Raw genomic sequence first — 53,130 nt, forward strand, 5'->3', positions numbered from 1 at the left:
GACCCCAACACTCGGAAAACGCCGGCCTCAACCCTGAGAACGCCTCACAGGCACTCGCTCAGCTGCGGTCAACGCCCTACGATCTCATCTCAGGGGCTCAACGCCACACCTCATGAATAAAGCAGGCTAGTGTCCTGAGTTAGAAGTTCGTTGATGACTTAGCGGCACCTTTTCGCCCCTGAACACGTTTCGCCTCCTCCCGTGGGACCTGCCACGCTCGTCCTCGCGCCGCGCTCAGGGACAAAAACTCGCGTGCGAATTCATCAACGAACTTCTAACTCAGGACAACTAGTGAGCCGCTTGGGAATAAGGTAACGCTCAGTCTGCGTAGGGGCAGACCCGAAGGGCGAGTAGCACCTCATTTACCAAGCGGCCCACTAGGACGCTAGCTGGCGAGGGCGCGCCGATGGCGTTGCCACACGGCTTCCACCAGCTCAGTCTCATCGAGACCTAGCGCTCGCAGGTGCACCACATCTAGCTCCGGTGCCGCCAACGGCGGTACGTACAGAGTGGACACCTGCGACAGGGGACACTCGAGCAGGCTTCGCAGGGGCACGCGGTCGACCCTCGGCGCATCGAGAGGGAAAGCGGCCGCTTCGTACACTATCACCTCGTGCTCGGGCGTGTAGGAGGTGATAAGGTGAGCTACCAGCGCCTGTAGCCATTTCGGGTCGAGGCGAAAGGTCGATCGCCGATCACCTAAGGCACCTACTTGCCAAAGCACCAACGGCACACGAGCGTCGAAGGCGCGCCGGTACACCAAGAAATCACCGGCTTCGTAGGTCTGCATGCCGCTGACTCCGGGGTCGACGCCAAGATCGGCCACCAAGCAATCTTCGCTGGAGACGCCGGGCAGCATGCTAGCGCAATGGCCAGCCTGCCTAGCGCGCCGCACGGCCTCGTGGGAGGGCCAGACGAAGACGCCGGGGTGGCCGTAGAAGGCGGCACATACGGTGCGAGCGTCGTCGAGCGGCGCTAACAGCCGCTCGACCATCATCTCATAGCTCTCGTCGCGGGTTCGCCCACCGCGATAGCAATCCTCCAGGGACTCGATACGAGGATTGAGCTCCCGCAGATAAGCCAAGGCCAAGCTGTCGCCTGCGAGGGCGAAGGCAACGTCTGCACCTCGCAGCACGTTGCGCGCCTCAAGCGTCAGCTGCCCGGTCAGGCGAATGCCCGTGCCGATCAGGTACAGCGAACCCACCTTGCAATGCCGCGGGCGCTAGATGATCAGGAAGTCAGCGTGAACGCTGCCTTCGCCTGCCGCTACCTTGATGGCATCGTGGTCGCCCTTGCGCACGATGTCCTTGTGCTCATCGCTAAGGCCATGCTCCTGCATGACTCCTTCTGGATCCTGCTTGAAGCGATCACGCAGCTGGGGGTCTTCTCCGAAGTTTTTCACCAGGATCTTCAGTTGCTCTGCCATCGTTGAGTTCCTCAAGGTAAAGCTAAGGACAATTCCGAGTGGAATTGATAGGGCGCTAGACAGTCCGAACCCGCCAACCACGTTGGGGCGGCCAACCCGAAAGGTCCGCTAAGCAGCGCCTCAGCGCTCGTGAGCGCTCCTTCGACCCAGCCCTGCCAGGCGCCATAGGTTTCTCCACAGACATGCAGGCCGGGATCATCTTGGCTAGCGCGCAACCGCTCCGCGACGCGCCAAGCCTCCGCACCCACCCTCCAAGCATGCCACCCACCGAAGTAGGGGGCTTGGTCCCAGTCGACGAATACTCCCGCTAAAGGCTCGGGAACCTCGACTGAGTGGAGCTCCGACAGCTGGCGTGTCAGCTCTGCCGCCATCCTGGCTGGGAGAGGTCCGGACAACTTGACCTCGTCGCTTCCCTCGTTCCTAAGCGCAGCCCAAAAGGGTACCGCCCGCATATCTGGGAAACTGCCAAGCAGAAGCGCTTGCCCGCTCTTCTCGTCCTGCCCTAGATAGAAACACTGACGCATTGGAAGGTCGGTGTGCGAAGCGCTGAACTGGCCGAGACCGATGTGCCCCGGCCCCGAGGACACCTGCTCCCACCACGGGTTCTCATAGGCGAGAAATATTTTCGAAGCCGCAACACCGTCGCTCGCTGCGAGCGCCTTTTGGAACTCATCGCTGATCGACCACACTAGGCGCTGGAGGGCACCGCTCGACAGGGTTAGGATGACGCGCTTCGCGCGCACCTGCACGCAACCATCGCCTACGGCAAAGTGAAGGGTGCGGTAGCCATCGGTCGCGACGTCACTCACCTCGAGCAGGCGATGCTCCAAGTGCGTGACCGCGCCCGCAGCTTCCGCCCGCCCCTGCAGGGCGTGGGGCAGCTGATCGTAGCCATCGGGCAGGCGGAACCAGTTCCCCGTAAGGTCTGACAGCACAGAGAACACTGCCTCCTGCGCGTTCCAATTGGAGTACAACGCGTAGGTACCCTGCGTGTCACTTAGGCACATCCGCGCCTCGTTGCTGATCACGCGCGCCAGCAGATTCCAAAATCCCCATCGATACAGGGGAACTCCATCGAAGCTCGCTTCACGAAGCAAGCGCACTGTATCGCTCAGGCTGGCGCTTGGATTCAGCGGCCACACGGTATCGAGGCCCGGCACGATTCGGCGCACGGCGAGCAGCAGCAGCTCGTGTCCCTGCAGACCCTGCTCATCTTCACTCAAGGCGTACGGAAGCACGCCGGGTTCGGCAAAATCTCGCAGGGAGAAACGTCGCCCGCGCAGCCAGGCGAGATCGCTGTGCGGCGTGACCGCCTGGCGCTTCAACCCCAGGACGTTGCTGCACAGGCGATAGACGAGATCTTGAGCATCGCTGAAGAACATGCCCCCCAGCTCCGCGGGGATCGCCTGCTCTTCGCCGAGCGTGACCGACCAGAGTCGACCGCCCGTGCGGGTACCTTGCTCGAACACCTCGACGGAAGACGCCCGCCGCGAAGGGTCCTCCATCAGGCGCCACGCGCAATACATGCCCGTCACCCCCCCGCCGACGATCGCGGTATCGATCTCTCTGCACCGATCAGCCAACATCCTCAACCTCCGATGCGTTTGCGTCATCACCGGCCCCCGGCTCACGGTATAGGTGGACTCGGTTGCGCCCCGCACGCTTAGCTTCGTAGAGCGCCTCGTCTGCCCACTTGAGCGCCTTGGCTTCATCCATGGCGCCCTGCAAGGGCGCGAGCACGCCCATGGATACGCCGACCGGAATGAGCAGATCCCCGTGTTTGACCGGATTCTCGGTGATCGCTGCGTGAAGTCGCTCCGCCGCCTGCTGCGCCTCCTCCCCCTCAACCTCATGCAGGACGACGGCGAACTCATCGCCTCCTAGACGACAGATGAGATCGACTTCGCGCAGGTGCCCCAGGCAGCGGTCCGCCACCGCCACCAACGCGGCATCGCCCGCATCGTGACCGTGCGTGTCGTTGATGCGCTTGAAATGGTCGAGGTCGAAGAGGATCAGCGCACCGCTTGGCGGCACCAGCTCCAGCGAGACGAACAGTTCGGTGAGGAACTCGCTCAGGAAGCGACGGTTGTGTAGCCCCGTGAGCATGTCCGCATTGGCGATGTACACGGCTCGCTCCCGCTCTACCTCTGCGAGCCGGTGCCTCTCTCGAAGCTCGCCGACGCGCATCGAGAGGCCGAGCGCCAGGATCATCGCTTCGGCCACGCTGCCGACGTAAACCATGTACTCCGCCGCGGGCACCTGCGGCAGCAGCCCGGTGCCCACGAACGACCGCACGAGACTGCCACCGAGGAAGGCGCTCCACGCAACCGTGAAGATGAGCGCTTCGCGCGAGCCGCGCAGGCTCGACAGGACGCTGCAACCGAGCAAGACGAAGGTGGCGAGGGATATGGCGATCTGAGTGGCTGGCCCCACCCACCCGATCCACTGCAGGGGACCGAAGATGGCGAGAACGACGAGCGCGAGCAGGGCTGTGTTGATAGCGTGCAACACTGCTCGTCCCACGACCTTGTGCTGGCCAATGCTGGTGAATACTTGGAAGAACACGATCGATGCGGTCATCATCAAGGCCGCGAGCGCGCTGTAGATCTTCGCCTCGTAGGGACGAATCGCCGCGGGCAAGACGCCTTGCAGCAGCCCCGTGTCCATGCCCATAAACAGCATTACCGTGAGAATGGTGGCCACGTACACGCGATGCCCGGGCGTGCGCAAGTTCAGGTAGAGCAGCAAGTTGTACACAAGCAGGGCGATGACCGACCCGAAGTAGAGCCCGAAACCCCACAGGTTGGTGTGCCGGCGCTGCGCGAGCGTGAGCTCGTCCTCGAGCATGAGGCTCAGGGATCGAAGGGACTGCTGCACCGTCTCAACGCGAAGCAGGACCACCCGTTCCTCGGCGCCTGCGAGAGGCACAGGAAGCACGAAGGCCTGGGCCTCGATCCGACCGGGCGTGTACTCGTTGAAGCCCAGTGCGTAGCGCTCAAGGGGACTGTAGTCAGAGCGCAGCACATGAACGTCGAGTCGGGGAAAGAAGCGACGCTTTAGCTTCAAGCACCAATCCACTCTGCCCCCATCTTGCGGCCTCACCTTCAGGCGTACCCACATCGGCGGCGCCGACTGCTCCCACGCCGGATCCCACGGTTGAAACTCGGCGGATGCCAGGGCGTTCGCATCGAACTCGGGAACCGCCGACACGGGCAGATACTCTGCTCGCTGCTTTAGTTGGGTGACCGTACCGGCGGGCGGCAACATCACTACCCCGTCCTCAGCCATCGCCGGCGATGGCGCGAGCTGAAGTCCCACGAGCAAGAGGAATGCCGAAAGCGCGCCGAGCGCGAGGGATGATGGGGCTGATTTACTCAGCACGAAGTCCTCTGCCCATTGGCGGTGAGCGGCACCGCAGGGCGCCAGTCAGGAGATAGGAGGGCGTTTAAGGGAACGACCCTAAGGAAGCGCGAGTCGGCCCGCATAGGCAAGCTACATTTTGTGGATGTGCGGCCTAGTCGTACGGGTGAAGGCAGGCCTCGTGAACTGGATCACGCTCTTGCCGTAACCTCGCGCCTGACACGATCGCTCAATATGGCGAGCGACGACAGTAGCATGCCGCACTGCGTACGCCGTCGGCAAACCCAAGTCTCTTTACAGGTAAGGGCTCAGCAGCGCGGCGAGGGAATCGCGCAGGCGCACGGGCACGGGCCGCGCGGAGAGGGGTTCATGGGCAGGCGCCTCACTGCGCCGGATGGTCTCCTCGATGTGCCTGCGCAGGCGCTCGCTCAGGCTGCGGGAGAACACCTCGACAGCAATTTCGAAGTTCAGGCGCAAACTGCGCGGATCGAGGTTGGCAGAACCGATCAAGCTGTAATCGTCGTCTACGCACAGCAGCTTGCTGTGGGCGAAGGGCGCCGGTTGGTAGTAGACCCTTACTCCCCAGGCGGTGAGCTCGGTCAACACGTTGCGGTTGGCCCAGTGCACGATGGGGAGGTTGTTAGACGCCGGCAACACCACCTGCACCCGCACGCCACGCAGGGTGGCCGCCTGCAGTGCTGCCACCATTTGCCGGTTCGGCAAGAAGTAGGGCGTCATGATCTGAATCGACGAGCGCGCCGCACCGATCGCAGCGAGGATCAGCAGAGCCAGGGAGTCGATGCTCTCATCGGGCCCATCAGCCACCACGCGACACTCGCACGCCCCTGGCGCCTGGGCGAACGCGATCGGCATCGGGGGCGGTGGGCGGCCCGTCGCAAACTGCCAATCGCGGGCAAACACGGCCTGAATCTCGCGCGCTACCGGGCCCGTCAACCGAAAGTGCACGTCGCTGATCTCTCGCGGGTGCCGTCCGTGTTCGCAATTGTCCTCGGCGATGTTGATGCCGCCGACAAAAGCCACCTCGTGATCGCAGGTGAGCAGCTTGCGGTGGTTGCGGCAGTTCAGGGAGAACCCGGGGAAGCGAAGGCCTGGCGGCAGGAAGCTGACCGCATTCACCCCTGCTCGGCGCAACAGGGATCGAGGGCGGCCGCGCGCGTACAGCTCACCGACGCCATCGAGCAGCACCAACACCCGCACCCCGCGTGACTCCGCCCGCACGAGCGCATCGATGAAGCGCTGCCCCATCGCGTCCGCGCGCAGGATGTAGGTGGCGAAGCAGATCTGCTCGCGGGCCGCGTCGATCCCCGCCAGCATGGCAGGGTAAGCTTCATCGCCGTTGTGCAGAACCTCGACGGCGTTGCCGCCTGAGCACGACTGCCCCGTAATCCGCGCACCCACGCCGGCCAATCCCTTCCCGGCCGCCGCCTCGTGCAAGGGCAGCGAACGGGTGGACTCGTGAGCGACGTTGAACACCCCGCGACCACGCGACCGCGCCCCGACGCGAACGCGGTTGATGCCGAGGAAGTAGTAAGCGATGGGGCCCGCGTAAGGCACGAGCAGGCACACCATCAACCAGCTGGACGCGGCTCGCACGTCTCGCTTGTAAAGTAGGATGTGGTAGCTGGCGAACGCTGCCGGCAACACGTGCAGCAACGCAAGGGGCAGCACCGTTAACGCGCTCATGCCGCCGATACTACACCCACATCGCCACCGACCGCGGGCGCCGCACGCACCCTGCGCATCGCCAAGGCTAAGCGCATTCCCATGCGCCTAGTGGTGTGGAATATCCGCTACGGCGCCGGCGTCGGCAAAGCCATGCACTGGCCCGTCCCCGGCATCGGCTACCTACGCCGCAACGAACCCAACCGGGAGCGAATCGCCACTTACCTGGCGGGCCTCGATCCCGACATTGTCGGCTTGGTGGAAGTTGATGGCGGCTCGATCCGCGCAGGGGTGGACCAAGCGAGGGCGATCGCCGACGCCCTTGGTCACTACTCGGTCTACCGCTGCAAGTACGGCCCGCACTCGCTCGGCCTTCGCCTGCCTATCATCAGCAAGCAGGGCAATGCATTCCTGGCAGCTCCGCGCGTGGTAGGCGAACGCTTTCACTACTTCTCGCGCGGTACCAAGCGCCTAGTGATTGAACTCGAACTGGAAGCAGTGGCGATCTTCCTGGTCCACCTCTCCCTACGCGCTCGACACCGCCAGCATCAGCTCGAGCATCTACAGGCCCTGATCGGCGAGGTGGCGAAGCCGGTTTTGGTGGTGGGTGATTTCAACACCCTGGGGGGTGCCCATGAGCTCACCCGGTTCAAGGCCGCGCTGGGCCTAATCAGTGCGAATGCGCAAGGCCTCGCCACCTATCCCAGCGACAAGCCTAAGCGTGAACTCGACTACATCCTGCACGATGAGCGAATCGTGATCGAGCACTTCGCGGTGGGAGACTCTCAGGCATCAGATCACCTGCCGATGATCTGCGACTTCCTGCTCTCAAAGGTGCCCGCATAAACCCCAGGCGCTGGCGGTCAGATGATCCCGCCCCCCACCATCAAGCGCACGGCGGCAATCGCAAACACGACCAAGCAGAAATTTCGCCCACTGTCGGACCGCGACACGGCACCGCACAGCACGCCCATCAACGCGATCGGGAGCACGATCCAGTTTCCCCACCCCAGCAGCGGCAGCGCCGAGGGAATCGCCAGCAACAGGGCGAAAATGCCGATGAGAAAGGCAAGTATGTTCACGCTATTCCTCTAAAGAGTCCCCGCCGGGCAGTCATCCCTTGCACCTACCCAGAGCCGCCTTAGTGTACTGCGCCTGCACACGTGGGCGTGGCACTGTCCTTGACGCATAATCGAGGGAGGCGGTCGCGCGGGACATCGCGCGGCCTAGGAGTGAGCGGGAGATTCTATGCGCTTTGTCACGTTCAGCGACGGCCCCGCGGAGCGCGTTGGCGCCCTACGCGAGGGCAACGGCGAGGTCGTCGATCTCGCCAGTGCCGCAGCTTCGGCGCCGGATGCCGCAGCGCTGGGCAGCCTTCAGCAGATCATCGGAGGCGGCGACGACGCGCTCGCGCGGTGCGCTCAGCTCCTGCGCAACCCCCCTGCGGTCGCGATTAGGCCCCTCGCGCAGTGCTCCCTCCTCGCGCCCCTGCCGCGTCCACTGCAGATGCGTGACTTCATCGCCTTCGAACGTCACCTGACCCAGTGCCTGCGCACCGCCGCTCTGATGCGCGGCGAGAGCGAGCAAGTGGCAGACGCAGCCCGCCCACCACCGGCCTGGTACCAGCAGCCGCTCTACTACAAGTGCAATCGCCTCGCGGTATGCGGCACGGGCACGGAGGTCCGCTGGCCCGCCTACTCGTCGGTGATGGACTACGAGCTGGAGTTCGCCGCCGTGATCGGACGCGGCGGGCGCGACATTCCATCCGCCGTCGCTCACCAACACATCTTCGGCTACATGATCTTCAACGATCTCAGCGCCCGCGACGCCCAACTCGCCGAGATGCCCGGTATGCTGGGACCCGCCAAGTCCAAGGACTTCGACAACGCCAACGTGCTCGGCCCGTGGCTAGTCACGGCGGACGAGGTAGGCGATCCCTACGGCCTGTCGATGGCCGTGAGTGTCAACGGCCAGCTGCGCGGTGAAGGCAACAGCGCCACCATGCATTGGACCTTCGATCGCATCGTCGCCCACCTGAGTCAGTCCGAGACACTGTACCCCGGCGAGGTGCTGGGTTCGGGTACCGTGGGCGATGGCTGCGGCCTCGAGAGCGGTCGCTTTCTCGCCGATGGTGATGAGGTGACCCTTCGGGTGGACGGCCTGGGCGAGCTGAGCAATCGCATCTTTGCCCCCCACACCACGAGTGTCCTGAGTTAGAAGTTCGTTGATGAATTCGCGGCACCTTTTCGCCCCTGAACACGTTGCTCCTCCTCCCGTGGGACCTGCCACGCTCGTCCTCGCGCCGCGCTCAGGGACAAAAACTCGCGTGCGAATTCATCAACGAACTTCCAACTCAGGACACTAGGAGTGGCTCATGAGTGCTCACCGCTACGCTCGGGGCCTGCACGATCTAGGTAACGGCACCTGGGCCTGGATGCAACCCGATGGCACCTGGGGCTGGTCTAACGCCGGGCTGGTCACGGACAGCGGCGCCTCCCTGCTCGTCGACACGCTCTTCGATGAGCACCTTACCCGGCAAATGCTGGACGCGATGCGCGATGCAGCAGGCACCACGGCCGGCGACATCGGAACCCTAGTCAACACCCACGCCAACGGCGATCACACCTTCGGCAATCGCTTGGTGGAGAACGCCCGTATCGTCGCCTCGGAGGCGAGCGCCCGCGAGATGGAAGACGTGCCGCCCGCCATGTTGGCACAGATGATGGCGGCGACCGACCAGCTCGGTGAGCTCGGCGAGTACCTACAGCATTGCTTCGGTCAGTTCACCTTCGAGGGCATTCCCCTAACCCCACCCACGGAGACCTTCAGCGGCGAACTGCAGGTGCCGGTCGGCGACAAGTCGGTGCACTTGATCGAGGTCGGCCCCGCACACACGCAGGGCGACATCCTGGCCTGGGTCCCGGAAGACGACGTCCTCTACACCGGCGATATCCTCTTTATCGAGAGCACGCCGATCATGTGGGCTGGGCCTGTGGGCAATTGGCTGCGCGCCCTAGAGCGCATCATCTCGATCGACGCCGCCACCATCGTCCCCGGTCACGGCCCCATCACCGATCGCGCCGGTGTGCAGCGGGTTCACGACTACCTGAGCTACATCGACCGGGAGGCGCGGGCCCGCTTCGAAGCTGGCATGGACAGCGAGGAGGCGGCCTTCGACATCGCCCTTGGCGACTACTCCAGCTGGGGCGATGCGGAGCGTATCGCCGTCAACGTCGACACGCTTTATCGGGAGTATCGCGGCGATGACAGCCCACTCGATGTGACGCGCCTGTTCACTCTGATGGCTGCCCTGTACAAAGCGAGGCCGTCGGGCGCCTGACCCGCCGCATCTTCGAGCAGGAGCTCCCCCTCGGCATCTTCGATCCCACTGGTTGACTAGTGGGCCGCTCAACACTCCGGGACCTTCCAGGCGTCTAGCCTCGATGCGCAGGGGGTCTTGTTCGATCGCGATGAGGGGCGATTTACCGGCTCGATCACCCTGGAAAACGGGCGAGCCTCTGCCGGTGTTGGGCAACCGCAGCGGCCTGCGCGTGAGCCTTAGGTTCGAAGCCCGTTAGACGTTACCATCACCAGCCAAGGCGAGCTGTCAGAGGACCCGAAGACACTCACCCTGGGCCCACCGCTCGACGTGCTTACCCGCCAGACGCCCTAGGGAGCACGCTAGGCGGCCGGGCTGCGTCGCCGCGTCACCAACAATGCCAGCAGGGCCGACCCCAGCAGGAACGCGGACAGGGGAAGCGGGATGGAGGTGGCACCGACTAGCACCTGATACTGGCCGCCGCTGTCGCCGGTTGCCACGCCAGAGACCATGAAGGAATAGTCTCCTGCCGGCAGCAATCCCGCAAAGCTGAAGGCACCGCTCAGACCATCGAAGCTTAAGGCGACGTCGGGGGAGGACACCGCGAGGTCGGCGATCTCGAAGAACGGCGCGAAGTTGTTCGGCACCACGCTGATTGCCGCACCCAGGGCCTCGGTGAGCGTAAACGTCCAGGTGTCGCCAACAGTCTCGCCGCTGAAGTAGATCAGCGAATCTCCGAACAGGTCGTCGGCGCCGATCTCACCAAGATCGACGGTAGCGGAGTGGGCAAGGGCACCAAAGGTGCACAAGCTCACGGCGAAGACGGTGTTCATCCACTTGCTCACGAAGGCATATCCTCTGCTACAGGGTTGCCGTGTGCGTGCCGCGCGGCGCCAGCCCCGGGGCTGCGACCGAAATTCGAATCTAACAGAACGCAAACCCGCGGAAAGCAGGGGTTTGCCTTAGAGCAGAGGAAAAAAATCGTTGCCAGCCAGTGACAACGATCTCAACCCGACCGATGGTGTAAGCGAAGGGAACAACGGTGCTCCTTGGCGACTGCCGGTAAGCGATCAGCGCGGCACAGTAGCGTCGAAGTCTGAAAACACATCCGTATCGCGTAGTTCGCAGCGCGCCACGCGATCGGCCCGTGCGGTGTAAGTGCGGGAAGTCGCCCAGCAGCGACGGAACACGGAGCAGTAGCAGATGCGCAAGTGCCATTCAGACGCGCGCTCGGTGAACGCGGCGATCGCTGCCCGCTCCGTTGGCGTGACATCGCCACCGTTCCAGCGCAGGGAAAGAACCTCCACTTCCTCCCCAGGCGCCATCGCGCGGCCGGCCAGGGATGACCAGGAGTTGGACGACGGCGGCGGAAGATCCGCCAGCAGCATTTGCAGGTCATTCACCTGCACGCCGTCGACGGCGAGATCTACCGCCTCGATCATCGCTGGCCCCACCCCGTTGTTACTCACACGAAGGCCAACCTCCACTTGCTCATCCATGCTAGCGATGAACCCATCCACTTGCAGGACGGGAAACACCTCACCGTGCTGCTGAGCGCGCATGACCCGCCCTTGATCCCATGCGATGAACACCGCGGCCAGGGAGGCGACCAGGGCGCACCCGCCGATGAGCTTGTCTACCCCACTACCCTCGCTCACTCCCAACCTTCCTATTACTCCAGCCTGGTGACCTAGCGCGCGCGCTCGCCCCGTGCCAGCAGGGCGGGTATCACGTACTGCGGCAAGTACTCATCGCGAAAGCGTCGCCAGGTGCCATAGTTGCCGTAGTTGCCCGCGAGCACAACGAACACCGCGTCTAGCTGCGGCAACACGAAGACCAGCTGCCCCCCGTTGCCCGCGGCGTAGCGCGCATCGATACGCTCGCCACCCACCTCGAAGGACTGGCGCCACCAGTTCCAACCGTAGTCATCCGGCTCGTTAATGCTTGCCTTCGCCGAGAAGGCCTGCGACACCCAACCTTCGGGCAACACGCGTGTGCCCTTCCATATACCGTCGTTGAGGTACAGCTGACCGAACTTCGCCAGATCGCGGCCGGTCATATGCACGCCGCCGCCCACGTACATATCGCCCGTAGGCATGAGGTTGACATGATAGTGCCTAATGCCGAGGGGCTTGGCGAAGTGCTGATCGAAAAGCTCAGGCAGCCACCTCCCCGTTACACGCGCCACCACAGCGCTCGCGAGGTTGACGCCCGCGGAGCAGTAGACGGCCTTCTCGCCGGGCGCCCGCACCATGTCGAGCGCCAAGGTGTAGCGCACCCAGTCGGGCTGCTCGCCTTGGCTTTGCATGACGTCCTCGTTGCCGGGGGACTCGTAGTTGCCATCGTCGCAATCCAGGCCCGAGGCCATGCTCATCAGATGCTCGACGCCGATCGAGCGCTTTGCGACATCACTCGCCGGGATAGAATCACCGAACACATCACCTAGCTTGGTGGTTGGCGAGATCTCATAGCCCTGCTGAACGGCGACACCAACTATTGTGGAGGAGAAGGACTTACCCGCCGAGCGTGTGTCGTGGGGCACTCGCGGATCCTGACCAAAGAAGCCTTCCTCGTACACCACTGCACCGCCCTTTGTCAGCACCATGGTGTGGACGGTTTCTGCATAGAGACTCCCCGGGTCCTGGCCCGCCACACGCTGGGTGAGCGCGAGCAAGGGCGCGGGATCGACACCGCGCACCTGCGGCACAGCGACCAGCCAGCCGTCGTTACGGGCTTCAGGCGGGGTGAGCGCCGTGACCGCCTGAGCCCGTGGCGCGTATCCGGGCCGAGGCGCTGGCGAGCGCACGAAGGTGACGAGCCTGCCCAATGCCTCGACTTGCAGCTCCATGCGATCGCCCTCGCGACTGCCCTGCATAGCAGGCGGCCCCTCCTCACGCTGGAAGGCGATAGTCCCGTCGGCCCGTGCGTCGACGCGCATCGCCGCCATGTTCCGCCCCACGTTGAATTCGGGATTGCGAACGTTTGCCTCAAGCCCGTCTTCCGTGCTGCGCACGACGAGATCCAAATGGACCCGCTCCGGCCGCGGGCGCGCCACTCCACGCCAGCCACCTTCACCGTTGGCGCGAAGATCCACCGGGTTGGCGTAGCGCGATCCTGCAGTCTCCAGGCGGCGCTGAACCCAGTACGCGATCGGCACTTCCGGGTAGACCCGCAGCACGCCCGCTTCTGTCGTGAACTCGACGCTATTATCGCGACGCCGACCCGGCACCTGCGCTTCCCCTATCTGCGCCCGCCAGCCGTCCTTTGCGCCTTTCGCAATCGTGATGTCGACGCGATCGGGCACGCCGTAGTCGACGAGGGCGCTCCAAACACCCTCTAGGTTGTCAGCGTGCACAACGTCGACGATGAAAACGGAGAACAGTAAGAGCAAGCCGATGCGCTTCATGGGAGTCCTTCATTGCGTGTTCTCACCGTCGAGCCAAGCGCAGAGGGGGGCGAGGCAGGTGGTGAGGTTGCTGTAGAGGTGGTCGCAAGCCGACTCGAGGTCCCCTTCCTCGAGGGCGCAAACGACCCGTTCGTGTTCATCGCTGGCCGTGGGAACGGCGCCTCGGCATCGAAACCAGGCGAGCTCGTAGCGGCGGGTCAACGTGATGTGCTGTTGGATGAGATCTAGCAGATGTTGGTTTGGACAGTGCGCAAGCAGGGCGCGGTGCCATGCCTCATCCGCGTCCACCACCGCCGCGATGTCCGGCACGGCGCGCCGGAGCTTACGATCGAGGACGCGTAGCTCGCGCAGCACTTGTCGAGAAGGGATGCCGGCGAGGCGCAGGGCGGCGGGATCGAGCAACGGGCGGATGGGGTAGATCTCACGCGCCTCGCGTGAAGTGAGCGGGCGCACGAAAAAGCCCCGCCGCGGGATCACATCGATCAGGCCCTGGCCAGCCAGGCGCGTGAGGGCCTCGCGCAGGGGGGTACGGCTAATGCGCAGCTCCTGGGCGAGATGCACCTCGTTTAAGCGGTCGCCAGGCGGGAGCCGGCCGTCGACGATTCGCCAACGGACTTCGGCTTCCAGCGCATCGGCAATGTTTGAGCGGTCCCCAAGCACGATCAGACTGTATACAGTATTCAGTCTAACCGCAACACGAATCTCGACAGTCGGCGACTCCCAGGGCGGCCGGTGCCGGCGATGCTGGTACATGGCTATCCGCGCAACCGATCGCTTGGAATTGGCGCAATGCTGAGGTGACAGGGGCGCGACGGGGTACCTCGACGCCCCGGCAGCGCGCGCGCCTTAGGGTCTCACCTAGCAGGAACCCTTGGGGGATGAGAGACAAACGATCGCAGGGGGTCAGGTCCACGGCCTGAAGGCGCGCCTCGCACAGAAAATCCAGCTGTTGATCGCCCGTGTAGTCGAGACACCGTTTGCGCCGCCTGAGCGACGACGGCGGCCCGAGCCGCTGCGATCCCGACGAGCAATGCATGGCGGCCACTGGGGTGCCCAGACGAGGAGTCTCGCCTACTAAGTGCGTCTTGCACGGCGCGGGTGAGCGCGCAAGCAGTTTCTCAGTGACCTGGGCTTAGAGCCACCATCAAGCCGCCTGCTCCTTGACCTTGACGAGAGATTACTAGCCCGAGCGCTCCGTAGGGTATTCGCCTCCAACCCAAGGCATCTGATGACAGCCCGACGTCACACGGATCGGATGCCCTCGCCGGCTCGCCTTACGGGTTCTCGTATGGGCCGGTGTTGGAGAAGGCCCTCTCCTCCATCGTGCTCATCGCACCGCGAACGATCCGCTTCACCCCACGCGTCGTCTTGCTCATCACAAAGTCATCGTAGCGCTGCCCGGTGGCCGTGCGCGCCTCGTAGGTCAAGCGATCACCGGCCACCGTGATCACCTGGAAGAACTGAGTGTTCTCCGCGCGCCTGACCAGCCTCACGTCGTCCGATGCATAGCTGTCCCAAGCCTGCTCGCGGAACTCGTATTGCTTCGGTCCACTGACCGAGTTAACGAACATCGTATCCACCTTGGAGCCCTTCGCGCGCCAAGCGATGCGCTCAGGCCGCTGGCCGATCGCCCCGCGCGCGTAGGTGTGATCGTGCCCCTGCAGGACGAGATCCACCTTATGCCGCTGGATGACCGGGAGCAGCAGGGAGCGACGATCGGGACTGTCGCGCCCGGCGCCGGAGGAAAACACCGGGTGGTGCATGGCGAGGACCTTCCAGTGCGCATCGCTCTTGCCCAGCGCACGATCGAGCCACTCGGCTTGGGCCTTTAGCTTCCGGCTCTGGGTGGAAAGCACGAACACATGCAGGTCCTCGCTGTAGCGAAGATCGTAGGCGACCTCCTGCAGGTCCTCGTCCAGGGTTGGCTCTTCTGGCAGGGTGAACTGCGGGCGCCACAAGATGGACAGCAGCTGATCCTGCTCCCCGCCGGGCATTCGCAGGCGCTGATACTCGTGGTTACCGGCGAGGGGCACCGCGGGGATCATCCCATGAATGAAGCCCACCGCATCGAACCACTGCGCCCACTCCAGGTCCCGCGAGGGCACGTTGACCAGGTCCCCTGCGTGAAGAATGAAGTCAGCCTCTGGCGCGGCCTGGAAGCCCGCTCGGATGACGCGCGACCAGTGCGACCGCAGAGCATTCTGTGCATCGCCCAGGTACAAAAACGTGATCGGCCCCGACTCCGCTGCCGTGCGGGTTTGGAACCACTCCGACCATTGCTGCCCCGCCCCCTTCACGCGGTAGGCGTACAGCGTGTCGGGTTCGAGACCCTCGAAGATGACCGAGTGGTAGTGAGCCGGCGCAAGGCCGGCGTTCGCTTTGATGTCGAGCGCTACACCGAACGCCGCTAGACGCTCGAGCTCTAGGCGCTCGGTGCGCGCTCGCACGGTGGTGGCGCCGATATCGAAGCGCGCATCATCAGTGGCGGGGACGATTTCAGCGTGAGTGCTGGCGACCTCGCCCGAGGTGCGCCAGGTGACGGCGAAGCTGGTTTGGGGGCGCTTAGGGAGCGTAAGCACGATGCGATCCGGCCAGCCGGTCGCTTCCTGCCAGGGTGGTTGATCGTCTACCGAAGGCTCGTGCGCGGCAGCGGGCGCGCACACCAAGAGGGCGGACAGCGTGAGGATGACGAGGGATTGGAGCATACACTCCTCGGTTTGGCGCTCGTTAGCGCACAGCGCGACGTGGTCGGGAGACCGCTACGATGGCACCGAACGAGCTCTCGTGCCAAGCACCTTGGGCCGGACGCTCGCTCGCCTACAGCGCCTGCTGCGCCAACGCATCAGCGCCTAGGCCGACGGCCCTCCGCCGCCCACGCCGAGCTGGCGCTCCGCCTGCTCGAACCAGCCGATGACTGAGCGCCAGTACACATCGCCGTACAGACTGCGAAACCGAACCGTCTCGTCCGATTCCGTGTTGCGCCAAACAGCGAGTCGCTGCGCGACAAACTCCGAAGTGAGTGGAATCCCACACTCCACGGTGATGCAGTGTTCCCACTGCGCGTAGTTCTGAGGGAAAGGAGTCGACATCATCGTTGCTGAGCTCCGCTGGGCCGAGCTTCGACCCTATCAACCTAATGTAATTACTTGGGCGTGCCTCGTTGGGACACGACACCGCTGGGACGTGCCACGCCTTTCGCGAGCGCATCTCCCCTCGTGTCCCGGCCTCAGCGACCCGCCCGCTCGAACGCTATGGCGCAGGTGAGCGTGGCCGCTGTTCCCCGGCAAGATGTTATAATGCACCAGATCAGAGCGCACGCTCACGCTACCGCCTTGGCGCTGCGTGCGACGAATTGGGGGGATGCGGCATCCCTCCCGACAGCAAGACGATGACGCCCCACCGCTCCTCCCGCAAAAGGGGGAGACGCCACGCGGCCGGTCTGCCAAGCTACGCGATTGCCCCTACGACCACCCAGCGCCGCCACGCGGCTGACATGGAATAGTTTTATGAAGCCAACCAGCCTCCTATTTCCGCTCTGCCTCGCCCTGACCCTCGCCGCCTGCGGCGGCAGTGACACCGAGGCCCCTGCCGCCGCCGAAGCGGCGCCCGAGGCGATGCCGGACGACATCGTAGTGACGCAAGCCGAGCTCGAAGGCAATCCCTTCCTGGAGGACTGGGACACGCCCTTCGGCATTCCCCCATTCGACGAAATCGCCGACGAAGACTTTCTACCGGCCTTCAAGCAAGGGATGCTGGAGCAGCGCGCTGATGTGGCAGCGATTCGGGACAACCCCGACGCGCCCACCTTTGAGAACACCATCCTGGCCATGGAGCGGGTTGGGCAGCTAGCGCGCAAGGTGGGGCTCGTCTTCGGCCCCCTCGCATCCACGGAACTCAACGCCAAGAAGCGCGAACTGCAGAGCATCATCTACCCCATGTGGACGCGCGAGTCGAACAAGGTGGTACTCGACGACGCCCTCTGGCAGCGCGTTCAGACAGTCTACGAGGCCCGCGACACGCTCGACCTGGATGAGCAGGACGCGCGCTTGCTCGAGCTCACACACCGCCAGTTCGTGCGGGCGGGCGCTGCCCTGGACGCCGACACCAAGCCGAAGGTGGCGGCGATCAACGAAGAACTCTCAGGGCTCACCACGAAGTTCGGCCAAAACCTCCTCACCTCCACCAAGGCCTTCAAGCTGCCGATCACCGATGATGCTGACACGGCGGGACTTTCCGAGGCGTTCAAATCAAGCATCTGGGATGAGGACGAACAAGCCTGGGTGGTCACCTTGGACCGCTCCGTCTACGAGACCTTCATGACCCAGTCCGAGGTGCGCGAGCTGCGCGAGCAGGCCTTCAACGGGTACCGCCTGCGGGCCAGCGAGGGGGACACGGACAACGGCCCCTTAGCGATCAAGATCGCCCAGCTGCGCGCCCAACGCGCCGCCCTGCTCGGCTACGCCACGCACGCGGACTACGTGCTTGAGTACAACATGGCGCGCACCCCCAAGGGCGCCGAGGACTTCCTCCTGCGGGTCTGGAAGCCGGGACTAGAGCAGGCCAAGGTCGAGCGCGCGGACATGCAGGAGATGATTGGCGATGACTTCGAGTTCGAAGGGCACGACTGGTGGCACTATTCGGAGAAGATCCGTAAGGCGCGATTTGATCTAGACGAGAACGCGCTCAAGCCCTACTTCGAGCTGGAAGCGGTAAAGGGCGGCGCCTTCGAGCTGGCGAATCGCCTGTTCGGCATCACCTTTACGCAGATCGACGCACCGATCTGGAACGATGGCGTCACCGCCTATGAAGTGCGTGAGGCAGATGGCTCACACCTCGGCGTCTTCATGTTCGACATGTACGCCCGCGACTCCAAGCGCGGCGGCGCCTGGATGAACAGCTACCGCTCCGCGTCCAATATCGAGGGCGATTCCATCCGCCCTATCGTCACCAACAACCTCAACCTGACCGTGCCGCCCGTGGCCCAGCCCACGCTGCTGCGCTTTAACGAGGTGAAGACCGTGTTCCATGAGTTCGGTCATGGCCTGCACGGCATCATGACCAAGATCGACTACCCCAGTTTCTCCGGCGTCGACGGCCCGCGGGACTACACGGAGTTCCCGGCACAGATCCTAGAGCACTGGACGTCGGAACCCGAGATGCTTGCCATTTACGCCAAACACCACGAGACCGGCGAGGTAATCCCCGAGACGCTGGTCGAACGTTTGCTCGCCGCGGCGAACCACAACCAGGGCTTCGCGACCACCGAGTTCATCGCCGCGTCGCTCCTAGACCTGCGCTGGCACATGCTGACCGCCGAGGAAGCCGAAGCCATCACCGACGCCACTGCCTTCGAGCACGGCGTGCTCGAGGAGTACGGGCTGATCGACGAGATCGAGCCGCGCTATCGCTCCCAGTACTTCAGCCACGTCTTCGCTGGCGGCTACTCGGCCGGGTACTACGCTTACCTGTGGTCGGAAATCCTCGACTCGGACGGCTTCAACGCCTTCAAGGAAGCCGAGAACATCTTCGATCCCACGGTCGCCGCGCGCCTGAAGCAGTGGGTCTACGAAGCGGGCGGCCTGCGCCCTGCCGACGAGCTCTACCGCAACTTCCGCGGCGCCGAGCCAAGCATCGAGCCGCTACTCAACGGCCGCGGCTTCGGCACCGACGGCAACTAAAGTGTAAATACCAATTCGGCGGGTGGCTCCCTACTAGTGTCCTGAGTTAGAAGTTCGTTGATGAATTCGCACGCGAGTTTTTGTCCCTGAGCGCGGCGCGAGGACGAGCGTGGCAGGTCCCACGGGAGGAGGAGCAACGTGTTCAGGGGCGAAAACGTGCCGCGAAGTCATCAACGAACTTCTAACTCAGGACACTAGCTAGCCGCCCGCCGATTCAACCGAGGAAGGTTCGCTCGATCGCCCACCACAGGCCAATGAATCCGATCGCCAGAGACCCTGGCAACACCACCCGTCGCCGGTAACGCATCTCGGCCTGCGGCGACCGATCCATCCGGCGCCAAGCACTCACCAGCAGAAAGGCCAGCAGCACCACGCTCAGCTGACCCACCTCGACGCCGACGTTGAAGCCGACGAGCCCGCTCCAGAACTGGTTCGCCGGCAACCCTAGCTCGCCGAAGAAACCGGCAAAACCGAGGCCATGCAACAACCCGAAGGCGAACACGATCACCGGTCGCCAGCGGGGCATATCGCTCACGAAGAGATTCTCTAGCGCCACGAAGGCGATGCTCGCCGCAATCAGCGGCTCAACGATGCTCGCGCTCGGCGAGATCACACCGGCTGCCGCCAGCCCCAGGGTGGCCGTATGGGCGACTGTGAACGTGGTGATCTGCACGAGCAGCGCTCGCAATCGCGTAGAAGTGAGGAAGAGCGCCAGCACGAAGAGAATGTGATCCAGTCCGCCGGGAAGGATGTGTTGGACGCCGATGGACACGTAGAGCAGGAAGGTCGAGGCGGCGCTGCGGGCGTCGCCCGAAGCGTCGAGGATCGGTTGGGTCAAGCGCGCCGTGCGATCTTCCGCGCTATCGAGAGTCGCCAGCTGCTCGCACAGGGCAGCGTCAAGACCTACACCGCCAACCCCGGGCAGGCAGAACTCATCCTCCGGGTGAGCGTGAGCGCAGGCACCTGCCAAGGCCAACAGGCACAGCGCCCACTGCCACCGGCCAAATCGGACCTGACCCACGACTACTCGCTCGTCTCCCAAGGAATGGCTCCACGTGACGTTGATATATTTGCACAAATATGCAAAAGTTAGCTCATGGACGAGGTTCAGATCCAAGAGACCGCAGACCTGCTGAAGGCCCTAGGGGAGTTTAACCGGCTCTCGCTGGTATACCGACTCTGCCAGTGTCAGGTGCCGCAAAACGCGATGTGCCTGTGCGAGTGCTGCAGCGTGGATGCGTCTGTTGCCTCTCGCCATCTCAAGACCTTGGCGCAGGAGGGTGTCGTGCAGTTCGAGCGAAAGGGTCGAGAGAAAACCTATTCGCTCAATCGGGGCCAGGTCGCGGAACGTCTGCGCGATCTTGCGGACAAGATAGAAGGCGAAGAGATCTAAAGGAGACTGATGTGGACACTAATGCTGATCAGTGTGACTGCGACTGCGAGAACGCAAAGTGCTGCGAGGAAAAGACCTGCGAGTGCTGCAAAGACGAGTGCTGCTGTAAGTAAACCTAGTGGGCCGCTTGGTAAATGAGGTAACGCTCAGTCTGCGTAGGGGCAGACCCGAAGGGCGAGTAGCTGAGCGTCACCTTATTTACCAAGCGGCCCACTAGCCGCGCAGGGCGCGAGCCACCGCGCGTGCTCAGATGAGGCTCGCTCACAAGCCTCGTCTGAGCACGGCCATCGCCGTTGCTGCTCAGGATCCGACCAAAATCCGAGAGCTTGTAGGCTGGAACATACTCGGGCAGTCCGAGATCACCCCTGGGCCTTGGTGAATCAACGAGGCGCCAAGTGCTCAGGCGCAATGCCCACCGAGCCAACGCCGCGAAGACGACGACACGTTGCCTGCCTCAACCAGTTCACCAGACCTCGAGAGTGTTATGTTATAACGCCAAGGGGCGTGGGCGTCTCGGCGGCAGTGGATACCGAGCAAGTAGCTCTCCGGCCACGCGCCTCGCCCAGAACCCCGCGCAGCGGGCTTCGCGCACTCATCCCAGCACGGACCGTGATGCGCCAGCACGGTGAGCACCGATGCAGCGTGCCATCTGGTAGGCTCGCGCCACATTATCCCACCCCAGGTTGCTTTCCCTATGCGTGCTACGACCCTCCTGCTTAGCCTGCTCGCCTCCGGTCTCGCTGCGGCTGCCCCGTTTTCCGCTAACCACCTGGTCCGCATGGACCGCGTTGGCGCACCGGTCGTCTCCCCCAACGGCGAGCACGTGGTGTTCACCCTGCGGCAAACCGATATGGAGGCCGGCAAGGGGCGCTACGACCTGTGGCTAAGCGACCTGAGGAAAGGAAGCGCCCCGCGCCAGCTCACCTCCCACGAGGCGAATGACACGGATCCCGCTTGGTCCGTGGACGGCCAATCCGTGCTGTTCCTGTCCTCGCGCGGTGGATCGAGCCAGGTGTGGCGCATTTCGATCACCGGCGGCGAAGCACAGCCGCTCACCGACCTGCCCCTCGGCATCGACACCTTCAAGCTCTCACCGGCTGGCGACCGACTCGTCGTGTCCATCTCCGTCTACCTCGACTGCGACGACCTGCAGTGCACGGCCGACCGTGACGAGCAGCAGGCCGACTCGAAGGTCAGCGCCAGTGCCTACGACCAGCTCTTCATGCGCCACTGGGACCATTGGCTGGATGCCAAGCGCTCGCAGCTGTTCGCCCTGACGATCGATGAGGAGGGTGCGATCGTCGGCGACCCCGTGCGCGTTAGCACCGTCGACGCCGACGTGCCCTCACGCATCTGGGGCGGCAACGAGGAGTACGCGATCTCTACCGATAGCCAAACGGTTTACTTCGCTGCTCGCCTTCGCGACGCCAAGGAACCGAGCTCGACCAACTTCGATATCTACGCAGCCTCGATGGGCGGCGGAACGGCCACCAACCTCACGCAAGCAAACCTGGCCTGGGATACGATGCCGGTCCTGAGCCCCGACGGCGGCTCCCTCGCCTACCTGGCGATGGCGCGGCCGGGCTTCGAGGCCGACCAGTACCAAGTCATGCTGCGCGATCTGAAGTCCGGCACCACGCGCGTACTTACTGGCGACTGGGACTACTCGCCGTCCTCGATGGCGTTCACCTCGGACGGTAGTGCCTTGGTCATGAACGCCCAGGATGTCGGCCACAAGACCCTGTGGCGTCTCGACTTAGCCTCGGGCGCCAACGAGCGTATCAGAGACGGCGCCTACATCAGCGCCTTCGACCTATCGGCCGAAGGCATCGTTTACGCCCAGGACTCGCTGACCTCCCCCAGCGACCTATACGTAGCAGACGCGGCCGGCAGCAACCCGGCGCAGCTCACCCATTTTGGTCAGCACGCCATGGCCGACCTGGAGGTGGGTGACTACGAGCAGTTCTCCTTTACCGGCGCCGCTGGCGACAAGGTGTACGGCTTCGTCGTGAAGCCCACGGGCTTCACGCCCGGCAAGAACTACCCCGTTGCCTTCCTCATCCACGGCGGCCCTCAAGGGAGCTTCGGCAACCACTGGCACTACCGATGGAATCCGCAAACCTATGCGGGCGCCGGGTTTGCCGCGGTGATGATCGACTTCCACGGCTCAACCGGCTACGGACAAGCCTTCACGGACAGCATCTCCGGCGACTGGGGCGGCAAGCCCTTGGAAGACCTGCAGCTAGGCCTCGCCGCCGCCCTCGAGCGGTACAGCTTCTTGGATGGCGATCGGGTCTGCGCCCTTGGCGCCTCCTACGGCGGTTTCATGATCAACTGGATCGCCGGCCAGTGGCCCGATCGTTTCCGCTGTCTGGTCAACCACGACGGCGTGTTCGATCAGCGCTCGATGTACTACACCACCGAGGAGCTGTGGTTCCCCGAATGGGAAAACGGCGGCCCCTACTTCCAGCAGCCGCAGGCCCACGAGAAGTACAACCCGGCGCGCTTCGTCGATCGATGGCAGACGCCGATGCTCGTGATCCACGGCGAGCTGGACTACCGCGTGCCGGTCACCCAGGGCATCGGTGCCTTTACCGCGCTTCAGCGGCGCGGCGTCGAGAGTCGCTTCCTCTACTTCCCCGATGAGAACCACTGGGTGCTTCAACCCCACAACTCCCTGCGCTGGCACGACGAGGTCAACGGCTGGCTGAGGCGCTACCTGGATTAGCCTCGACTCCCCGTCGCCCGCCCGCGAGGCGGTGCTGGCGCTAACGGTGGCGTGCGATACTTCGCGGCTGCTGATGACATCACCCCTGCGCGCATTGCTGAGAGGATTTCATGCGCTACACGCCCTCTGAGATCGAGCCCAAATGGCAAGCCGCCTGGGACGCCCAGCAACCTTTCCGGACCCCGAGTGATCCGGCGGAGCTTAGGGCGCGACCGAAGTACTACATCCTCGACATGTTTCCCTACCCCTCGGGCGCGGGCCTACACGTGGGCCATCCCGAGGGCTACACGGCGACGGACGTGCTCGCGCGCCTCAAGCGCATGCGCGGCTTCAATGTCCTCCATCCCATGGGCTGGGACGCCTTCGGCCTGCCCGCCGAACGCGCCGCCGTGCGCGACAACATCCACCCGGCGATCATCACCGAGCGGAACATCAACAACTTCCGCCGCCAGATCAAACGCCTCGGCTTCAGCTACGACTGGGCGCGCGAGGTCAACACGAGCGCCGTCGACTACTACCAGTGGACCCAGTGGATCTTCCTCAAACTCTACGAGAAGGACCTGGCCTACCTGGCCGAGGTGCCGGTGAACTGGTGCCCCACCCTCGGCACGGTGCTGGCCAACGAGGAGGTGAAGGACGGTAAGTACGTGGAGACCGGCGATCCCGTGGAGCGCCGCTCGATGAAGCAGTGGATGCTGAAGATCACCGCCTACGCCGAGCGCCTGCTCCAAGACCTCGACGACGTCGACTGGCCCGAAGGCGTCAAGGAGATGCAGCGCAACTGGATCGGCAAGTCCCATGGCGCCGACGTGGTGTTCCAGCTGCCGGACGAGCACAGCCTCACCGTGTACACGACTCGCCCCGATACGCTGTTCGGTGCCACCTACTGCGTGCTCGCTCCCGAGCATCCGCTGGTGCAAGCGCTGACCACGCAGGAGCAAAAGGCAGCCGTCGACGCCTACGTCGCCGAGGCCACACAGAAGTCCGACCTCCTGCGGACGGACCTGGCCAAGGAGAAGACCGGCGTCTTCACGGGCGCCCACGCCATCAACCCGGTGACCGGCGAGGAGATCCCCGTCTGGGTAGCCGACTACGTGCTCATGTCCTACGGCACCGGCGCCATCATGGCGGTGCCGGCGCACGACGAGCGAGATCACGAGTTTGCGCGCGCCTTCAACCTGCCGATCCGACGCGTGATCGAAGGCGGTGGCCAGATCGAGGAGGCAGCGTGGACCGGCGATGGCAAGGCCGTGAACTCCGACTTTCTCGACGGCCTGGAAGTGGACGAGGCCAAGACGCGCATCATCGCTTGGCTCGAGGAGCGCGGCGCGGGCACGGGCCGCGTGCAGTACCGCCTGCGCGACTGGCTCTTCTCGCGCCAGCGCTACTGGGGCGAACCGTTCCCCATCGTGCACGCGGAAGACGGCGAAGTGGTGCCCCTGGATCCGGCGGCACTGCCCGTCGAGCTGCCGTCGATCGACGAGTACCGCCCCACCGAGGATGGCCAACCGCCCCTCGCCCGCGCGCCCAAGGAATGGACTGAGCTAACGCTGCCCGATGGTCGAAGGGCCACGCGCGAGACCAACACCATGCCCCAGTGGGCCGGATCCTGTTGGTACTACTTGCGCTACCTCGACCCAAACAACACCGAGGCCCCCTTCTCCAAGGAGGTGGCCGACTACTGGATGCCCGTCGATCTGTACGTGGGTGGGGTCGAGCACGCGGTCCTGCACCTGCTCTACGCGCGCTTCTGGCACAAGGTGCTCTACGACGTGGGCCTGGTGAGCACCAAGGAGCCGTTCCAACGCCTGTTCAACCAGGGCATGATCCTCGCCTACAGCTACAAGGACGCCAACGGCAAGTACCACCACCCGGACGACACGCAGGAGCGCGACGGCGCGCCCGTACTCAAGGCGACCGGGGAGACGCTCGACACGCAAATCGAGAAGATGTCGAAGTCGAAGCTGAACGTGGTGAACCCCGACGATGTGATCGAGCAGTACGGCGCTGACGCCATGCGCCTGTATGAGCTCTTCATGGGCCCCCTGGAACAGGTCAAACCGTGGCAGATGACGGGCGTGGAAGGCGTGTACCGCTTTCTCCAGCGCGTGTGGCGCCTGGTCGTTGATGAGCGCACCGGTGCGCTCAACGACAAGCTCGCTGATGAGCCGGCGCAGAAGAGCAGCGAGTTGAACAAGGCCCTTCACCGCACGATCAGGAAAGTGCTGGAGGACACGGAAGCCCTGCGCTTCAACACGGCCATCGCCGAGATGATGACCTTCGTCAACAAGGCGACCTCGGCGAAAACGCTGCCGAGGGCCCTGATCAAGGACTTCATTACCGTCCTCGCCCCCTACGCGCCGCACCTCGCCGAAGAGCTGTGGGAGCGCCTCGGCGCTGATGGCCTGGTCTGCGTGGCCACCTGGCCCTCGCACGATGAGTCCCTGTGCGTCGATGACACGATCACCATCGTCGTACAGGTGAACGGCAAGAAACGCGATGAGATCAGCGCTGCTCGCGATGCCGATAAGGCCACGCTGGAGACAGCGGCGCTCGCCAGCGATGGCGCCCAACGCTCAATGGACGGGAAGACGCCGAAGAAGGTCATCGTCGTCCCCGGCCGCCTCGTCAATATCGTCGTCTAAGCACAGGTAACGCTGCATGTTCTCAACGCCCAAGATCGGCTTCGCACTCCCCCTGCTGTTGCTCATCGGCTGCGCCGCCGAGCAGGAGCAAGCCCCCGTCGAGGCCGCCGCCTCGCACGACGCTGGCGCCGCGATGGGCGAGGAGTCCGAGGAGCAACTCCTCGCCCGCGCGCTAGAGATTCACGACCGAGTCCTCACCGTGGACACGCACGCCGACACGCCCCTGCGCATGATCGAGCCGGGCTTCGACATGGCCGAGCGCCACGATCCGAAGGAGACGGGCTCCAAGGTCGACTATCCGCGCATGAAGGAGGGCGGCCTCGACGCCATCTTCTTCGCCGCCTTCGTCGCTCAGGACATTCGCGACGACGACGGCCACAGCCGAGCGAAAACGCTAGGCATGGAGATGATCGACACGGTGATCGCATCGACCGAAGCGAATGCCGATACGGTGGGCCTAGCCCTCGACCCTGACGACGCCTACGCCCTGGAGAAGGCCGGTAAACGCGCCATCTACTTAGGCATAGAAAATGGCTACCCGATAGGCAACGACCTCGCCAACGTCGAGCTGTTCTACAACAAGGGCGTGCGCTACATCACCCTTGTGCACTCGGCCAACAACGACCTCGCCGACTCGGCCACGGACGATAAGGGAGCAGAACACGACGGCCTTAGCGCCTTCGGTGAGCAGGTGGTTCAGGAGATGAACCGCTTGGGGATCATGGTGGATGTCTCCCACGCGAGTGACGAGGTCTTCTACGACGCCATCGCCATCTCCAAGGCACCGATCATCGCCAGCCACTCAAACGCACGGGCCGTCACCGATCACCAGCGCAACATGAGCGATGAGATGCTGAGACTCATGGCGCAGAACGGCGGTGTGGTGCAGCTCACGATGCTCTCCGTGTACCTGCGCGACATGCCCGAGAATCCCGAGCGCGATGCGGCGATGGCCGAGCTGCGCGCATCGATGGCGGCGGCGGGCGAGATGACGCAAGAGGAACGGGCCGCCATGCGCGCGAAGTTCAACGAGATCAACGAGCAGTACCCGCAGCCCTCAGCCACCGTGAAGCACGCCGTGGACCACATCGACCACATCATTAGCGTAGCCGGCATCGACCACGTGGGCATCGGCTGTGACTTCGACGGCGGTGGCGGCATCGAGGGAGTATTCGATGCAAGTGAGGTGATGAACATCACCATCGAACTGGTGCGCCGCGGCTACACGGAAGAGCAGATCCGCAAGATCTGGGGCGGCAACCTCATGCGGGTATTCAACGATGCGCAGGCCGTCGCTAAGACCCTGCAGGCAGCGGCCGGCGCCTCCTGAACGGCCTTCGGTCCCCTCACGCCTGGGCAGCAGGCCCAAGAGGCGCGGACCCGCCGACGCTTGGTCAGCGGGTCCGCTCACCTGACTCAGCGCAAGCTAAATCCGGCGATAGCCGCGGGCAGCTGCACTTGCCAGAAGTGGGTGCCGACGGCGGCTGAGAAGCTCGTCACCCCCTCGTCCTCGTTCCAACTCGCCCGATCGATGGGCGTCAGAGGGTCCAGCTCGGCCTCGGCAAGCAGGCTGTTGACCTTGGCCAGCTCCTCCCCGAGCAGCGCACCCCCCGAAGCCAGGGCGTCGCTCAGCTCGGACTTTAGCGTGTCCCGCCGGGAGAACTGCGTGGTGCTCGGCTTACCGTCGTAGGAGGTGACGTTGCCGTAGAGCGTGCCGAGGCGTTCGCGCAGCTGCTCCTCGCCGGTGATCATGCCGCCCTTACTCGAGGACAGGGAGGTACGCAGGGTCTCCAGCGAAGTGGCGAACGCGTCCAGCGCCTTGCTGAGCTCATCCGCCGCGCCTTCCGCCCGCGCGCCGGCCTGCGCGTGCACCTCGATTAAGTTGTCCGACAGGAAGGTCAGATCGTTGATCATGTCGTAGAGCTCGAGCGCCAGGGTTTGCTGGGCCGTGCGGTCAGGTGTCGAGTGAGGCGTCCTCGGGTCGGGCACGAGCTGCACCGTCGACTCCAGAGTCTCCTTGCCCTTCGTAAGCACCACCCGGTACTCACCTTCGGGCACGCGAGGCCCAAGGAAACCTGGCACGAGGCTGGTCGCCGGCGGGAACTTCGGCGCTTTGAAGCGCATGGGCCACTCGACGCGGTTCAGGCCGCGGCGCTTGCCCCCCGGCAGGGTCGCGATGAGACGCCCATCCTCGTGGAACACCTCCACCTTTAGATCACCAAAGAGGTGGCGCTTCTTCAGGTAGTAGACGATCGTTGCCGACTGCGGCGGGTTGTTGGCGACGAAAGCATCATTCGCGCCGAAGCTCTGTAGCTGGTTGTTCAAGACCATCGGCGCTGGGCGCGTAGGCAACATGGCCACCTTCGAGTCGATGATCTCCTGCGTCAGCGAGCGCAGCGGGGTGACGTCGTCGATGATGTAAACGCCGCGACCGTGCGTGCCGATGACCAGATCGTGCTCGGTGGGATGCACCACCAGATCGTGCACCGCCACCTTGGGCAGGTTCTCGGAGAATCGCGCCCAGTTCAGGCCCTGATCCAGGCTCACGTAGAGGCCGCGCTCCGTGCCCAGGTACAGGAGGTCGGCGTTGACCGGATCCTGCTTGATCACCCATGCGTAGCCCTCGATGGCGTCGGTGGCCAGCGCCGCCCAGGTCTTGCCGTGATCGGTGGTGCGGAAGAGGTATGTCTGCATGTCACCGCGACGGTGGCCGTCGAAAGTGACGAAGGCCGTGGCCTCATCGTGGGGGCTCGCCTCAACCCGCGACACCCAGGTGCCCTTGGGTACGCCCGTGATGTTAGTGGCGACGTTCGCCCAGCTTACCCCACCGTCCCGGGTGAGCTGCACGTTGCCGTCGTCCGTACCCACCCAGATCGTCCGTCCGTTCAGGGGTGACTCGCCTATGGAGTAGATCGTGGTGAAGTTCTCGGCGGTGGAGTTGTCGATCGTCAGCCCGCCGGACTCGGCCTGGCGCTGGCCCTTGGGGTCGTTGGTGGTGAGATCCGGTGAGATCGCCTCCCACGACTCGCCGCGGTCCTTACTGCGGAACAGGTATTGGGCGCCGTAGTAGATCGTGCCCGGGCTGTTCGGGCTCATGTGCAGGGGCGTATTCCAGTTGAAGCGTAGCTCCTGCTGACCGGGCCCCGGCGCCGGCTGAATACGCTTGATCTCGAGCGTTTCGCGATCGATTCGCTTCAGCTGCCCGCCCTGGTACTCCGTGAAGAGCACGCGATCGTCGTTCGGGTCGGGAAAGGCCCAGAAGCCGTCGCCAAAGCCGATGTTCTGCCAGTCCTTGTTCTGAATGCCGCCCGGCCCCTGGGAAGGGGCCATCCACGAGCCGTTGTCCTGCAGGCCGCCGTAAACGTTGTAGGGCCAGCGGCTGTCGACGGCCACATGGTAGAACTGGCTAACGGGGAGATTGGCCACGTGACGCCAGTGGAAGCCTCGATCCTCCGAGGCGTAGACGCCGCCGTCCGTGCCCAGAAAGAGCTGATGGGGGTCGGCGGGATTGATCCACATCGCATGGTGGTCGGGGTGGATGGCGATGCTGAAGCCGGCGCCGAACATGCCCGAGAAGGTCTCACCGCCGTCGTTGCTCACGCTGAGCGTGAAGCTCGGCTTGTAGACGCGCTCAGGATCGGTGGGATCGACGACGAGTTCGCCGAAGTAAAAGGGCCGCATCTGGATGTTGCCCGAGTCGTCCTTCTCCACCCAGGTGTCGCCGCCGTCGTCGGAACGGTAGAGCGCGGTATGCTCGCTCTCGATCGTCGCGTAGACGCGCGTCGGCTCAGATGCGGCAACGGTCACGGCGATGCGACCCTTCTCGCCCTCCGGCAGACCTTCGGTTAGCGGCTCCCAGGTGTCGCCGCCGTCCTGGCTTCGGTAGATGCCTGAGGTAGCGCCGCCCGACTCGAAGAAGTCAGGGTAGCGACGAACCTGCCAAAGGCCCGCGTAGAGGGTGCTGCCGTCCGGCGTCATCGCCAGGTCCGAGCAGCTGGTGGCGCCATCGATGTGGAGCACGTTCTCCCAGGTCGCGCCACCGTCGCTCGTGCGGAATACGCCGCGGTCGCCACCGGGGGCCCAAAGATGGCCAAGGGCGCAGACGAAGACGACGTTGCTGTCCGTCGGGTGGACCAGCAGCTCGGCGATGTGATCGCTGTCGGTAAGCCCCACGTGCTGCCACTTCTTGCCACCGTCCGTAGATCGGTAAACGCCGTCGCCCGGCGACACCGTGTTGCGCACCCAGCTCTCGCCAGTGCCCACCCAGACCGTTTCCGGATCGCTCGGATCCACGCGCACGGCGCCGATCGACTGGGTGTGATCGTCGAAGACCGGCTGGTAGACGATGCCACCATCGTCAGACTTCCAAACACCGCCACTGGCCGTGCCGACGTAAAGCATCAACGGTTCGCCGTCGCGCGCCACGCCATCGAGGGCGGATATACGGCCACTCATCACCGCCGGGCCGAGACTGCGGGCGCGCAGGCCGCCAAAGGTGGACGAATTGACGTCGATGGCACCATAGGCTGCCGTCGTAGCCGCGAGCGCAATAGCCGCCAGCAAGGGGGTCGTTCGGATCATATTGGTCTCCCTGAACATCGAAGCTGTCGGCGGCGGGACAACCACCGCCGACGCGTTGCGCGGCGGATGTGGACGCCCGGCGCGCTGGCCGATTACTCAGCCGTGGTTGACGCCTCAGGCATCGAGAAACGATCGGCGGAGATATCGTCGACGTTGAAGGTCGCCGTCTCGATGCTGATCACCTGCTGCGCTGGCGCTGAGCCCTCGCCAACGCTGGAGCTCATCGAATGAGCGATCACCAGATCACCCACCGGCTTGTAGTCCCCGATCGATTGGGTGAACGCCATCTCGTTACCCTGGATGTCGCGAGTCCCCTTCGATAGGAAGGGCAGGCAGTACTCGGTATCTAGGTAGTAGGTCGATTCGTCTTCCGTGTGTGCCCGGACCACCTTTAGCACGTAAGCCTCCGTGCCCTCGATCTCCTCGGTGCCGATGAGTTCGACCTTATGCCCCTTGTTCTGCCAATCGACTAGGGGGCCTTCCCACTCCGCCATCTCCTTCACCGACTTCAGCTGGTCCTCGGCCATTTCCTCCGGATCCGTCTTGCCCAAGAAGGGCATGATGGCCCAGCCGGTTTCGCCATCGTAGGCCTGTACAGCGGTCATGCCCTGGATCTCAAACTCCATGCGCACGCGATCCGGGGGCAGGAACTCGACCGTGAAGGGCGCCTGCATCGGGCCCATCGTCATGGTGCCCGTCATGCGGGCCGACTGAACGGACCGAATGCTCTCAAGTCCACCCATCGTCTCGTAATTGCAGGACAACACCTCGTCGAGGTCGGCGGCGGCGGCGGTGCCCGCCAAGGCAAGCGCAGCGGATACGATCAGCAGTTTTTTCATCGCGTAAATCCCTAGATGGTGGGCGAGGATCGCCTTGGACTGGAAGGTAACTGGGCAGCTGGCACCGGACGCTCTCGATCGTTGAAGGTGCCCGCGCGCGGAACGGATAAGGCTTAGTTGCCTGCTCGGGTAGATCGGTCGCAGTTGGCCTGCGCTCGCGACTCTGGCAAAGGGGATAGCACGGCGCTGCGCAACTGCCCCACCCCTAATTCACGACTCACTAGTCGCGGCGGATTCGCGCTCGGACACTCGACGGGCCCCGCTACCTGACTCTCCAAACGGTTACGACACCCTGCGCGTCGAGCGCGGCCAGCGCGCGCCCATCGGGGCGCCAATGCACCTGAGCCACCGCGTCCCCTACCATGGCGGCGCCGATCGGCCCGCCTTGCGCATCGCTCTTGAGCAGCCACACCACTACCATGCCCTCGCGACCGCCGGAAGCCAGGCGCATACCGCGACGGGTGAACGCGAGGGTTGTGACGAGCTTCACGTGGCCGTCCATCACGCCTGGCTTGGTGCCCTCGGGGCCATCACCGGCGAAGCTCCAGACCGTGACACCGCTGCCGCCGCTGGTGGCCAGGATAGTGCCGCTGGCGTCGAATGCGAGCGTTGACGGCTTGGCAGGGTACCCCGCCATCATGGAATCCCGCCCCGTGGAGCGACGCCAGAAATGCACCGTATTATCCTGACTGCCGCAGGCCACGATGTCGCCGTCAGCACTCAAGGCCATCGACACGAGCGAGCCTTTCCACTCCAGCTTCTGTCGACACTCGCCCGTAGACACATCGAAGAAGCTCACTCGCCCATAGCAGGCGGTTGCCAGCTCCCGCTCGCTCCAGGCGATGACGCTGACGGTGCTTGGGTGATGTTCAGAGCGCCACACCTCAGCGCCCTGCGCACTGTACACGCGGACCTGGCGGGAGTGCGCGACGGCCAACCAGGCGCCGTCCGGTGACCACGCCAGATGCTCGACCCAGCCCTTACCGATATCGAGTGTCGTTACCATATGGCCATCGCCGGCCGTCCAGATAAGGACTCGCCCGTCTTCGCCAGCGGTGGCGAAGGTACTCCCGTTCGGGTGGATCGCCAGGGCGAGGACGCCACCCTCATGAGCGCCTTCGCGGTCCCAGACGCACGCGCCTGAGGTGCCTTCGAAGGCGTAGACACCGCCCGCTGCATCCCCCACGAGTATCGATTTACCGCCAGCGGCCCAGCCCCCGACGGAGGCGTAGTCGCCCACCTGTGCGGTCCAGCCTGGATGCAGAACGCCCTCTGGCGCCTTCTTCTGGCGCTCGCTCACATCAGGCATGCCTCGAAGCCAGCACGCATCGCCGGCTCGTCAAGGTTGCGACCGATGAAGACGAGCTGGTTGCGTCGCGGCATATCGCCCCAGGGGCGATCCGGTTGGCCATCGAAAAGCATGTGCACGCCCTGAAAGACGAAGCGCTCGGATTCGCCAGCGATGCTGATAAAACCCTTCATACGGAAGAGGTCCACCCCGCGCTCGCGCAGCAACTTGCCTAGCCAAGCGTGGAGCTTATCCCAGTCCACATCGCCGTCGACCTCGATTGCGATCGAGCCCACCTCGTCGTCGTGCTCGTGCTGCGCTACCCAGGTGCGTTCGACCTGATACTCGACCGCATTTCCCTCCACATCGATAAGCTGGAGGTCGAACTCTTCCGCGGTATGTTGGGCATACAGGCCCACCCGAATGGGACCATCCACCTCGAGAGAGAAGGCCTTGCGTCCCGGTGAATCGAGCAGGAGATTGACGTGCTTGTTCAGGGGTATCAACTGCCCAGGGTCGACGGGTTGCGCCGTCTCGGCGTAACGCCGCACACACCACTCCGCCCCTTCCCGCAGGGCCGCGTCATCCTCAGCTTGGTCGGCCACCACCACTAGGGACATCTCGGGGTCTGGCCCTTCCGCTAGGCTGAGCTCGTAGCGACCGCTCTGTAGGGCGTACACGCCGGTCCACTCGAAGGGATACTCCGGCTCCAGGAAGGTGGGGCGTCGCTCCAATACCTGATCGAGGTCGAAGGCGCCGAGGTTCAGCACGGTATCGACGGGCAGCTCGGCGCGCTCCGAGCGCACCACCCGTGCCATCCGGTTCATCTCCCGAAGACGCCCCTCTAGGCGGTCGAGGGTCTCATCGTCGACGAGGTCCGTCTTGTTCAACACGAGGACGTCGGCGAACGCGACTTGCTCGGTGCTCTCATCGCTGCGCCCGAGTTGCTGTTCGATGTGTGCCGCGTCGACCAGGGTAACGATCCCATCGAGGGAGAACTCGTCGCGAATCTCCTCGTCCATAAAGAAGGTCTGGGCGACCGGCCCGGGGTCCGCAAGCCCGGTAGTCTCCACCAGGACGTAGTCGAACTTGTCGCGACGCTTCATCAGATTGCCGAGCACACGGATCAGGTCACCGCGTACCGTGCAGCAGATGCAACCGTTCGACATCTCGAAGATCTCTTCGTCCGCTTCGATCACGAGGGCTTGATCGATGCCGACCTCCCCGTACTCATTCTCGATCACAGCGATACGTTTACCGTGCTGCTCATTCAGGATGCGGTTCAGAAGCGTTGTCTTCCCCGAGCCGAGAAAGCCGGTGAGGATCGAAACGGGTACCTTATTTGCTGTGCTCACCTAAATTCTCCTGTAGCAGCGTTGCGAGTACTAGCGCCGGCTCGTAATAGTACTCGAGCCGCCGCCTGTTGCACGTCGAGGGCCCTCAGCGGGGTGGCACTCGGCCGAGTATGCTTGAGCGCAATCCCTTTGGGCGCTCCTTCCTAGCACCCATCTGCCGTCACTAAACAGTGCGTGAGGCACTCGATGATTGCAGATCCGCTGACGCCGGGTTACTGATTCCCAAAAAGGATAGGTCCACGCCCCCACTGAGGACATGGCGATGCCGCGGGGCGCGGTCACAGGCTCAGGCATTGCACGGCTCTCACTTCTACCCGGTCGCTAAGGCTACTCGCGCGCAGCACTGCCTCAAGTTCGCGATACAAAACATACCCCGGCCGCTCTTCGCGAGGCTCGCGCGGCGCGCCAGGCGCCCGGAAAGACGTGCAGACGTGGAGCGTACAAGCCCCGAGGATGCCCTGCTCCCGCTGCTGGTCCTCATCGGCCAGGCGCTGGCGCAGCGTTGCGGCGGCCTGCAGCGCTCGCGCGTTCGCTGCCGGCAGTGCCTGGCGGGCCGCCAGCAGCGCTTGGCGGTCCTCCGTGCCTACCTGCGCCACGCGTATTCGTCTCCGCCTGTATCACCGACCGGAGCTCCGGGGTTTGCTAAGAAAAAAAGCATCAAGGTAATTACTGCCGTTTACGAAGCCCGCCCAAAGCAGGCGGCGACGGTGAGGCACGCCGCCGCGTGCCGTGCACGCTTGAAAAGAGTAGCGACTTGGCCGCGCCCTCGGCGCTACCTGCTCGGCTGTGTTGGCGCCCGCGATTGTAACCGCTTACTTGCTCCAGCAATTGCAACATTATAACGTTACGGGATCTTGCGCAGTTTCGCAAAAGCAACAGAGGTACTGTCCATGGCGGTAGGTAGACCGACGCAGCCTCGACCCTGCACTGACCCCACCTGCAGCGATCTCCACGAACCCGCCGCACAGGTTGCCCTTGCAGCATCGCTGTGCAGCGCGCGCGGCGCCAAGCTCACTACGCTCAGGCGGCAGCTCCTGGAGCTGCTCTGGGAAAGCGCCCGCCCGATGGGCGCATACGAGCTGATCGAGGCGCTCAAGATAAAAACCGCCCGGCAGGTCGGGCCGCCGACAGTCTATCGCGGGCTCGAGTTCCTGATCGCCCAGGGCTTGGCCGTGAAGATCGAAAGCCGCAACACTTACACTCCATGCTCGCATCCTGAGCGACGCCATGATTCCCTCTTTTTCATTTGTGCTGACTGCGGGGCAGCGGCTGAACTGGACGATCAACGAATCATGCGGCTACTGGCCGAGGACGCGGCAGACCTGGGATACCGTGTGACCAAGCGGGTCGTCGAGATCCAAGGCACCTGCGGGCATTGTGCCGCGGCGGCGGACGCGCGCTAGTGGGCCGCTTGGTAAATAGGGTAACGCTCAGTCTGCGTAGGGGCAGCGTCAGCAAGGCGCGTCGCGCAGCCAATGGCATCGCCATTGGCAAGCGATGCAACGCCGCGGACGCTGCCCCTGGGCAGACCCGAAGGGCGAGTAGCACGGGCGACAGGGAGTGATGGAGACGGGCATCGGCGGTCGCAGCCACTACGCCGACCGACGCAGGAACGCTTGAGATGGAAGGTCCTACACAATCCGATCAGACCACGACGGCAGAAGTACAGCGCTCGATCGTGGATAGCTTTCAGTTCCTGGGAGATTGGACGGAGCGCTATCAGTATCTTATCGACCTAGGAAGGCGCCTGCCGGCGTACCCCGACGCCAAGCGAACCGACGACTACCGACTGTACGGCTGCCAATCCGGCGTGTGGCTCGACGCCAGATATGAGGACGGCAAGCTCGACTTCGAGGCGGCGAGTGACTCCGCGATCGTGGCGGGGATCATCGCCCTGCTTCTCAAGGTGTACTCGGGGCGTCGCCCACACGACATTCTGACGACCTCACCGACGTTCATCGACGACATTGGACTCTCCAAACATCTTTCACCTCACCGCGCCAACGGCCTCTCGCTTATGCTGGAGCGCATTCGCACAATTGCGAGCGCCCATGCGGCCGGCGGTGGCAGCGGCGGTAGCGTCTAAGGCTTGAGATCCCATCGTGATTGCAGCGCAAATACCTTCTGTCCCCCGATTCGATGAGTGAGCCTGTCAAGGGAGACACAACACCCGATCAGCCCTTCTCCCTGCTGGCCAGTGGCGTGGTCGCTCGACTGGCAGGGGCCGCGTTTCTCGCGATCCTCTTGTGGGTTGCCACGGCTTGGGCGATGGGGCTGTTGCCTTGACCACGGTCTTCTCCCTCCGCGAAGTGACCCTCGGCTACGACGACCGCCGCCCTGCTGTCAGCGGCCTAAGCGGTTGCTTTGCCAGCGGATCGCTGACGGCGATCGTCGGCCCCAACGGTGGCGGCAAGAGCACCCTGTTGAAAGGACTGGTCGGGCTGCTTGCCCCGCTTCAGGGTCGCCTAGAGCGCGGCGATCTAGATCCGACAGACATCGCCTACCTGCCGCAACAGGCGGAGATCGACCGTGGTTTCCCGGTCTCCGTGATCGACACGGTCATCCTCGGTCACTGGCGGAAAATCGGCCTGTTCCACCCCGTCAGCCGCGCCCTGCGCCAACGCGCCGAGCAAGCCCTGGAAGCCGTCGGCCTCGATCGGTTGGCACGACGACCGATCGGCGCCTTGTCAGCGGGTCAGTTCCAACGCGTTCTCTTCGCCCGCATGCTGGTGCAAGACTGTGCCGTCATGCTCCTCGACGAGCCCTTCGCCGCCATCGACGCAAGGACCACGGCCGACCTCTTGCAGATCGTCACTGGATGGCATGACGAGGGCCGCACGGTCGTCGCCGTACTGCATGATGTCGATCAGGTGCGAGAGCACTTTCCCGACACCCTGCTGCTCGCCCGCGAGTCCCTTGCCTGGGGCGCGAGCACAGATGTCCTCCAAGACCGGCGATTGCGCCAGGCGCGGCAGATGGCACAAGCCTGGGACGATCGCCCGGCGCCCTACGACCAGGATGCGGCATGGCCCTCTACGCCGCGCTGATTCAGCCCTTTGTCGAATTTGGGTTCATGCGCAGGGCGTTGGTCGCCTGCCTAGCGCTAAGCCTCGGCTGCGGCCCCGTGGGCACACTGCTGGTCTTGCGCCGCATGAGCCTAGTCGGCGATGCCTTGAGCCACGCAGTGCTGCCCGGCGCGGCGATCGGCTTCATGCTCTGCGGCCTCTCACTCGTCGCGATGAGCTTGGGCGGCTTCATCGCAGGATTAGCCGTGGCGCTGTTATCAGGTGTGGTGGCGCGGGTCACCCCACAGCGCGAGGACGCGAGCTTCGCCGCCCTGTATCTGATCTCCTTGGCTGCGGGGGTACTGATCGTATCCACCCGGGGCAGCAACGTCGATCTCATGCACGTGCTGTTCGGCACAATCCTCGCTGTCGACAACGCCTCCCTGCTACTGGTGGTGTCGATCGCGACACTGACGCTCTTCGCGCTGGCCATCATCGCCCGTGGGCTGATCGTCGAGTGCTTCGACCCCGGCTTCTTACGCGCCGTAGGGGGTCCGAGCGCAAGCCTACACTTCCTGTTCCTCGTGCTCGTGGTGATCAACCTGGTCGCCGGATTTCACGCGCTAGGCACGCTGATGGCGGTGGGCTTGATGATGCTGCCGGCCACCGCAGCACGATTCTGGGTGAACGACGTGGCGAAGCTAGCGGCCACCAGCAGCGCGATCGCTTTCACCTCTGCCTACGCCGGCCTGCTCCTCTCCTACCACGTTGACCTTCCCTCTGGACCGTCGATCATCCTGGTGGCGGGAAGTGTGTACCTCATCTCGCTACTCGCTGGCCCTAGGGGCAGCGTCGGCGCTCGAATTCTCATGCGCCAGCACGATCAGGCCCAAACATGGCCGGAGTAAAGTAATCATGTATCGCCTGTCGCGACGATCATTCGTTGCTGCGCTCGCCGCCCTAGCGGTTGCCCCGACCGTTGGCGTCACGGCCGCCGGCAGACTCAAGGTCGTTGCCACCTTCACCGTGCTCGCAGATCTGGTGAGCAACATCGCCGGGGACCACGTGAGCCTCACTACCTTGGTCGGCCCCAACGCTGACGCTCACGTCTACGAGCCCAGCCCTGCCGATGCCCGCAGGCTAGCTGAAGCCGATCTCGTGCTCGTCAACGGCCTTGGCTTTGAGGGCTGGATCGACCGCCTCATTGAGGCTTCCGGCTACGACGGCCCGATCATGGTGGCCAGTGAAGGTGTCGCCGCGCTCGAGACCGCCAAGCACCAGATCGACCCTCATGCCTGGCAAGATCTCGCCAACGGTCGGCTGGCGGTCGGCAACATCGCGCGCGCCTTGAGCGCCGTCGACCCGCGCCACGCGGACGACTACCGCCGCTACGCGCAACGCTACGATCGGCAACTCGCGGCCCTAGACCTGCAAATCCGTGGCTGGTTTGCTGCCATCCCCCCAAATGAACGCAAAGTGATCACCTCACACGATGCCTTCCAGTACTTTGGGCGGGCCTACGGCATCGACTTCCTCGCGCCGGTTGGGCTGAGTACGCAGGACGAACCGTCAGCAGGTGAGATCGCGGCGCTGGTGAAGCAAATGCGCAAGGAAGGCATCCGCGCGCTATTCGTCGACAACATCGCCGACCGGCGTCTGATGCAGCAACTCGGACGCGAGGCCAGCGCAGTCATCGGGGGGACCCTCTACTCGGACTCCCTTTCCACAGCCGAAGGCCCGGCAGCCACCTACATTGATATGTTTCGACACAACGCAAGTGAGATCGTCCGCGTCCTGCAGGCCTCAGCGTTGCGCCCGTCCCGATGAACTCGGCTTCTGCCGTAACGTACTATGGTGATCGCTGAGGGGTGTTGGACTGTCCGCGAGCAGCATCGAAACGACACGGCGATGACGATTTGCCGGTAGGCGACGAGAGGTTATCCCAGAGTGACTGCAATGACCGGCTCTGCGCTGGTGCTACTGCCGGCTATCGCGCTCGCTTGTGCGCTCAGCGCGATGGCGCATCCCCTGCGCCTGTCTCTGTGCGAAGTAGAGTACTCGTCCGAGCGGCAGCTCCTCTCGATCAGCCTGCGGCTGTTCGTCATGGACGTGAATGAAGCGCTGGTGTTCGACCCGAACAGCACGGCCCTGGCGCTAGGAAAGCCCAACGAATCAGCCGATGCGCAGAGACTATTGCTCTCCTACTTGGAGGACTTCTTCCGCATTGACGCCAACGGTGAGAAGGTAGATCTAAAAATCAAGAGCAAGCGGTTGAAAGGCGAGGGCGACAACACGGCGCTCGCCCTGCTGTTCGAGCATCGCCTCGCCCCGCCCCTACGCTCTTTGGCCATCAGAAACGCGGTGTTCACCGACTTGTTCTCCGATCAAAACAACATCGTCTACGTGCACGTGGACGACGCGTCCAAAAGCCTGATGCTCACCAAGAAGACCCCCGAACACGAGCTTGCCTTCTAGCATGGATCCGCTTGCCTTCTATCTGCAGGTGGGCTTCAAACACATCGCAGACCTCGCCGCCTACGACCACCTCCTCTTTCTAATCGCCCTCTGCGCGGTCTACCGGCTCGAGCAGTGGCGCAGCATCGCGATCCTCGTCACTGCCTTCACTATTGGCCACAGCATTACGCTCGCCCTTGCGGCCCTCGATACGGTACGTATCTCGTCCAGCCTGATCGAGTTTCTCATTCCGACGACCATCCTGATCACGGCCTTGCTTAACGTGGTGCGTGCACCGAGCGAATCCGTTCGCGCAAACATGGGTCCCAACTACGCCCTAGCCCTGTTCTTCGGGCTGATCCACGGCATGGGGTTCTCCAACTACTTTCGCGCCTTGTTGATGGACGAGTCGTCGATCCTCGTGCCGCTGGTGGGATTCAACCTCGGGATAGAGCTCGGACAGCTGATGATCGTGGCCGTGATAATCGCCCTCGCGTACGTGTTCCTCAACGTGCTGAGCGTCAAGCACCGCGACTGGAACGTGTTCGTATCCGGCGGTGCGGCGGCTTTGGCACTGCAGCTGATGCTGGCGAACCAATTCTGGTAGCAGCACGCTCTCCCGCAGGCCACTAGGACGACGAACAGAGGTATCTCATGCATCCCATCACCGCGACGACGCTAGCGCTGGTTCTAGCGCTGGGCACCGCGACCGAGCGGGCGTTTGCCGAGCAGGACACCTCCTTGGCCGCCCTGCGCGAGAAGCTCGGCATCACCAGCGTCCTGTTCCTGTCCCGGGATGAGCGCGACCTTGCCTTCAAGCACTTCGACACGCTGTTTCCCGCGCGCACCATCGAAGCGAGCGACGCGCCGTATGCACTTGCCTTACAGCCGGGGGACTTCTCCGCCCTTCACTATCGCGTGGACGACACCGCTTACGTGCTCGAGGACTTTCTGCAGATGCGCGAGTCTAGGGGTCTGCTCGTTTGGCAGAACGGACGAGTGCTGCTCGAGTACTACGCACAGGGCCACGACCAACGCACTCGCTGGGTGTCCTTCTCGATCGCTAAGTCCGTGACATCGATGTTGATCGGCGCAGCGATTCGCGACGGCTACATCGCGAGCGTCGATGAGCCGGTGACGCACTACGTGCCTAGGTTTCGCGGCACGAACTACGAGGGCGTGACCATCAAACACGTGCTGCAGATGGCCTCGGGCGTTGACTGGAACGAAGACTATACCGATCCGCAGTCCGACGTGGCGCGAGCGGGTGCCGCCAACGGTATCGAGCTGGTCCGCTACCTTGGTCAGCTCGACCGGGGTGCGCCCCCTGGGGATGTCTTTCTCTACAACACGGGGGAGACCAACTTGGCGGGGGAGATCTTGCGTGCGGCCATCGGCAACAACGCGGCCACCTATCTCACGCACAAGATCTGGCAACCGTTCGGCATGGGCAGTGAGGCCTCATGGCTACTGGGCAAGGCAGGCGGTGGGGAGACAGGCGGCTGCTGCATAAGCGCGACCCTGCGAGACTACGCCCGCCTCGGTATCTTCGCCCTGCGCGGCGGCCGCCTCGCCGATGGCACCCGGGTACTGCCGGAGCGTTGGATGGGCGAGTCCACCACGCCATCTCGTGGCAGCGACGGCTACGGATACCTGTGGTGGCTAGATGTGTCTGGTAGCTTCCGCGCACGCGGCATATTCGGTCAACAGATCTTCATCGACCCAAGATCCTCCCTGGTGATCGCCGTGCACAGCAATGCCCCCACGGCCGTTGGGAGCCGATACCACGAACACCTCGAAGCACTCGTGGCTGCTCTGGCAAAGATGTTAGGGCAGCCGTGACTACGCCTTGGGTGACCGTTCGTCAGCGGCCGAGCAGGCCCTATGCTCGAACCAGATTGTCGGGCCGGGGACGTGCGCCCTACCGCTGGAGATCTCATCCGGCTGACCCTCTGATCGGGGGGGGGGTCCGTCCAAAACGCCCTAGGTGTCCATCTACAGCAATGCATGACCCGGTTTCGGGGATTCTGATCCAACGGCTTTAGCGAATTGCTAGGGCAAGGAAGCTGTAATGAACAGGGCAATGAGTGCATTGTTCGGCGCCGTCTTACTGGCGACCCAGGCCTGCTGGTCATCCACCGTCATCGACGTGTTCCCCACCAGCACCTTTCCAGACGATGTGATCGCCGTGCAGGCGGCGGTAGACACGCTGCTGGCCGGCAACAGTGACGGCATCATCAATCTGCATGCGATGGACGTGACCGGAGCGCCTGCTTTCTTCGATTTCGGTCTGGCGGCGGAGGCGGCGGGCCGCGGTTCGGTGATCGCGTTGAATGGAGGCAGTGGATCACTCGAATTCAGAGGTATCTCTTCCGGCCGGGCACTGCCGAAGATCATCGGCGGCAACGTGCCACTCTACGTGGAACGCCCGCAGGCCGTGGTAGTTCAAGGCATCGAGTTCGAACGCCCTTACCGCTTTGCGATCCGCGTGGCCCGCGCGAGCGGTAGCGTGTCGATCGAGGACAACGTCATTCGAGATGTTGACGGGGAGATCGATGCCGTCAGTCCAATGGCGAGAGCGATCACGGTGGGCCCCGGCACCGTCGGCAACGTGTCCATCGATGGCCCGGTGATCATTCGCGGCAATACGATCCGCGGAGCCAGCGCCCTGTTCACGGACGCGATCTCCCTGCTCGGCATCGATGGCCCCGTGATCGTCACCAACAACGTGATCGAAGATGTGAATGTTGGCGTGCGTATGGCGGACGGTCGTAGGCTTACGCTGGTGTCGGGAAACGAGATCTCCGTCTTCGTACCGGGCGAGGGACTCGTCGCGATAGGGGTTCAGTACTCGTCCGCCTGGGATGCAGACGGCCGTCCGCTAATTGCAACCAATACGATCGAGGCGGTCGATAAGCTCGACGTCGGCACGGCCACGGGCGTGACGCTCTTTGCCTGCGACAGCCTCTCCGAAGGCGATGCTCGCGTACGCAATGCACTGGTGGTGGCCAACGAGATTGCGCTGGACAGCGCCTACGCGGGAATGCAGCTGCTCGCGAACGAGTCGCTGAAAGGGTGCAACGACGTCTTCGCAGCGGTGTCGCAGAACAGGCTAGTGAGCAACACGCTGACCGGTACCGCCCGCTACGGCGTCGCCCTACAGGGCACTGCGGCGACGGAGCTAATCCAGAATCGTCTAATCAACGACATGGCCCTGCTCACGCCTAGTGCGGCGCACTACATGCTAGATCAGGCCACGCGCGACAACTTCGTGGTGATTCGTGCGGGCGAGATCGTCGAGGATTTGGGCACGGGAAACACGATCCTGGTCACGACCGATTGATCGCGCCCCAGCGCGAGCAGGTCGCCTCATGCATCAGCTCATCGGGGCGCGCGTCTGGAAGACAGCTTCCCCTTGCCCGCGCGCAAGGGAAGAAGCGCACGGGCATCGACTTCGCCGGCGCGCGCACCCGCCGATCGTATCGGATCAGTGCCTCCGGCAAAGGTAGGCGATCACATCGTCTACCATCGCCTCGCAGCGCTGCAGCTCTGCAGGGTCTATGAATTCGTTAGGCTGGTGGGCCTGGTCGATAGAGCCTGGCCCGCAGACCACAGAGCTGATCCCCGCACGCTGAAAGCTGCCGGCTTCAGTGGCAAAAGAGACTTCGCCGGAGCCGCCGGCGCGCACGCCGCCGAGGCTTCGCACCCAGCTCTCCGCCTTTGCCTGCGAATCTGGCACGAGGGGCGGGACGCGCGCGATCGGCACGGTCTGCACTGAGGCCTGCGGTGCGAACTCCTTCAGATCCGGCTCCACCTCCTGCGCGATGAACCGCTGCATGGCGGTGAGGATTTGCTCCGGATCCTCCCCAGGCAGTCCCCGGTATTCCCAAAGAAACTCACAATGGCTAGGCAGAATATTTACCGCCGTGCCGCCCTGGATCGTACCAACTTGTACGGTAGTCCAGGGCGGCTCGCAGCCGGAGTCAGTCGCCTCGGCGCGCTTGTGCCGGCCGAGGGCATCCAGATGCTGGATGATGCGAGCGGCGGCGAGGATGGCGCCGGCGCCGCGATGAGGTTGGCTCGAGTGGGCGGCCTGGCCGGTCACCACGGTTCGAAACACGTTGATCGACTTGTGGGCGCGGACGATCTGCATGGTGGTCGGCTCGCCGATGATCGCGTAGTCGGGTCGCGGGAACTCGGCGAGCGCGTCATCCACCATGCGGTCGATGCCGAGGCAGCCCACTTCCTCATCGTAGGAGAGTGCGAGGTAGAGAGGGCGCTGCAGCGCCGAACAGTCGAGGCCCGCGAGGCGGGAGAGAAACACGGCGGCGAAGCCCTTCATATCCGAACTGCCTCGCCCGTAGAGCAACCCATCACGCTCGGTCAGCTTGAAGGGATCCGTATGCCAATCCTGTCCATCCACGGGCACCACGTCCGTATGGCCGGAGAGCACCACGCCGCCGGGGGCGTGCGGGCCGATGGCCGCGAACAGGTTGGCCTTATCGCCAGCCTCGTTGCAGGTGCGACGGCAGCGCGCGCCGAAGGCGCCGAGGTAGTCCTCCACCCAATCGATCAGCGGCAGATTCGAGTCGCGCGACACCGTGGGGAAGGCGACTAGGCGCGCGAGCATGTCGACGGAATCGAGTTCGGACACGGGGCTACTCCGAGGGAGGTGGTGGGTTGACGTAAGCCTCTACCTGCTCGACATCCTGCGCCGGCGTGAGCAAGGACACCAGGATAAGGACCGCGACGTTCGCGATCAGCCCGAAAATCCCTTCGTGCAATTCGATGGGCTTGAGCTCGGGCCGGAAGTAACAGAGCAGTGCCGTCGCACTGCCGAATAACAACCCGGCGATGACGCCAGCCGTGGTCGCCCGGCGCCAGAACAAGGCGGCGACCACGGGCGGCGACAGCTGGGCGATGACGCCGTAGGAGGTCAGCAGCAGCACCACCAGCGACGTCCCTTCGGAGACCGCGAATCCGTAGGCTACCGCCCCGACCACTACCACCAGGATACGAATCAGCAAGCGTTGCTGATCCCCCGTGAGCTTGGTGAAGGGGCGAACGCCATCTTCCACCGCCACGGACGCGGTGGCGTGCAGGATAGCGTCACCGGTGGACATAGATGCTGACAGGGCACCCGCACAGAACAACCCGACCACGATCACGGGCAGATCTACGTTGAGGACCAAATGCGGCAGGATAAAGTCGGGCCGCTCCAGCGAATCGACGAAGAGCACGCCAGCAAAGCCAATGAGGAACACCGGAACCAAAAACAACTGAAAGGTAGGGAACCACACGACCGTGCGACGGATGATGCGCTCATCGCGCGCCGTAAACGCCTTCATGAACAAGTGCGGCCACATCGTGATGCCCACGGCGCTAATGATGATGGCGCTGCTGTAGCCCGCCCAGCTCCAGGGCTCACCGCTGGCCGTGAGACCTGGCAACTCAAGCAGCTCTGGCCGGGCCTGGAGGATGGCCTCGAACATCGGACCGATCCCGCCGTAGAGCGCGCGGGGGAGGTAGAGGCCAAGAGACCAGGCGATCACCAGCATGAACACGCCCTGTAGCGTGTTGGTCCACCCCACGGCCGCCACACCGCTCACCAACACGTACACCAGCACGATGCCGTAGGCGATCGCCGCCCCAAGCCACAACGGTACCTGCCCTTCCGTGACCGCTTCAATGACGATGCCAGCGCCGCGAATCTGGAGCGTGATGTAGGGGATTAGCGCAACGATACTGATCACGGCGATCAGCAACGATAGGCCACGCGAGCGGAAGCGGCCGGTCAGGAACTGCGCTTGCGTCACCTGCCCCAGCTGCCGACCGATACGCGCGATCTTCGGCCCCATCACATACCACGGCATCATGCCGAGCACGCCATAGGACAAGATGTAGAAGGCTGCTGCGCCGCGCGAATAGGCCCACCCCGGCCCCCCCAGGAAGGCGAAGGCCGAGAACACCGACGCGCCGGTAACAAAGTACATCACCAGGAAGCCGAAGTTGCGGTCACCCGCGACGAAACCATCGACCGTGCCCGATGTGCCGCGACCCGCTCGCAGGCCGACCCACAGCGTTAGCACGAGATAGGCGACGATCAGGGACGAGATCACCCCCCACTGTGGCATCAGTCAGCGTCCTCCCGGGACTCGGCACGATCGAGCACGAGCAGCGTGGCCCAGCCTAGGAGTATCCAAGCGATCGGCCACACCATGGACATGGGCAAACCGAGCACCATCGGCTCTGCGGCACGAAAGAAGGTAATCGCGGGCCAAGTGACGGCGAGCACGTTGAGCATGAACATGCCCATGGCCAGTCGGCGGGCCCAGAGTCGTTTCACATCGGTTCCTTCATCGCGGTCTCAGCCAGGACAGTATGGACCGACCTCACTGACAAGGCCCAAAGAACACCCGACTCGGGGCGTGCCGGGGCGGCAAGACCCTGGCGCAGGGGGCGCGTTTGAAGCCGTGAACCGAAGCACCTCAAGCCCACTTCGGCACCCGTCCATAGGCCCTCGATCTGAGCACGCCGCCGAGGCGCATGCTTCAGTGCTGCAACGCGCGCGCAGTCTACCGGCTCAGGGCCGGGCCGCGAGGGGTCTCGCGGCCCGGTATGCTTACATCTGGTAGTCCAACCCCAAGAATACGAAGCGTCCGCGCGGGCTCACCGGGAACGCCGCCTGCGTGATGAAGGGCTCCTTGTCGAAGATGTTGCGCACACCGCCGTAGACCCGAATGTTCTCGCTTGCATTCCAGGCTGCCGATAGGTCGTGGATCCACACCGCGTCCTGGAAGATGTCTGGCCCGTAGAGGGACTCGGCCGTTTCCACCTCCACGCCACCCGGCAGCTGCTCGCCCAGGTACTGCGTTTGCCAGCCAAACTGGAAGTCCTCGAAGGCCCAGTTGAAGAAGATGTTGCCGGACAGTTCAGGCCGCTGGATCTCGCCCAATTCCGGATTCACCTGGGTCAGGTCTGCAGGGTTCTCGAAGAAGTCGATCTCGTTGACGTAGCTGCCCTGGACCCGAATGTTGAAAGCGTGGCGCCCAACGCCGAAGTCGTAGGCGCCGGAGAAGTCGAAGCCGCTGGTTTCTACGGCGGCAAAGTTCACCCGAGTCAGGTCCAGTGAATTGAGGCCACCGAATTGCGCTGAATTCGGATCATCGTTACGGGTAAACAGCGAGCATAGGGTTGGGTTGCCCACGCCGGGGTAGCACCCGTCCACCGTGTCCTGCGCCGTCGGCAGGGCCACCGCGTCTTCGATCGAGTAATCCCAGTAGTCGAAGGTCAGGGTCAGGCCTTCGGCGAAGCTCGGCTGGAACACGAAGCCGACGGTGAAGGAGTCGGAGGTCTCCTCCTGCAAATCCGGGTTACCGCGGGTCACACCGCCGAAGGAGGCCGACAGGGGATCGCTGAAGGAGTAAACCCCGTCGACGAAGGGATCGAGGCCGATCGACTGCAGGTCGAGCACGCAGTTGGCCTGCACCTCATCCGCGAGCCCCGCGTTGGTCTCCCGTAGCGCCGTGAGCTGCGCGGCGTCACAGGGATCGTCCGGGCGGAAGGTGGTGCCGATCACCGGCGAGAACAGCTCCGTCACGTTGGGTGCACGCACTGCACGGCCGTAGGTACCGCGCACGGAGAAGGAGTCGACCGGGGCGTAAACCACGTTACCGCTGTAGGTGAGCGTGTCACCGATCGTCGAGTAGCTCGAATAGCGCACGGCGCCACCGACGGTGAAGTCCTTCACGCCAGGGCGATCGCGTACGATAGGTGCGGAAGCCTCGAGGAAGACGTCGGTCACATCGTAAGAGCCCGACTCGTTGCCCACTTGGAGCTGTGGCCGGAACACGAGCGAGGTGTTCTCCGAGAGGTCGCCGATGAAGGTGCCAGCCCCGGCGGGTGAACCCTCGGGCAGGATACCGAGCTGGAAGTTATCGAAAGTGGCGTCGGAGGACTCGTCGCGATACTCGGCACCGAAGGCGAACTGGATCGGGCCACCGGGCAGGGCGAAGCCACCTGAATCGCCGGTCAGCACCGCGGACACCACCACCTGCTCGATCACGAGGTCCGTGAAGATGTCCGTGGTAACGAAGTCCAACGCTTCCTGTGTGAAGCCTGATGCACCGGCCCAGATGTTGAGCGGCACGCACTGGCCATCGCCCGGCGTGAAGGTGAAGTAGCCCTCCTCGTAGGCGGGGATCTGGAACGGCGTGTTGAGCGCCGGCGCCCCAGGGTCAACGGAAGAGCGGCAGGCGGCCTGCCCCGTGGCCGGATCGGTCACCGCGTCGATAGCCGCGAAGAAGCGGTCATTGATGACGCGGTTCGTGCCCTGGATGTTCTCCTCGTAGCGGCCGTAGTTGACAGCGGCCTCGTAGCCCCAGCCGTTTGGCAGCTCGCCTTCCACGCCACCGACCAGGCGGATCGTCTCGCGGTCGATGCCGTTGCGTGCGTTGAAGGCGATCGGGTCGATAGTGATCGCCACGCCGCCCGTGGCATCGGCCACGTCCTGGATGAAGTCCGGCAGGAACGGATTGTCCGCCGCACCGAACAGCAGATCCCAGAAGGAATTCGGGTCGGTGGGCGTGGTCAGGTTCTGCGTAACGTACTTCCCTTCGAAGAACAGGCTCGCGCTGGAACTGATATCGAAGTGGCTCAGAAGGTTCACCGCGATGCGCTCATCGGGTGGCACCACGTTGAAGAACTCCTGGTCGAACACATCGAAGGACGAGCCCCCAAAGCCCTGGAAGTCGCCCGCTACCTGACCGTCTTGGACGACGGAGTAGTTGCCTGCCGCATCGGCAGCCCAGCACCCGCCGACCACGCCGAAGGACGCGGCGCCGAAGGAGGAGTTGTAGCCCGTGAAACTATCGAGGCAGTCAGGGGTACCGTTGCCGTTAAGGTCGATCGCCGTCTCGGGATCGAAGCCGTCGAAGGTAAACGGGTTGCCCGGTATGACGTAGCCGTAGCCGGAGGTGAACGGGAAGGTGAGCTCGGGCAATACTGCGCGCTGAGGTGCGTTAGCCGCACGGTCAAACAGCGCGAGCTCGGCGTCGGTCAGCGTTGGCGCCGCCCCAAAGGTATCCTGGTAGTCGGCGATAAAGTCGCCCGCCGAGGGTATCGGCAGACCGAAGTTGGTCAGGCCCGTCTCGGCGAAGTTGAAGAATTGCGCGAGATTTGGCGTGGCGCCCTCGCTGATGTCACCCTGCTGGAAGCGCAGGGCCGGGTTGACCCAGTCCCCACCGGTGCCGCGCACCGCATTCGGCCGATCGCCGAACTGCAGGCCTTCGTCGCGCGCGTAGTCGAAGGACAGGGTGACGTTGCCGCGACCGCTAGCGAAGTTCTTCCCAAAGACCGCCTGCACGGTGGACTGCTGACCGTCGATTTCCGTGGACGTCCCGAAGCGCCCGTCGATGCGGAAACCCTCGAAGTCGTCCTTGAGGATGAAGTTGACTACGCCCGTCACGGCGTCCGCACCGTAGACGGCCGAGGCGCCGCCCGTCAGCACTTCTACGCGCTCGACGAGCTGGGCCGGGATGGAGCCAATGTCCACCGCGGAGCTGCCTTGCACACCGCCGACGTGGCGGCGGCCGTTGACCAGGGTCAGGGTGCGATCGATGCCAAGCCCGCGCAGATTGAGCACGTTGCCCCCCGCGGTCACGCCCTGGGTGTCGTCGGCCGACTGCTCCGCCGTCACCGAGAAGAGCAGCGCCGGCACGTCATTGACCACGTCGGCAAGCGAGTATTCGCCCGACAGCTGAATCGCTTCACTATCGATGGCCGTGACTGGCTGAGCGCCCTCGAGGTTCGGATCGCGTGCGAGGCGCGTACCGGTGGCGACGACTTCTTCGATCTCCTCAGCCCCCTGCGCGAGCACCGCGGTGGCGCCCATCGCCAGCGCGGGCGTCGATAGGGCAAGCAAGGCCCGTCGCAGTGCATGGCTCAGTCGAGCATTGGTGGTTGGCATACGAAATTCTCCCCCGGTTTGCAGTCGCTGACGCGTTCTAAACCAGCCGGTGAACGGCTGTGTGCGGGTATCTCCCCGCTTCCCCTGGCCCGCATCATTGCGGCAACTTCGGGGAAAGCGCAACACGAAAAGGGAAGAAATGCGTCGATAACGCTGGGTTGTTGCGCGATCGCGACGCTAGCGCGACGTTAGTGCAGGTGCGCACTACTTCAGTGCGGAGGGCCCTATAGCGCCCAGCGAGGACCGTTCACCAGGATTAGGCTGTCGGTTCACTACGCCGCCTATGAGGCGACGATCGCGTGCGCCGCTATGGTGCAGAGACCTTCGCGCCCGCGCAATTGGAATCGATGGCGGAATCATGCCTTCGCCCTAGGCGCCGCGCTCCTCATGAGCGCCGCAGACCACTCGGCAGCCACTCGCACCGAATCCCATCTCGCCTCGCGACCCGAAGAGCGCTCGCAGCGGCTCGCGCTAACGCAGGCTCGCCGTTCGTGCGCCTCACACCCCCCGCAGCGTCCGGACCTCGCGCCCGGCACAGAGCTTCGTTCCAGAGCTGCTGAGATCGTTGCGCAGTCTCCTTCCTACTCACGAACGCCGCATCCAGCGGTGAGAGGTTTTTGCGGCCAGGCCCACCTTCTCACCGGTGGGCCGTCGGAGCGGTCTCCAAGACTGACCATTCGGGGATCAACAAGGAAGAACAATGCAGGTACGTGAAGCCACGACCGCGCAACAACGCGAAGCCATATACCGCCTCCGATACGAGGTGTACGTCGGAGAAATGGACCGACCGCAACAATATGCAGACCACGAGCGACAACGGATCGTCGAACCGCTAGACGCCACCGGCATCCTGCTCTACGTGAGCGTTGGCGACAAAATCGTGGGCACGGTCCGGGCCAACTATGCCCGAGACGGCGATCTCGGCGAGTACGAGCATCTCTACCAAATGAGCAAGATCGCCTCGCACCCGAGCGACACCTCGATCACGACCAAGTTCATGGTGCACCCACAGCACCGCGGCGGTCGCGCCGCGCTTGCACTGGCCACCGGCATCTACTCGCACGCGCTGTTTCGCGGCGTGCGTTACAACCTGATGGACTGCAACCCACCCTTAGTGGGCTTCTTCGAGAGCCTTGGATTTAGGAAGTACCTGCCGAGACTCGAGCACACCGAGTACGGCAGTGTCATCGGTATGGCGCTCGATCTGCACGACGTTGAACACTTCCGCGCCATCAAATCACCGTTTCTTCCTCACTACGAGGCCTGGCAGGCAAGCCAGGTAATCAAAGCCACTGCCTAAGGGATATAATGATCATGAGCTATCGCCAACAACTCGAAGATGCCTTCGCCTCCGTGCTCGCCGAATTCAACGCCAGCCCTGGAATGCAACGTCTCGCCGGCGGCGAGCTAGGGTTGGAGCATTACAAGTCCTACCTGCGCCAGGTCTTTCATCACACCCGTGAAAACCCCCAGCTTCAGGCTCTGGCGACCGTGTACTTCAAGGGCCACCAGCGATCGGTGGTAAAGCGCTTCTTCAAGCACGCCACTTCGGAGATCGGCCACGATCAACTTGCCCTGAACGACATGGCAGCACTCGGGCAGGACGTCAGCGCCATCCCCGTGGAGAATCCGCTCCCGGCGACGAGTGCTCTGCTTGCCTACGGGTTCTACCAGATCTACGTAAAGAACCCCGTGGGCTACTTAGGCTACCTCTACTTCCTAGAGTTCACGCCGACGCAGAACGGCCCTGCCTACATGGATCAGCTGCGCGGGCTTGGTGTGCCCAACGAGGCCCTGACCTTCCTCAAGGACCACACGACGATCGACCAAGGGCACAACCGTCTCATGCACAGCTATCTGGAAGACTTGGTGACGAGCAGCGAAGACGTCCAGGTGGTGGCCTACGCCATGCGCACCACCGGACACCTCTACGCGCGCATGGTCGAGGACGCCTTTCGCCACGCTGACGACCCGCAGAGCTACGGTGTAGCGGTGGACGAGCAGAAGTTCGCCCTCCCGGCCGCCTAGGGAAGCGCAAGGGGGAGGAGCAGCCGGCGAGGTCTAGCTCCTCCCCAGTTCCGCACCGCTCAACAGCCCGAGCGGCACTATCCAGTTAACCACGATCCCGCTACGCTTGGAGCTCCGTCCAGCTACCTAGCGAACCTGCGCATGCCACGTTTCCTACTTCTACTCGCGCTGTTGCTGGCGCTGACCACCGCGCTGCCGGCAGCAGAGACAACTGCGGCGCCACCCGCCAAGGAAACCCCAGAGCCCACGCGCTTCGTCACCGAACACGCCGCGAAATTCAACGGCCGCACGGTCGCCTATGACGCCATCGCCGGCGAGACCTACCTGCGCGACATGGACGGCAAACCCCGCGCAGCCATCTTTGCCTTCTCCTACCTCGAGAAGGACGCGCCCCCCACCCGGCCGGTGACCTTCGTTTGGAACGGCGGCCCTGGCTCCGCCTCCACCTGGCTGCACATGGGCGCCTATGGACCGAAGCGCATCGTCGTACCGTCTGACGCGGGCCACCCGGGGCCGCCGCCCTATCGCGTCGAAGACGCACCGCAAACGATACTCGACGTGACCGATCTGGTCTTCGTCGACCCCGTTGGCACCGGGTACTCGCGCGCCTTAGGCGAGACCAAGCCGAAGGAGTTTTGGGGCCTACCCGAAGACCCCAAGAGTATCGCCGAGTTCATCCGCACCTGGCTAACGGAACACAAGCGCTGGAATGCCCCACGCTTCCTGCTCGGCGAGAGCTATGGCACGACCCGCGCCGCGGCAGTCGCCCACATCCTCGAGAACGAGATGCAGATCGCCGTCAACGGCATGGTGTTCGTCTCCCAAGCCCTGGACTACGCGGGCTCCTCGCCCTACGTGCCGGATAACCTCACCTCCTTCGTCACTTACCTTCCCACGCTCGCGGCGACCGCGCTTTACCACGAGCGCGTCACCCCAAAAGAGCCGAACCAAGCGGCGTTTCTCGCCGCAGCTCGCGAGTTCGCCATCGAGCAGTACCTACCCGCCCTATGGAAGGGCAGCCGTCTGGGGGAGCAGGAGTATACGCAGGTACGCGATAGGCTGAGCTACTTCACGGGCATCAGCCCTAGCTACCTCGACCGCGTGAATCTGCGCCTTCGCGGCGACCGCTTCGCCAAGGAGCTCCTTCGCGACAAAGGCCTCGCCGTCGGCCGCCTCGACAGCCGCTACGTCCAAGACGACATCGACGACGTCGCCACGAGCTCGGAAGGGGATGCAGCTAGTACAGCAATTAGTCCCGCCTACAAGGCCGCCTTCATGCAATATCTACTGGAGGAACTGAAGGTGGACTGGCATCGCCAATACCTCTCGCCGGCGGACCCGAACCTCAGCAAGCAGTGGGATTGGAACCCGACGCAAAACGCGGGCTGGGAGCCTCGCTACGTGAATACAGCGCACGCTCTGGCAGCGGCGCTGCGGATGAACCCACAGTTGGAGCTACTCGTCGCATCAGGCTACTTCGATCTGGTCACGCCCTACTTCGACGCCGAGTACACCCTTGGCCGCCACGAGATCGACGCCAACCGCGTGCAGTACGAGTACTACCAAGGCGGGCACATGATGTACGTGCACGAGCCGGCACGGGGCCGCCTCCTGAACGACACGCGTCAGTTCATAGAACGGCTAACGCCTTGAGCCCCCCGCCTAGTGGGCCGCTTGGTAAATAAGGTGACGCTCAGCGAGTAGCATGGGCGGCGTTGCGTCGCTTGCCAATGGCGATGCCATTGGCTACGCGACGCGCCTTGCTGACGCTGCCCCTACGCAAACTGAGCGTTACCTTATTTACCAAGGGCGGCCCACTAAACTAGTGTCCTGAGTTAGAAGTTCGTTGATGAATTCGCACGCGAATTTTTGTCCCTGAGCGCGGCGCGACGACGAGCGTGGCAGGTCCCACGGGAGGAGGAGCAACGTGTTCAGGGGCGAAAAGGTGCCGCGAAGTCATCAACGAACTTCTAAC

43 protein-coding genes are annotated in these 53,130 nt (G+C 63.8%); 21 read left to right on the top strand and 22 right to left on the bottom strand.

The genetic code is table 11. The features are described from left to right. Nucleotides 1-385 precede the first annotated feature (385 nt). The 5 genes from AAGA68_21430 to AAGA68_21450 form a co-directional block, all read right to left on the bottom strand. Entirely contained in the window at nt 386-1,204 is an 819-nt protein-coding gene (locus AAGA68_21430) for an SAM-dependent methyltransferase (protein ID MEM9387630.1), read from the bottom strand. A gap of 18 nt (nt 1,205-1,222) precedes the next feature. Continuing rightward, nucleotides 1,223-1,426 (bottom strand): hypothetical protein, encoded by a 204-nt coding sequence (locus AAGA68_21435; protein MEM9387631.1) that lies wholly within the window; start codon nt 1,424-1,426, stop codon nt 1,223-1,225. A gap of 11 nt (nt 1,427-1,437) precedes the next feature. Then, a complete protein-coding gene (locus tag AAGA68_21440) occupies nt 1,438-3,012 on the bottom strand; it encodes an NAD(P)/FAD-dependent oxidoreductase (protein ID MEM9387632.1) in 1,575 nt (524 codons plus the stop codon). Further along, a complete protein-coding gene (locus AAGA68_21445) occupies nt 3,002-4,807 on the bottom strand; it encodes a diguanylate cyclase (GenBank protein ID MEM9387633.1) in 1,806 nt (601 codons plus the stop codon). Before AAGA68_21445 ends, AAGA68_21440 begins: the two co-directional genes overlap by 11 nt. 273 nt (nt 4,808-5,080) lie before the next feature. Next, complete coding sequence (locus AAGA68_21450; GenBank protein MEM9387634.1) at nt 5,081-6,490, bottom strand: phospholipase D-like domain-containing protein; 1,410 nt, start codon at nt 6,488-6,490, stop codon at nt 5,081-5,083. Between the two features lie 81 nt (nt 6,491-6,571). Between AAGA68_21450 and AAGA68_21455 the strand changes: the two genes are divergently transcribed. Beyond that, nucleotides 6,572-7,315: an endonuclease/exonuclease/phosphatase family protein gene (locus AAGA68_21455; protein MEM9387635.1), complete on the top strand. Its 744-nt coding sequence runs from the start codon at nt 6,572-6,574 to the stop codon at nt 7,313-7,315. Nucleotides 7,316-7,332: 17 nt separating this feature from the next. On the opposite strand, the gene AAGA68_21460 is transcribed toward AAGA68_21455, so the two are convergent. Then, nucleotides 7,333-7,551 (bottom strand): hypothetical protein, encoded by a 219-nt coding sequence (locus tag AAGA68_21460; protein ID MEM9387636.1) that lies wholly within the window; start codon nt 7,549-7,551, stop codon nt 7,333-7,335. A gap of 166 nt (nt 7,552-7,717) precedes the next feature. On the opposite strand from AAGA68_21460, the gene AAGA68_21465 reads away from it, so the two are divergent. Both AAGA68_21465 and AAGA68_21470 read left to right on the top strand, forming a co-directional pair. Next, entirely contained in the window at nt 7,718-8,686 is a 969-nt protein-coding gene (locus tag AAGA68_21465) for a fumarylacetoacetate hydrolase family protein (protein ID MEM9387637.1), read from the top strand. Nucleotides 8,687-8,843: 157 nt separating this feature from the next. Then, the gene (locus tag AAGA68_21470; GenBank protein MEM9387638.1) at nt 8,844-9,809 is read left to right on the top strand and encodes an MBL fold metallo-hydrolase; all 966 of its coding nucleotides are present in this window, start codon (nt 8,844-8,846) and stop codon (nt 9,807-9,809) included. Between the two features lie 341 nt (nt 9,810-10,150). Here the strand turns inward: AAGA68_21470 and AAGA68_21475 are convergent, their stop codons facing one another. The 6 genes from AAGA68_21475 to AAGA68_21500 all read right to left on the bottom strand — a co-directional run bounded on the left by AAGA68_21475 (nt 10,151) and on the right by AAGA68_21500 (nt 16,286). Further along, nucleotides 10,151-10,633 (bottom strand): hypothetical protein, encoded by a 483-nt coding sequence (locus AAGA68_21475; protein MEM9387639.1) that lies wholly within the window; start codon nt 10,631-10,633, stop codon nt 10,151-10,153. Nucleotides 10,634-10,858: 225 nt separating this feature from the next. Next, nucleotides 10,859-11,446 (bottom strand): hypothetical protein, encoded by a 588-nt coding sequence (locus tag AAGA68_21480; protein MEM9387640.1) that lies wholly within the window; start codon nt 11,444-11,446, stop codon nt 10,859-10,861. Between the two features lie 32 nt (nt 11,447-11,478). Beyond that, complete coding sequence (locus AAGA68_21485; protein MEM9387641.1) at nt 11,479-13,194, bottom strand: serine hydrolase; 1,716 nt, start codon at nt 13,192-13,194, stop codon at nt 11,479-11,481. Nucleotides 13,195-13,203: 9 nt separating this feature from the next. Then, nucleotides 13,204-13,947: a GntR family transcriptional regulator gene (locus tag AAGA68_21490; protein MEM9387642.1), complete on the bottom strand. Its 744-nt coding sequence runs from the start codon at nt 13,945-13,947 to the stop codon at nt 13,204-13,206. 521 nt (nt 13,948-14,468) lie between these two features. Continuing rightward, nucleotides 14,469-15,899 (bottom strand): fibronectin type III domain-containing protein, encoded by a 1,431-nt coding sequence (locus AAGA68_21495; GenBank protein MEM9387643.1) that lies wholly within the window; start codon nt 15,897-15,899, stop codon nt 14,469-14,471. 144 nt (nt 15,900-16,043) lie between these two features. Then, complete coding sequence (locus AAGA68_21500) at nt 16,044-16,286, bottom strand: hypothetical protein (GenBank protein MEM9387644.1); 243 nt, start codon at nt 16,284-16,286, stop codon at nt 16,044-16,046. A gap of 414 nt (nt 16,287-16,700) precedes the next feature. Between AAGA68_21500 and AAGA68_21505 the strand changes: the two genes are divergently transcribed. Next, on the top strand, nt 16,701-18,872 hold the full coding sequence (locus tag AAGA68_21505) for a M3 family metallopeptidase (protein ID MEM9387645.1): 2,172 nt from the start codon (nt 16,701-16,703) through the stop codon (nt 18,870-18,872). 214 nt (nt 18,873-19,086) lie between these two features. On the opposite strand, the gene AAGA68_21510 is transcribed toward AAGA68_21505, so the two are convergent. Beyond that, the gene (locus tag AAGA68_21510; GenBank protein ID MEM9387646.1) at nt 19,087-19,893 is read right to left on the bottom strand and encodes a HupE/UreJ family protein; all 807 of its coding nucleotides are present in this window, start codon (nt 19,891-19,893) and stop codon (nt 19,087-19,089) included. 75 nt (nt 19,894-19,968) lie between these two features. On the opposite strand from AAGA68_21510, the gene AAGA68_21515 reads away from it, so the two are divergent. The 4 genes from AAGA68_21515 to AAGA68_21530 all read left to right on the top strand — a co-directional run bounded on the left by AAGA68_21515 (nt 19,969) and on the right by AAGA68_21530 (nt 26,968). Continuing rightward, nucleotides 19,969-20,265 (top strand): hypothetical protein, encoded by a 297-nt coding sequence (locus tag AAGA68_21515; protein ID MEM9387647.1) that lies wholly within the window; start codon nt 19,969-19,971, stop codon nt 20,263-20,265. Nucleotides 20,266-20,959: 694 nt separating this feature from the next. Further along, the gene (locus tag AAGA68_21520; protein MEM9387648.1) at nt 20,960-22,993 is read left to right on the top strand and encodes a S9 family peptidase; all 2,034 of its coding nucleotides are present in this window, start codon (nt 20,960-20,962) and stop codon (nt 22,991-22,993) included. A gap of 110 nt (nt 22,994-23,103) precedes the next feature. Beyond that, nucleotides 23,104-25,638: a leucine--tRNA ligase gene (gene leuS / locus AAGA68_21525; protein MEM9387649.1), complete on the top strand. Its 2,535-nt coding sequence runs from the start codon at nt 23,104-23,106 to the stop codon at nt 25,636-25,638. Between the two features lie 16 nt (nt 25,639-25,654). After that, nucleotides 25,655-26,968 carry a dipeptidase gene (locus AAGA68_21530; GenBank protein ID MEM9387650.1) on the top strand — a complete coding sequence of 438 codons (1,314 nt, stop codon included), beginning with the start codon at nt 25,655-25,657 and terminating at the stop codon, nt 26,966-26,968. Between the two features lie 86 nt (nt 26,969-27,054). On the opposite strand, the gene AAGA68_21535 is transcribed toward AAGA68_21530, so the two are convergent. From AAGA68_21535 to AAGA68_21555, 5 genes are all read right to left on the bottom strand, one after another. Continuing rightward, entirely contained in the window at nt 27,055-30,219 is a 3,165-nt protein-coding gene (locus AAGA68_21535) for a glycosyl hydrolase (protein MEM9387651.1), read from the bottom strand. A 92-nt stretch (nt 30,220-30,311) separates the two neighbouring features. Next, the gene (locus AAGA68_21540) at nt 30,312-31,058 is read right to left on the bottom strand and encodes a hypothetical protein (GenBank protein MEM9387652.1); all 747 of its coding nucleotides are present in this window, start codon (nt 31,056-31,058) and stop codon (nt 30,312-30,314) included. 262 nt (nt 31,059-31,320) lie between these two features. Beyond that, a complete protein-coding gene (locus tag AAGA68_21545) occupies nt 31,321-32,367 on the bottom strand; it encodes a hypothetical protein (GenBank protein MEM9387653.1) in 1,047 nt (348 codons plus the stop codon). Next, nucleotides 32,355-33,701, bottom strand: a complete 1,347-nt coding sequence (locus AAGA68_21550) for a GTP-binding protein (protein ID MEM9387654.1) — start codon at nt 33,699-33,701, stop codon at nt 32,355-32,357. The genes AAGA68_21545 and AAGA68_21550 overlap by 13 nt, the downstream gene beginning before the upstream one ends. 278 nt (nt 33,702-33,979) lie before the next feature. Continuing rightward, nucleotides 33,980-34,297: a hypothetical protein gene (locus AAGA68_21555; GenBank protein MEM9387655.1), complete on the bottom strand. Its 318-nt coding sequence runs from the start codon at nt 34,295-34,297 to the stop codon at nt 33,980-33,982. A gap of 294 nt (nt 34,298-34,591) precedes the next feature. Here AAGA68_21555 and AAGA68_21560 point away from each other — a divergent pair, with 294 nt between their 5' ends. The 10 genes from AAGA68_21560 (at nt 34,592) to AAGA68_21605 (ending at nt 42,503) form a co-directional block, all read left to right on the top strand. After that, nucleotides 34,592-35,104, top strand: a complete 513-nt coding sequence (locus tag AAGA68_21560; protein MEM9387656.1) for a Fur family transcriptional regulator — start codon at nt 34,592-34,594, stop codon at nt 35,102-35,104. 218 nt (nt 35,105-35,322) lie between these two features. Further along, the gene (locus tag AAGA68_21565) at nt 35,323-35,787 is read left to right on the top strand and encodes a SufE family protein (protein MEM9387657.1); all 465 of its coding nucleotides are present in this window, start codon (nt 35,323-35,325) and stop codon (nt 35,785-35,787) included. A gap of 53 nt (nt 35,788-35,840) precedes the next feature. Next, a complete protein-coding gene (locus tag AAGA68_21570; GenBank protein MEM9387658.1) occupies nt 35,841-35,987 on the top strand; it encodes a hypothetical protein in 147 nt (48 codons plus the stop codon). Further along, on the top strand, nt 35,984-36,748 hold the full coding sequence (locus AAGA68_21575; protein MEM9387659.1) for an ABC transporter ATP-binding protein: 765 nt from the start codon (nt 35,984-35,986) through the stop codon (nt 36,746-36,748). Before AAGA68_21570 ends, AAGA68_21575 begins: the two co-directional genes overlap by 4 nt. After that, on the top strand, nt 36,727-37,614 hold the full coding sequence (locus AAGA68_21580; protein MEM9387660.1) for a metal ABC transporter permease: 888 nt from the start codon (nt 36,727-36,729) through the stop codon (nt 37,612-37,614). Before AAGA68_21575 ends, AAGA68_21580 begins: the two co-directional genes overlap by 22 nt. Nucleotides 37,615-37,621: 7 nt before the next feature. After that, the gene (locus tag AAGA68_21585) at nt 37,622-38,533 is read left to right on the top strand and encodes a metal ABC transporter substrate-binding protein (protein ID MEM9387661.1); all 912 of its coding nucleotides are present in this window, start codon (nt 37,622-37,624) and stop codon (nt 38,531-38,533) included. A 129-nt stretch (nt 38,534-38,662) separates the two neighbouring features. Further along, nucleotides 38,663-39,181 (top strand): DUF6702 family protein, encoded by a 519-nt coding sequence (locus tag AAGA68_21590; protein MEM9387662.1) that lies wholly within the window; start codon nt 38,663-38,665, stop codon nt 39,179-39,181. A gap of 1 nt (nt 39,182) precedes the next feature. Beyond that, nucleotides 39,183-39,767, top strand: a complete 585-nt coding sequence (locus tag AAGA68_21595; protein MEM9387663.1) for a HupE/UreJ family protein — start codon at nt 39,183-39,185, stop codon at nt 39,765-39,767. A 47-nt stretch (nt 39,768-39,814) separates the two neighbouring features. Continuing rightward, entirely contained in the window at nt 39,815-41,002 is a 1,188-nt protein-coding gene (locus AAGA68_21600; GenBank protein ID MEM9387664.1) for a serine hydrolase domain-containing protein, read from the top strand. A gap of 241 nt (nt 41,003-41,243) precedes the next feature. Continuing rightward, nucleotides 41,244-42,503 carry a hypothetical protein gene (locus AAGA68_21605; GenBank protein MEM9387665.1) on the top strand — a complete coding sequence of 420 codons (1,260 nt, stop codon included), beginning with the start codon at nt 41,244-41,246 and terminating at the stop codon, nt 42,501-42,503. Between the two features lie 144 nt (nt 42,504-42,647). Here the strand turns inward: AAGA68_21605 and argE are convergent, their stop codons facing one another. The 4 genes from argE to AAGA68_21625 all read right to left on the bottom strand — a co-directional run bounded on the left by argE (nt 42,648) and on the right by AAGA68_21625 (nt 49,127). Further along, nucleotides 42,648-43,814 carry an acetylornithine deacetylase gene (gene argE / locus AAGA68_21610; GenBank protein ID MEM9387666.1) on the bottom strand — a complete coding sequence of 389 codons (1,167 nt, stop codon included), beginning with the start codon at nt 43,812-43,814 and terminating at the stop codon, nt 42,648-42,650. 4 nt (nt 43,815-43,818) lie between these two features. Then, on the bottom strand, nt 43,819-45,294 hold the full coding sequence (locus tag AAGA68_21615) for a sodium:solute symporter family protein (protein MEM9387667.1): 1,476 nt from the start codon (nt 45,292-45,294) through the stop codon (nt 43,819-43,821). After that, nucleotides 45,294-45,506 (bottom strand): hypothetical protein, encoded by a 213-nt coding sequence (locus AAGA68_21620; protein MEM9387668.1) that lies wholly within the window; start codon nt 45,504-45,506, stop codon nt 45,294-45,296. Before AAGA68_21620 ends, AAGA68_21615 begins: the two co-directional genes overlap by 1 nt. Before the next feature lie 276 nt (nt 45,507-45,782). Next, nucleotides 45,783-49,127, bottom strand: a complete 3,345-nt coding sequence (locus AAGA68_21625; GenBank protein ID MEM9387669.1) for a TonB-dependent receptor — start codon at nt 49,125-49,127, stop codon at nt 45,783-45,785. A 700-nt stretch (nt 49,128-49,827) separates the two neighbouring features. Here AAGA68_21625 and AAGA68_21630 point away from each other — a divergent pair. The 3 genes from AAGA68_21630 to AAGA68_21640 all read left to right on the top strand — a co-directional run bounded on the left by AAGA68_21630 (nt 49,828) and on the right by AAGA68_21640 (nt 52,808). Further along, nucleotides 49,828-50,427: a GNAT family N-acetyltransferase gene (locus AAGA68_21630; GenBank protein ID MEM9387670.1), complete on the top strand. Its 600-nt coding sequence runs from the start codon at nt 49,828-49,830 to the stop codon at nt 50,425-50,427. Between the two features lie 14 nt (nt 50,428-50,441). Beyond that, on the top strand, nt 50,442-51,155 hold the full coding sequence (locus AAGA68_21635; GenBank protein ID MEM9387671.1) for an iron-containing redox enzyme family protein: 714 nt from the start codon (nt 50,442-50,444) through the stop codon (nt 51,153-51,155). A gap of 141 nt (nt 51,156-51,296) precedes the next feature. Next, nucleotides 51,297-52,808 (top strand): serine carboxypeptidase, encoded by a 1,512-nt coding sequence (locus AAGA68_21640; GenBank protein MEM9387672.1) that lies wholly within the window; start codon nt 51,297-51,299, stop codon nt 52,806-52,808. The last annotated feature ends 322 nt before the right edge of the window (nt 52,809-53,130 follow it).

This window comes from Pseudomonadota bacterium (assembly GCA_039193195.1).
Classification (GTDB): domain Bacteria; phylum Pseudomonadota; class Gammaproteobacteria; order Steroidobacterales; family JBCBZW01; genus JBCBZW01.

What these genes read in the sequence shown, in the direction of transcription:
- AAGA68_21535 (MEM9387651.1), bottom strand. Translation starts at nt 30,219, where the DNA reads ATGATCCGAACGACCCCCTTGCTGGCGGCTATTGCGCTCGCGGCTACG.
- leuS (MEM9387649.1), top strand. Translation starts at nt 23,104, where the DNA reads ATGCGCTACACGCCCTCTGAGATCGAGCCCAAATGGCAAGCCGCCTGG.
- AAGA68_21540 (MEM9387652.1), bottom strand. Translation starts at nt 31,058, where the DNA reads ATGAAAAAACTGCTGATCGTATCCGCTGCGCTTGCCTTGGCGGGCACC.
- AAGA68_21640 (MEM9387672.1), top strand. Translation starts at nt 51,297, where the DNA reads ATGCCACGTTTCCTACTTCTACTCGCGCTGTTGCTGGCGCTGACCACC.
- AAGA68_21500 (MEM9387644.1), bottom strand. Translation starts at nt 16,286, where the DNA reads ATGATGTCGACTCCTTTCCCTCAGAACTACGCGCAGTGGGAACACTGC.
- AAGA68_21530 (MEM9387650.1), top strand. Translation starts at nt 25,655, where the DNA reads ATGTTCTCAACGCCCAAGATCGGCTTCGCACTCCCCCTGCTGTTGCTC.
- AAGA68_21630 (MEM9387670.1), top strand. Translation starts at nt 49,828, where the DNA reads ATGCAGGTACGTGAAGCCACGACCGCGCAACAACGCGAAGCCATATAC.
- AAGA68_21465 (MEM9387637.1), top strand. Translation starts at nt 7,718, where the DNA reads ATGCGCTTTGTCACGTTCAGCGACGGCCCCGCGGAGCGCGTTGGCGCC.
- AAGA68_21520 (MEM9387648.1), top strand. Translation starts at nt 20,960, where the DNA reads ATGCGTGCTACGACCCTCCTGCTTAGCCTGCTCGCCTCCGGTCTCGCT.
- AAGA68_21505 (MEM9387645.1), top strand. Translation starts at nt 16,701, where the DNA reads ATGAAGCCAACCAGCCTCCTATTTCCGCTCTGCCTCGCCCTGACCCTC.
- AAGA68_21635 (MEM9387671.1), top strand. Translation starts at nt 50,442, where the DNA reads ATGAGCTATCGCCAACAACTCGAAGATGCCTTCGCCTCCGTGCTCGCC.
- AAGA68_21615 (MEM9387667.1), bottom strand. Translation starts at nt 45,294, where the DNA reads ATGCCACAGTGGGGGGTGATCTCGTCCCTGATCGTCGCCTATCTCGTG.
- AAGA68_21435 (MEM9387631.1), bottom strand. Translation starts at nt 1,426, where the DNA reads ATGGCAGAGCAACTGAAGATCCTGGTGAAAAACTTCGGAGAAGACCCC.
- AAGA68_21485 (MEM9387641.1), bottom strand. Translation starts at nt 13,194, where the DNA reads ATGAAGCGCATCGGCTTGCTCTTACTGTTCTCCGTTTTCATCGTCGAC.
- AAGA68_21605 (MEM9387665.1), top strand. Translation starts at nt 41,244, where the DNA reads ATGAGTGCATTGTTCGGCGCCGTCTTACTGGCGACCCAGGCCTGCTGG.
- AAGA68_21470 (MEM9387638.1), top strand. Translation starts at nt 8,844, where the DNA reads ATGAGTGCTCACCGCTACGCTCGGGGCCTGCACGATCTAGGTAACGGC.
- AAGA68_21565 (MEM9387657.1), top strand. Translation starts at nt 35,323, where the DNA reads ATGGAAGGTCCTACACAATCCGATCAGACCACGACGGCAGAAGTACAG.
- AAGA68_21545 (MEM9387653.1), bottom strand. Translation starts at nt 32,367, where the DNA reads ATGCCTGATGTGAGCGAGCGCCAGAAGAAGGCGCCAGAGGGCGTTCTG.
- AAGA68_21585 (MEM9387661.1), top strand. Translation starts at nt 37,622, where the DNA reads ATGTATCGCCTGTCGCGACGATCATTCGTTGCTGCGCTCGCCGCCCTA.
- AAGA68_21625 (MEM9387669.1), bottom strand. Translation starts at nt 49,127, where the DNA reads ATGCCAACCACCAATGCTCGACTGAGCCATGCACTGCGACGGGCCTTG.
- AAGA68_21490 (MEM9387642.1), bottom strand. Translation starts at nt 13,947, where the DNA reads ATGTACCAGCATCGCCGGCACCGGCCGCCCTGGGAGTCGCCGACTGTC.
- AAGA68_21455 (MEM9387635.1), top strand. Translation starts at nt 6,572, where the DNA reads ATGCGCCTAGTGGTGTGGAATATCCGCTACGGCGCCGGCGTCGGCAAA.
- AAGA68_21560 (MEM9387656.1), top strand. Translation starts at nt 34,592, where the DNA reads ATGGCGGTAGGTAGACCGACGCAGCCTCGACCCTGCACTGACCCCACC.
- AAGA68_21570 (MEM9387658.1), top strand. Translation starts at nt 35,841, where the DNA reads ATGAGTGAGCCTGTCAAGGGAGACACAACACCCGATCAGCCCTTCTCC.
- AAGA68_21580 (MEM9387660.1), top strand. Translation starts at nt 36,727, where the DNA reads ATGGCCCTCTACGCCGCGCTGATTCAGCCCTTTGTCGAATTTGGGTTC.
- AAGA68_21495 (MEM9387643.1), bottom strand. Translation starts at nt 15,899, where the DNA reads ATGCTCCAATCCCTCGTCATCCTCACGCTGTCCGCCCTCTTGGTGTGC.
- AAGA68_21515 (MEM9387647.1), top strand. Translation starts at nt 19,969, where the DNA reads ATGGACGAGGTTCAGATCCAAGAGACCGCAGACCTGCTGAAGGCCCTA.
- AAGA68_21450 (MEM9387634.1), bottom strand. Translation starts at nt 6,490, where the DNA reads ATGAGCGCGTTAACGGTGCTGCCCCTTGCGTTGCTGCACGTGTTGCCG.
- AAGA68_21590 (MEM9387662.1), top strand. Translation starts at nt 38,663, where the DNA reads ATGACCGGCTCTGCGCTGGTGCTACTGCCGGCTATCGCGCTCGCTTGT.
- AAGA68_21440 (MEM9387632.1), bottom strand. Translation starts at nt 3,012, where the DNA reads ATGTTGGCTGATCGGTGCAGAGAGATCGATACCGCGATCGTCGGCGGG.
- AAGA68_21600 (MEM9387664.1), top strand. Translation starts at nt 39,815, where the DNA reads ATGCATCCCATCACCGCGACGACGCTAGCGCTGGTTCTAGCGCTGGGC.
- AAGA68_21595 (MEM9387663.1), top strand. Translation starts at nt 39,183, where the DNA reads ATGGATCCGCTTGCCTTCTATCTGCAGGTGGGCTTCAAACACATCGCA.